This window comes from Streptomyces sp. NPDC030222, from assembly GCF_055573115.1.
The window spans coordinates 70,332-128,002 of sequence record NZ_JBVICA010000016.1 but is presented as its reverse complement, the minus strand read 5'-3'; the positions used below and the strand labels follow the sequence as shown (position 1 = coordinate 128,002).

Below are 57,671 nucleotides of genomic sequence, written 5' to 3'. Positions count from 1 at the left end.
CGGGCAGGCTGGTGGCGCGCAGCTTCAGGGGGCGCAGGATCCGGCGTTCGATCTCGCTGCCGTAGGGGCGGCCGGTGGCCTTCTCCACGATCATTCCGGCGAGAATGTAGTTGGTGTTGGAGTAGTGCCAGCTCGTGCCGGGTTCGAAGTACGGCCGGTGCTTCATGGCGAGGCCGACCAGCTGCCGGGGCTTCCAGGTGTCGTAGCGGTGCTCGAAGAAGCCCTCACCGAAGACCTTGGACATGAAGTCCTCGTCGTCCGTGTAGTTGTGGATGCCGCTGGTGTGGTTGAGGAGCTGCCCGACGGTGATGCGGCGGCCGTCGTGTCCATTGCCGCGGACCAGTCCCGGGAGCCATTCGTCGACAGTGTCGTCGAGGGAGAGCCGGCCTTCGGCCTCCAGCTGCAGGACGACCGTCGCCACGAAGGTCTTGGTGATGGACCCGACGCGGAACCGGTCCGGCGCTCTGCGCTCGCGCCCGGTCCGGAGGTCGGCGACGCCCGCGTCGCCCGTCCAGCGGCCGTGCCGGTCGTGCGCCACCGCGATCGCACCGGGCACTCCGTCGCGCACCGCGGCCTCCAGTGCCTGCCGGGTGCTGTGGTGTCCGCCATTCTGCGGGGTCGTCTCCCGGGCGGCGGCGGGGGTGACGAAGACGGTCGCGGTCACTGCGGCCGCGACCGCCGTGGCGACGAGGGCCGTGCCCACCGTGCGTACTGACATGAAGCATGCCTCCCTGTGTCCGACTGCGGTCGCCGGACATGACCCCTTCCGGTGCGGGGCGGTTGACAGGGATCACGACGGTTGGGCGTGTTTCAGCCGCTCCGCGCGACATTGCCGAGGGCCGGCCGGGCACGCCACAGGCCGATTCCCACGTCGACGAGCCCGGTCCGGGCGAGGGAGGGGACGGCGTCCAGGGGATGCCAGGCGGCGAGATCGGTGGAGCCGGCGATCTCGGGGCGCAGCTCACCGCCGGTGATACGGCCCTCGTAGACGATGCGCAGGCCGTGGAAGTCGGCGGCCGTGCCGAAGCGGCGCGGATAGGTACGGCGTATGGAGTCGAGGCCGAGGAGAGTGACCGGTTCCAGGTCGTACCCGGTCTCCTCGTGGACCTCACGGACGACCGTGTCCAGGGGGTCCTCGCCGTGGTCCATGCCGCCGCCGGGCAGGGTCCACCGTTTGGCACCGTCCCGGGCGACCCAGCGGGCCAGCAGGATCCGTCCGTCGCGTACGCAGACGGCGTAGGCCGCCACTCTCAACTCCTCGTTCATGAACCGAGGGTAGAGGTCACCACCCGTCCCCGGGTCACCCGCCCGGAACGAGGCGGACGGCCTTGGAAGATCGCGTTCCGTTCACCGTTGTGTCGCATTAACACCCGGAATATCCACCAGAGTTCACTGTTCGAGTGACGCAAATCACATTTCGATTTGGCCAACTTGCGCCAGGAAGCCTTCACTTACGTCAATGTGATCGGTCATCCGGCACCGAATACCGGACCGTCTCTTACACCAACAGGGATGCTGATGACCTTCACAACCCCCCGCGCCATACCCGGGGCGAGACGCGCGGCCCGCATCGCGGCCGCCGCGGGTCTGGTGGCCGCCATGGCCGCCGGCGGGACTGCTCCCGCATTCGCCGCGGAAGCCGACGACCCGGCGACCGCACCCGTCAAGTCCGCAGACGCGAAGCTCGGTTCCGCCGACGCGGACCTCCTCGCCGAGGCTCAGGCCAAGGGCGAGAAGACCGTCACGATGATGGTCGCCACCGCGCCCGGGGCCACCGAGCAGGTCGCCGCGCAACTCGACGCCGTCAAGGGCGCCTCCGTCGGCAAGACGTTCGACGAGCTCGGCTACGTCCGCGCCACCCTGCCGACCGCCAAGGCGGAGGCCGCGATCAAGGCGGCCACCAAGCTCTCCAGCGTCCACGGTATCGACCTCAAGCACGAGATCGAGCTGGACGACCCCACCCCGGCCGCCGACCGCACCAAGGGCGCGGCCACCACCCGGACCGCCGGCACGTACCCGGGGCCGGACAAGCGCACGCCCGCCAAGAACCCGTACAACCCGTCCTTCGAGACCGGTGCGGTGGAGTTCGTCCAGGACCACCCGAAGTACGACGGCCGCGGCGTGACCATCGGCATCATGGACTCCGGCGTCGACCTGGGACACCCGGCGCTGCAGAAGACCACCACCGGCGAGCGCAAGATCGTCGACTGGGTCACCGCCACCGACCCGATCACCGACAACGACGGCACCTGGCGCGCCCAGATCACGCCCGTCTCCGGCCCGGTGTTCTCCGCCTCCGGCGCCAGCTGGAAGGCCCCCGCCGGTTCCTACCAGTTCAGCCGCTTCACCGAGTCGATCACGGCCAACGGTGACATGAAGGGCGACGTCAACCGGGACGGCGACACCACCGACCGGTTCGGCCTGCTCTACGACGCCGCTGCCGGGACCGTCCGCGTCGACACCGACCAGAACAACGACTTCACCGACAACGAGCCGATGAAGCCGTACAAGGACGGCTTCCAGGTCGGCTACTTCGGCACGGACGACCCGGCGACCGAGGTCGCCGAGCGGATCCCGTTCGTGATCGAGATCCGCAAGGACGTCCCGATGGACCCGCTGGGCGGCGACTGGGTCGGCAAGAAGGCCGACTTCGTCAACGTCGGCATCATCGAGTCCGAGCACGGCACGCACGTCGCCGGCATCACCGCCGCGAACGGCCTGTTCGGCGGCAAGATGAACGGTGCCGCCCCCGGCGCCAAGCTCGTCTCCTCGCGCGCCTGCTCCTGGAGCGGCGGCTGCACCAACGTCGCGCTCACCGAAGGCATGGCCGACCTGGTCGTCAACCGCGGCGTGGACATCGTCAACATGTCCATCGGCGGCCTCCCGGCGCTGAACGACGGCAACAACGCCCGCGCCGAGCTCTACACCCGTCTCATCGACGAGTACGGCGTCCAGCTGGTCATCTCGGCCGGCAACTCGGGCCCCGGCACCAACACCATCGGCGACCCGTCGCTGGCCGACAAGGTGATCTCCGTCGGCGCGACCGTCTCCAAGGCAACCTGGGCCGCCAACTACGGCTCCGAGGTCTCCAAGAAGTACGCCATGTTCCCCTTCTCCTCGCGCGGGCCGCGTGAGGACGGCGGCTTCACCCCGGTGATCTCCGCTCCGGGCGCGGCCATCAACACCATCCAGACCTGGCTGCCCGGCGCGCCGGTGGCCGAGTCCGGCTACCAGCTGCCCGCCGGCTACGGCATGCTCCAGGGCACCTCGATGGCCTCACCGCAGGCCGCCGGTGCCGGCGCGCTGCTGCTGTCCGCCGCGAAGCAGAAGAAGATCGAGCTCACCCCGGCGAACCTGCGCACCGCGCTGACCAGCACCGCGAAGAAGATCAAGGGTGTCTCGGCGCACGAGCAGGGCGCCGGTCTGATGAACATCGTGGACGCGTGGAAGGCCATCAAGGACGGCGCCACCGCCCACCAGTACGCGGTGAAGGCGCCGGTCGACACCGCCCTCGACTTCGCGCTGAAGGAGCCGGGCTTCGGCACCGGTCTCTACGACCGCGAGGGCGGCCTCAAGGTCCGCCAGAGGAAGTCGTACGACATCACCATCACCCGGACCACCGGCCCGGACCGCCCGCTCCGCCACGAGCTGGACTGGAAGTACAACGACGGCACCTTCGACCTGCCGGGCTCCGGCTCCGTGGTGCTTCCGCTGAACAAGCCGGTCACCGTCAAGGTGGACGCCAAGGCCCGTACCGCGGGCGTGCACAGCGCCATCCTGGAGCTGGACGACGTCCGCACCGAGGGCGTGGACAAGCAGATCCTCACCACCGTGGTCGCCGCGCAGGAGCTGGCCAAGCCGGCCTACTCCTTCTCGACGTCCGGCTCGGTGCAGCGGAACAGCCACAAGTCGTACTTCGTGACCGTGCCCGAGGGCGCCAAGTCGCTGGAGGTCGCGCTCGGCGGACTGGCCGACAAGAGCCAGACCCGGTTCATCGCGATCCACCCGTACGGCACACCGGTCGACCCGACGTCGACGATCAACTGCTACCCGAACTACACCAACCCGGCCAACACCTGCCGCCCCGACCTGCGGTCGTACCCGAACCCGCAGCCCGGTGTCTGGGAGATCGAGGTCGAGTCCCGCCGCACGTCACCGCTGCTCGACAACCCGTACAAGCTGGACGTGTCGGTCCTCGGCGCGGCGTTCGACCCGGCCGTGAAGACCGTGCCCGAGGCCAAGGTCGGCACCCCGGCCAAGGTCGACTGGAAGGTCACCAACGGCTTCGCCGCCGTCGACGGCAAGCTCAAGGGCGGCTCGCTCGGCTCGGCGAAGGTGGCCCGTCCGGTCATCAAGGAGCAGGAGACGCACGAGAGCACCGTCACCGTCGGTGAGGGTGTCGAGCGCCTCGACGTCGCCATCGGCGGCGTCTCCGACACCGGCGCCGACCTGGACCTCGAGGTCTGGCTCGGCACCACCAGGGTCGGCTCGTCCGCGGACGGCGACTCCGACGAGGCCGTGAGCCTCGTCAAGCCGGCCGCCGGCACCTACACCGTCAAGGTCATCGGCTACGCGGTCCCCGCGGGCAGCACCGAGTACGACTACCGCGACGTGTTCTTCGCGCCGTCGCTCGGCAGCGTCAAGGTCGACGAGGCGCAGACCGTGAAGCTCGGCAACGGCGCGTCCGCACAGGTCGCCGCCGAGGTGCTGGTGGGCAGCGCGGCCCCCGAGGGCCGGCAGTTCTTCGGCGAGGTCCAGCTGGTGAACGGCCGCGGAACCGCGGCGGGCACCGGCAGCGTCGTGATCGAGAAGGTCACGCCGTAACGGCCTGAGTTCCTCCAGGGGCGGGCGTCCGGACCGGACGCCCGCCCTTCCCGTTCCCGGGCGTCCATGCCCCCGTCCCGCCCTTCGGACAATGGATTGGACAGAAAGGACCGGCATCCCCGCATGATGGGGAGGTACGCGCAGGTCGCCAGAGTCGTCAGGAGTCACCGTGAGGGTCGGAATCGTCGGAGCCACCGGTCAGGTCGGCACAGTCATGCGCAGCATCCTCGCCGAGCGGAAGTTCCCGGTCGACGAGCTGCGCCTGTTCGCCTCCGCGCGCTCCGCGGGCACGACCCTCGACTGGAACGGCACGGAGGTCACCGTCGAGGACGCGGCCACCGCCGACTACACCGGTCTGGACATCGTGCTCTTCTCGGCGGGCGGTGCCACCTCCAAGGCGCTGGCCGAAAAGGTCGCCTCCCAGGGCGCCGTGGTGATCGACAACTCCTCCGCCTGGCGCCGCGACCCCGAGGTCCCGCTGGTCGTCTCCGAGGTGAACCCGCACGCGGTCAAGGACCGCCCCAAGGGCATCATCGCCAACCCGAACTGCACCACCATGGCCGCGATGCCGGTGCTGAAGCCGCTCCACCTGGAGGCGGGCCTGGTCTCCATGGTCGCCACCACCTACCAGGCGGTGTCGGGCTCCGGCCTGGCCGGTGTCGCCGAGCTGCGCACCCAGGCGTGCGCGGTCGCCGAGCAGGCCGACCAGCTGGCCTACGACGGCGAGGCCGTCGAGTTCCCCGAGCCGGCCGTCTACAAGCGCCCCATCGCGTACAACGTCGTGCCGCTGGCCGGCAGCATCGTCGACGACGGCACCTTCGAGACCGACGAGGAGCAGAAGCTCCGCAACGAGTCCCGCAAGATCCTGGAGATCCCGGAGCTGAAGGTCTCCGGCACCTGCGTCCGCGTACCGGTCTTCTCCGGCCACTCCCTCCAGGTCAACGCCCGCTTCGAGCGCCCCATCGACGTGGAGCGCGCCTACGAGCTGCTGAAGGACGCCCCGGGCGTGGAGCTGTCCGAGATCCCGACCCCGCTCCAGGCGGCCGGGAAGGACGCCTCCTATGTGGGCCGCATCCGCGTCGACGAGACCGTCGACCACGGCCTCGCGCTGTTCCTCTCCAACGACAACCTGCGCAAGGGTGCGGCGCTGAACGCCGTACAGATCGCGGAGCTGGTCGCGGACGAGCTCAAGGGCTGAGCCAGGACCGGACGACCGGACGGAGGGTCTCCGCCCGGGCGCCGGCAGCACCGACGGCGGCCGTCCCCGGGGGACCGGGGGCGGCCGCCGTTCGCGTTCCCGCCCACGAGCAGGCGTACGGACGGACGGCGCGGGCCGAAGCGCCGGAAGGACGCTCCGGAAGTCCGCGCCACTGCCGGGAAACGACATCGCACCCGTACACCCCACATGGAAGGATGGCCGGAACGTCACCCATGACGTCACATCGAAGGAGATGACTGCGTGCCTGGCACGAATCTGACCCGCGAAGAGGCGCAGCAGCGGGCTCGCCTTCTCAGCGTGGACTCGTACGACATCGAGCTCGACCTGAGCGGCGCCCCGGAGGGAGGCGTCTACCGGTCCGTGACCACGGTGCGCTTCGAGTCCCGGGAGGCGGGGGCCGAGACCTTCATCGACCTGGTGGCGCCGGTCGTGCACGAGGTCGTACTGAACGGCGAGGCGCTGGACGCGGCCGCGCTGTTCCAGGACTCCCGGATCACCCTCCCCGGCCTGGCCGCCGGGACGAACGAACTGAAGGTCGTCGCGGACTGCGCGTACACCAACACGGGTGAAGGCCTGCACCGGTTCGTCGACCCGGTGGACCAGCAGACCTATCTGTACACGCAGTTCGAGGTGCCGGACGCCCGCCGGGTGTTCGCCTCGTTCGAGCAGCCCGACCTGAAGGCGACGTTCCGGTTCACCGTGACGGCTCCCCGGGGCTGGACGGTGATCTCGAACTCCCCGGCCCCCGAGCCGGTGGACAACGTCTGGCGCTTCGAGCCGACGCCGCGCATCTCCACGTACATCACGGCGCTGATCGTGGGCCCGTACCACGCGGTGCACAGCAGCTACGAGAAGGACGGCCGGACGGTGCCCCTGGGCATCTACTGCCGGCCCTCGCTCGCCGAGCACCTCGACTCGGACGCGATCTTCGAGGTCACCCGGCAGGGCTTCGAGTGGTTCGAGGAGCGCTTCGACCACCCGTACCCGTTCGCCAAGTACGACCAGCTGTTCGTGCCGGAGTTCAACGCCGGAGCGATGGAGAACGCGGGTGCGGTGACCATCCGCGACCAGTACGTGTTCCGCTCGAAGGTCACGGACGCGGCGTACGAGCGGCGGGCCGAGACCATCCTCCACGAGCTGGCCCACATGTGGTTCGGCGACCTCGTCACCATGGAGTGGTGGAACGACCTGTGGCTGAACGAGTCGTTCGCCACCTACACCTCGGTCGCCTGCCAGGCCCACCACCCGGAGACCCGGTGGCCGAACGCCTGGACGACCTTCGCGAACGCCGAGAAGACCTGGGCCTACCGGCAGGACCAGCTGCCGTCCACCCACCCGATCATGGCCGAGATCAACGATCTCGAGGACGTCATGGTCAACTTCGACGGCATCACCTACGCCAAGGGCGCGTCGGTGCTGAAGCAGCTCGTCGCCTACGTCGGCGTGGAGGAGTTCTTCACGGGCGTCCAGGCCTACTTCAAGGCCCACGCCTTCGGCAACACCCGGCTCTCCGACCTGCTGGGCGCGCTCGAGAAGACCTCGGGCCGCGACCTGAAGACCTGGTCGAAGAAGTGGCTGGAAACGGCCGGCATCAACGTCCTGCGTCCGGAGATCGCGACCGGCGAGGACGGCACGATCACCTCCTTCGCCGTGAAGCAGGAGGCGCCCGCGCTGCCCGCCGGCGCCAAGGGCGAGCCGACCCTGCGCCCGCACCGCATCGCGGTCGGCCTGTACGACCTCCGGGACGGCGAGCTGGTCCGCACCGAGCGGATCGAGCTGGACGTGGACGGCGAGCTGACCGCCGTACCGCAGCTCACCGGCCGGAGGCGTCCGGCGGTCGTGCTGCTCAATGACGACGACCTGTCGTACGCCAAGGTCCGGCTCGACGCCGAGTCGTTGAAGACCGTCACCGCGCACCTCGGCGACTTCACCGAGTCGCTGCCGCGCGCGCTGTGCTGGTCCTCCGCCTGGGACATGACCCGCGACGGCGAACTGGCCACCCGCGACTACCTGGCGCTGGTGCTGTCCGGAGTCGGCAAGGAGTCCGACATCGGCGTGGTGCAGTCTCTGCAGCGCCAGGCGAAGCTCGCCCTCGACGTGTACGCCGACCCGGCGTGGCGGCCGGCCGGCCTGAACACCTGGACCGAGGCGACGCTGGAGCACCTGCGCGCCGCGGAGCCGGGCAGCGACCACCAGCTGGCCTGGGCCCGGGCGTTCGCGGAGACGGCCCGCACCGACGCGCAGCTGGACCTGCTCGCGGCGCTGCTGGAGGGCACCGAGACCGTCGAGGGCCTGGTCGTGGACACCGAGCTGCGCTGGACGTTCGTGGAGCGGCTGGCGGCGACCGGCCGGTTCGGCGAGAAGGAGATCGCCGCGGAGCACGACCGGGACCGTACGGCCGCCGGCGAGCGGCACGCCGCGACCTCGCGGGCGTCCCGTCCGACCGCCGAGGCGAAGGCCGAGGCCTGGACGTCCGTCGTGGACTCCGACACCCTGCCGAACGCCGTCCAGGAAGCGGTCATCGCCGGCTTCGTGCAGGCCGACCAGCGCGACCTGATCGCGCCCTACGCCGAGAAGTTCTTCGCCTCGGCCAAGGGTGTCTGGGAAACGCGGTCGCACGAGATCGCCCAGCAGATCGTGACCGGCCTCTACCCGTCGCTGCAGGTCTCCCGGGCGACGCTGGACGCCACCGACGCCTGGCTGGAATCGGCCGATCCCAACCCGGCGCTGCGCCGGCTGGTCTCGGAGTCGCGCGCGGGCATCGAGCGCGCGCTCAAGGCCCAGGCTGCGGACGCGGCAGCCTCCTGACAAGGCAATATTCGCCAACTCACCTGACGTGCCCGCTCGTTGCCGCAACGAGCGGGCACGTTACGTTGGTGTCAAGTCGGTGACCCTCTGTCAATCTCCTTCACCCGGAAGCGTTAAGCTACGCGGTCGTCAACGCACGATCTTCTACTGATCTTTGTTTTGGGTGGTTTGAGGGTGCAGAGGGTTCGAGAGGGATCGTCGCCCGGTTCTCCGAAAACCGTGTCCGTCTGGTGGCTGCTCCCCGTTATCGTGATAGCGGCAGCCACGACGGTCTCGGCGCTCATGGTCTCCTCGGCAGCGCGCACCCCGGTGACCGTCACCGGCTGTCTCGCCGCTGTGGCCGTGGCCGTGGCCTGCGGGGAGAGCGCGCGACGCGGCCGGGTGATCGAGGAGCTGCGGCAGCGGATCGCGGCGCAGGGCGACGCGCTCGCACAGCAGGAGGCGGAGACCGTCCGGCTCGCCCAGCGCGTCCTGCCCGAGGTGGTGGAACGGCTCGGCCGAGGCGAGTTCCCCGAGGACGTGCTCGCGTCACTGGCCGAGTCCGCGGGCCGCCGGACCGGGCTCACTCCGGAGTTCACGGCCGCACACCAGGCGATGCTGTACTCGGTGGTCAACGCCGTGGCCGCCGAGGAGAATCTGCGCGAGTCCGCACAGCGCGCATTCGTGAACATCGCCCGCCGCGTGCAGGCGATCGTCCACCAACAGGCCCAGGAACTCCGCGAGATGGAGGACCGGCACGGCAACAGCCCGGAAGTCTTCGGCGACCTCCTGCGCCTCGACCACGGCACCGCCCTGATCGGCCGGCTCGCCGACTCGATCGCGGTACTGGGCGGGGCGCGGCCCGGGCGCCAGTGGAACAGGGCCGTGCCGCTCTACAGCGTGCTCCGCGGCGCCATGTCGCGGATCATCGACTACCAGCGCGTCGAACTGCACTCGGTGTCCGAGGTCGCGGTCATCGGCCCGGCCGTCGAGCCGCTGATCCACGCCCTGGCCGAACTCCTAGACAACGCCACCCGCTACTCGCCGCCGCAGACACGGGTGCATCTGACCGCCGTCGACGTGCAGTCGGGCATCGCCATCGAGATCGAGGACGGCGGCGTCAGTATGAGCGAGGAGGCCCGCAGGCGGGCCGAGCGCATGCTGCGCCAGGCACAGCAGGGCATCGACCTGAACGACCTCGGGGAGACGCCGCGGCTCGGCCTCGCGGTGGTCGGCCGGCTCTCCCAGGCGTACGAGTTCCAGGTGTCGCTGCGGTCCTCCGCGTACGGCGGTGTCCGGGCGGTGCTGATCGTGCCGCAGCAGCTGATCACCACCGCCGCGTCGGCGACGGGCCTGGCGCACGGTATCGGCACGGCCTCCGGGCCGAGGGCCGTCGCGGAGGCCCCGTCGGCCACCGGTGCGCCGCGCCCGGCGGCCGAGGCCCGTCCCGCGTACGCCGCCCAGCGCCCGCCGACCGGTCCGCAGCACTCCCGGACCGCCGACGAGGCCGCGCCCGGCGTCGTGGAGCGGACCCCGAACGGTCTGCCGCAGCGGCGCCGCAAGAACAGGGCGGCCGGCCCGTCGGAACCGGCCGGGGCCAGCGCCCCGGCGGCGGGCGACGCACCCGCCACGGAGACGGCCCCGGGTGCGCACGGCGCAGCCGACCGGACCCAGCAGGTACAGCCCGGCATGTGGCTGGCCGCCTTCCAGAGCGGCCTGTCCGGTGACGGCCCGCACGCCGGCCGGACCGGTGATTCCAGCGACGCCGACGAGGCGTCGGCGAGCAAGGGGAACAACGCATGATTCAGCAGCGGGCCAACATGGACTGGATGCTCAAGGACCTCGCGGAGAGTGTGCCGCAGACCAGGCACGTCGTGGTCCTCTCGGCGGACGGCCTGCGGATGGCCCAGTACGGGGCGGACACCGACACCGCCGACCGGCTGGCCGCCGCCTGCGCCGGACTCCAGAGCCTGGCGGGCGCCGTCGCACAGGAACTCCCGCACGGTGACGGGCGGATGCGGCTCGTCGTGATCGAGATGAACGGCGGGTTCTTCTACCTGATGGCTGCGGGCGCCGGCGCGTATCTCGCGGTGCTCGCCGGCGAGGGCGTGGACGCCGGTCTCATGGGCCAGCGGATGCGGGACCTGGTGGCCCGGATCGGTGAGCACCTGAGCAGCCCGCCCCGGCACGACGACGGGCAGTCCGCGTGACGGATCCGGGCTGGGACGAGGGGACACCAGAACGGCTCTATGTGATCACGGGCGGCCGCAGCGGGTCGTCCGAACACGATCGGCGAGGCGCCGCGCTCGACCTGGTCACGCTGATCGTGGCCAGGTCGGCGCCCAGACCCGGGATGCCGCCGGAGCACGAGGCGATCATCCGGCTCTGTCAGGCGCCGCTGTCCGTGGCCGAGATCTCGGCGTATCTGCGTCTGCCGGTGAGCGTGGTGACCGTGCTGCTCGGTGACCTGCTGGCGGAGCAGCGGGTGATGGCCCGCGCGCCCGTCCCGAAGGCCCAACTTCCCGACCCCGCATTGATTGAGGCAGTGATCCATGGACTTCAGAAGCTCTGAGCTTCCCCAGGCCGGCGCCGGGGGGTTCTCCCCTGCGGGGCCGCGTACCGAGGACGTGCTGCCGGATTCGGCGGCCACGGCGGTGAAGGTCGTCGTCGTGGGCGGCTTCGGGGTCGGCAAGACGACCCTGGTCGGCTCGGTGAGCGAGATCAGGCCGCTCACGACAGAGGAGACGATGACGCAGGCCGGCGTCGGCGTCGACGACACGGCGGGCGTCGAGCGCAAGACGCACACGACCGTGGCGATGGACTTCGGCCGGATCAGCATCAACCACGAACTGGTGCTGTACCTGTTCGGCACTCCGGGCCAGGAGCGGTTCTGGTTCCTGTGGCGAGGCCTCTTCGAGGGTGCGCTGGGCGCCGTGGTCCTGGTCGACACGCGGAGGCTGGAGGTCAGCTTCGACGTCCTGGGCCGCCTGGAGGAGCGCGGCGTGCCGTTCGTCGTCGCCGTCAATTCGTTCCCGGAGGCGCCGGAGTACCCCGTGGAGGAACTGCGCGGAGCCCTCGACCTGCCGCAGGACGTGCCGATCGTCTCCTGTGACGCCCGGCACCGCGAGTCGAGCCGCGACGTGCTGATGACGCTGATGCGTTACCTGCAGTACCTCGCGGCCAAGCACGCCGGCTGAGAGGGGCGCGCCGCGCACACGGGCCGAGGCGCCCGGGCCGGGCGCGCCCTCCGAACCGCCCGGGTGCGGGGCGGCGATGGCCGGGGAACCCTGCGTACGGGCCTCCCTGGGCCGTTCCCCGGGCGCGGCACCCGTGCAGCGGCGACGGTGCACACCGAGGACGGGCCGCGCACCCCCGCGACGACCGAGGCACCCGACGTGGCCCGCGCACCGGACACGGCCCGTGCGCCCACGTGCCCACCGCACCGGACGCATCCCACACGCCCCGCGACGGCCTACGCAGCGGCCCTGTCCCGTGCTTCGGCTCCGGCCGTCCCGGCAGCCGCCTCCGCAGCCGTCCCGCGGAGCGCGTCGAGCGTCCGGGAGACCGCCCGCCCTCCTCGGCACCCCGGGGATCGCGGCCCTCACATGGCGGCGCGGCCGACCGGCCCCCGAGCCCGCGCACGACAACTCCCGGACGGGGCTCCGCCGCGGGCCATGCCGGGCCGGACCGGTCGGCTGCTGCGACCCTGCGGACGGCGTCGGCGCCAAGAGCGCCTCCGCGGTCACGGGCAGCGTGCCTCGGTCCCTCGGCGTGCGCAGCACCGCGGGCTTCCGTACGTCCCACCGCTCTCCCTCGGGCCGTACCGGCAGCGTACGGGGAGGACGCCTTCCGGTCGGGGCGGCGGGAGCCGCGAAGCAAGCGCACGGAGCCGCCACGCGAAGGGCACGCGCCCGGCGTTCGTATGACTCCGCTCAAGCGCCGTCCCGGGCGGGACGAAAAGGCCTGTGATCACTTTTTCCACCCGTCCGAGTTCCCACCGCCCCGATCGGAGTCCCTATGCAGCTGTTCGCCCGATGCACCGCCGCCGCACTGCTGCTCACCTCGCTGCTCGCGGGGTCCGCCGTCGGCGCAGCGGCCGACGACGACAGGTCCCCCGGCACGCCGCCGGCGGCCACCGGATCCCCGGCTCCGCTGCACCGCTCGGCCGGCGCCCTGCCCGGCCGCTACATCGTGACGCTGGAACCGGATTACGAACCGTCGTCCGTCGTCGGGCAGTTCGGGCTGCGGCCGAACTTCGTCTACGGGAACGCCCTGCGCGGCTTCGCGGCGCAGCTCAGCCCCGCGCAGTTGACCGCGATCCGGTACTTCCCGGGGGTGGCGTCCGTCGAGGAGGACGCCGAGGTGACCGCGTCGGCGGCGCCGCCGGGGAGCTGGGGCCTGGACCGGATCGACCAGCGCAAGCTGCCGCTGGACAACGGGTTCACGACGAAGGGAGCAGGCCGGGGCACCAACGTCTACGTCGTCGACACGGGCATCGACTACACGCATGGCGAGTTCGGCGGGCGTGCCAGGTTCGGCTACGACGGAGTCGGCGACGGCCGGCAGGGCAAGGACTGCGAGGGCCACGGCACGCATGTGGCGGGCACGGCCGCCGGGGCGACGTACGGCGTGGCGCGGGAAGCGTCCCTGGTGAGCGTCCGCGTCCTCGGGTGCGACGGCGTGGGAACCACCTCGGGGGTCATCGCGGGCTTCGACTGGGTCGCGGCGAACGCCAAGCAGCCGGCCGTGATGAACGCCTCGCTCGGCGGGTCGTACTCGCCGGGTGTGAACCAGGCCGTCGACGCGGTCGCCGCGCGCGGGGTGCTGCCGGTCGTCGCGGCAGGCAACAGCGGCGAGGACGCCTGCGAGTTCTCGCCGGCGAGCGCCGGGAACGCGTTCGCGGTCGGCGCCTCGGACAAGCAGGACGTCGAGACCGACTTCAGCAACTACGGCTCGTGCCTGTCGATGCTCGCTCCGGGCACCGACATCGTGTCGGCCCGGCTGGGCGGCGGAGGCGTCGCCCTGAGCGGCACCTCGATGGCCGCCCCGCACGTCACGGGTGTGGCGGCGCTGTACAGGGCGGCGAATCCCACGGCCGGCGCGTCGGCCGTCCGCTCGTGGCTGATCTCCCAGTCCACCCAGGACGCCCTGACGGTGACCGGGGACACACCCGGTCGGCTGTTGTTCACGGGCGGCCTCTGACCACGTGCCGGCGGCCGGGGGCCCGTCGTGGCCCGGCCGGGGCGGGCGGCCCGCGACGCGGACCGTGCCGAGGACGGCCCGCCGACCCGCCGACGACGAGCCGCCGAGGGCTGAAAAAGGGTGTCCCCGGGCGCGCTCACGCACCCGGGGACACCCAGGAAAACCGCCGGGGACTCAGGCCTTGCGGGGCCTGTCGGACTTGTCCAGCACCATGACCAGGCCGGCGATCACGACGAACAGCGCGATCGGAAGCACCACGAACAGCCCGAGCGTCTCCGCCAGGCTCAGCGTCTGGCCCGGGTCGTCACCGTCGTCACGGGTCAGCGCGAGCGCGGGAGACGACATCAGCAGCATCATGAGCGTCGTACCGGCCGCGAGGGCGCCGGCGCGCAGGGCGTTCTTCTTGTCCACGGTGCAAACGTAGCGAACGGCTATCGGGACCGCGCGCCCGGGGGTGCCGTACGGGGCCTCCCGCAGGTCCGCGGCTCCCGGAACACGTCCATCAGCGCATGCAGCCGGGCCGCCCCGGCCAGCTCCTCCAGGGCCACCGGCCGGCCGCCGACGTCGGCCACGGGCAGCCGCCAGTTCGGATACTGGTCCCAGGTCCCCGGCAGGTTCTGCGGTCGGCGGTCGCCCAGGGCGTCCGGCAGCCACACGCCGATCATCCGGGCCGGAGTGCGCCGCAGGAACCGGTACACGGCACGCACCGCCCCCTCCTCGTCTCCGGGTCCCTCCGGGAGCAGCCCCTCGCGGGCCAGCAACCGCAGCCAGTCCGTGACCTCCACCGCGTCCTCGGCCGCCTCCTGTTCCAGCGGGCGGGTGAGCAGCCCCAGCCGGTGCCGCAGCCCGACGTGCTCCCCGGTGAGCCGGGCCGCCGTCGACGGCAGGTCATGGGTCGTGGCCGTCGCCACACAGCCCTCGCGCCACGACTCCGGGGGCAGCGGCCGGCCGGAGCCATCCCAGTCCCGCTCGAACCACAGCACCGAGGTGCCGAGCACGCCGTGCCTCCGCAACGTCTCCCGCACCCCCCGCTCCACCGTCCCGAGGTCCTCCCCTATCACCGCCGCGCCGGCGCGGTGCGCCTCCAGTACCAGGACGGCCAGCATCGCCTCCGCGTCGTACCGGACGTACGTGCCCTCCGTCGGCTCCCGGCCCTCCGGCACCCACCACAGCCGGAACAGGCCCATCACATGGTCGATGCGGAGCGCCCCGGCGTGCCGCAGCAGACCGCGCAGTAGTCCGCGGTACGGGGCGTAGCCCGATTCCGCGAGCACGTCCGGGCGCCACGGGGGCAGTCCCCAGTCCTGCCCGCGCGCGTTGAACGCGTCCGGCGGGGCGCCCACCGACATGCCGGACGCGAACGCCTCCTGCTGGGCCCAGGCGTCCGCCCCGCCCGGGTGCACGCCCACCGCGAGGTCGTGGACGACGCCGACGCCCATGCCCGCGTCGCGCGCCGCCCGCTGCGCGGAGGCCAGCTGGCCGTCCGTCAGCCAGGCCAGCCGGCAGTGGAAGTCGACCCGGTCCAGCAGTCCGGCCCGGGCACGCGCGGTCTCCGGCGACCGTGGGTCGCACAACCCTGCCGGCCAGGACGTCCAGTCCGGGCCGTGCACCTCGGCGAGCGCGCACCAGGTCGCGTGGTCCTCCAGCGCCCGGCCCTGCTCGGCCAGGAAGTCGCAGTACTCGGCGCGCCGTCCGGGCCCGAGCGGCACGGCGGCCACGATCTCCAGCGCCTCCCGCTTCAGCTCCCAGACCGCGTCCCGGTCGATCAGGGCGCCTTCGCGGAGGACGGCGGTACGCAGGGCGTCCGCCTTGTCGAGCAAGGGGGCCAGCCGGGACCTGTCCCGTACGTACCGGTATTCCGGCACGTCCTCGACCCTCAGGTGCACCGGGTCCGGGAACCGTCGCGACGAAGGGCGGTACGGCGAGGGGTCGGTGGGCGTGCCGGGCACGGCCGCATGCAGCGGATTGACCTGGACGAACCCCGCGCCGAGGGTCCGTCCCGCCCAGGACGCGAGCTCGGCGAGGTCCCCGAGGTCGCCCATGCCCCACGAACGGCCGGACAGAAGGGAGTAGAGCTGCACCAGGAAGCCGTGCACCGGCCCGGCCGGCTGCGGCACCCGGTGCGGCGCGACGATCAGCGTGCCGTCCCCGGTCAGGCCCTCGGGGGTACGGACGCGGATTCGGTGCACGCCGGGGGGCAGGGCGTCCCAGGTGTCCCGGCCGGCGTCGGTGGCCATGGGGCCGTGGAGTGACCGCGGCACGCCCGGCACGGGGCCGATCTCGGGTGGGGTGGACTCCGGGACCGTGTGCCCCTTACACGGCGGGCCGACGGGCCCGTCGCCCTCACCCGCCGCGGAGTCCGGGTTCCCGTCGCCCTCGCCCGACGCCGGTACACGGATCGCGGCGTTGCCGTCCACGGCGGAGACAGCGAACGTGTCCTCGCGCGGCGACGAGACCGGGTACGTGCCGCCGTCACCGGCAGCCGGGACGGGGATCGCCTCGTTTCCGCCTCCGGCCGGGGCCGGGATCGCGTCGCCCGGGCCGACGGCGGGGGCGGGGATCGACGGTTGCCCGCCGTCGCCCGGTGGCCGACCGCCGATCGCGTCGGCCGGCCCGCGCCCCTCGATCGTGGCCCCCTCGTACGCGTGGCCGGCCTGTGCGGGGCCGCCATGTGCGGGGCCGTCCTGCGCGGGGCCGTCGACTGCGGGGCACTCGTGCCCAAGGCCGACGTACGCAGAGCCGCCGCGTGCGGACCCCTCGTACGCAGCTGCGACATGGCCGTCACGCTCGTGTCCGGAGCCGTCCTGCGCGGGACCACCGGCCGTAGCGCCCGGTCCATCGTCGCCGCTCGCAGGTACGCGCCACTCCAGGACCTCGCCGTGCTCCGTGGTGACGCGCACACGCGTGCCGGGCGGGAGGGCCGCGGCCGTGGCGGGCGGTCCGGCGGAGGGGAGCCAGTGGACCACCGTGGGAGGCAGCAGCCGGGCCGCGGCGGCCGACTCCGCGGCCGTGAGCGACGCCGCGACCGCCTCGGGCGTGGACGCGTCGACGCCGAGTGCCGCGAGGACGGCCACCACCGTGCTGTCCGCAACGGGGACGGTGCGGCCCGCGGAGGGCTCGTACGAGGTGGCCACGCCGTGCAGCGCGGCGAGCCGGGCGAGGCCCATCTCAGGCTCCCCCGCGGGGCGTCCGAGCCACCACCCAGGGGCCGCGGCGGGCCGCGCCATGAGCCGGACCGACGCCCACGCGCGGCGGTTCGACGGTCGGTGGCTGCTCGATCTCCTGCACGGCCACGAGCGTTCTCCAAGAAATCGGCGACATAGGCGACGGATCAGCCCTACCCCGTTCGCACGGGGGCAGACGTGGACCGTTGTATACGTTCCGCCGCTATGGCGCTCGTCACAATCCCTGTGCGGCGCGGGAGTTGCCCCGTACGAGCGGGTAACGCCAATCCCGGCGCATCGGCCCCAGTCATTGACACCCTCGACACCGGGTGATGTGGTCGACAGGCATCTGCAGACGACGGAGGGGACGCCGTGCAGCTCGGGCGGAAGTGGAGGGCTACGGCCGTCGCGGTGGCCGTGGCCGGCGGACTGCTCGGCGTGGCACCCTGCACGCTCGCCGCACCGGCTCCCCTGGCGCCACCCGCGCCACCGGCGACCCGGGTGCCTCCCGCCACACCGGCGCCTTCCGCCACACCTGCACCTCCTGTGCCTCCGTCACCTCCCGCTCGGCCGTCCCCGTCCTCCACGCATCCCGCCGCGACGCCCGCGCCTGCCGCGACGCCCGCACAGCCCTCCGTGCCGCACGACGCGTCCGCCGCGACGGCCGTCTGGCCGCGCCCCCAGTCCCTTGCGGCGCGCGGCCCGGCCGTCCCGCTCGGCGACGAGGTGAGCCTGGTGGCCGGCGCAGGCGCCGATCCGTACGCGATCGAGGCGCTGCGGACCGTGCTGCGCGACGCCGGGGTGCGGATCCTGCACGTCGTCGGACCGGAGCAGCCGCTACCGGCCCGCGGTCCGGTCATTCGAGCGGGCGGGGCGGGAGCCGTGGAGGCCCTTCGCGCTCTGGGAGCGACGGAACGGGCCGATCTGCCCGCCGGCGGCTACCGGCTGGCGACCGGAACGGCCGGCGCGCGGGGCGTCGTCGCGCTGGACGGCACCGGCGAGGACGGGCTGTTCCACGCGGTGCAGACCCTGCGGCAGCTGATCGGGGACGGCGCGGTGCCCGGTGTCGTGGTGCGGGACTGGCCCGCCGCGGCGGTGCGCGGGACGGCCGAGGGCTTCTACGGCCGGCCGTGGACCCGCGAACAGCGGCTGGAGCACCTGGACTTCATGGGCCGCACCAAGCAGAACCACTATGCGTACGCCCCGGGCGACGATCCCTACCGGCAGGCGCGCTGGCGCGACCCGTATCCGGCCGAGCGTCGGGCCGAGTTCCGCGCGCTGGCCGACCGGGCCGCCCGCAACCATGTGACGCTGGCCTGGGCCGTGTCCCCGGGGCAGGCCATGTGCCTGGCCTCCGACGACGACGTCGCGGCGCTGAACCGGAAGATCGACGCGATGTGGGAACTGGGCGTACGGGCGTTCCAGCTGCAGTTCCAGGACGTCAGCTACAGCGAGTGGCACTGCGACAAGGACGCCGACCGGTTCGGCTCGGGCCCGGGGGCGGCGGCACGCGCCCAGGCCCGGGTGGCCGGCGCGGTGGCGGACCACCTGACCCGCCGCCATCCGGATGCGGCGCCGCTGACGCTGATGCCGACCGAGTTCTACCAGGAAGGTGCGACTGACTACCGGCGCGCGCTGGCCCGGGAGCTGGACGGCAGGGTGCAGGTGGCGTGGACCGGCGTCGGGGTGGTGCCACGCACCATCACGGGCGCCGAACTGGCCCAGACCCGCGCGGTGTTCCGGCACGCCCTGGTCACGATGGACAACTACCCCGTCAACGACTACGCACGGGACCGAGTCTTCCTCGGTCCGTACACCGGGCGGGAGCCGGCCGTGGCGGTCGGTTCCGCCGCGCTGCTGGCCAATGCGATGCAGCAGGCGTCGGCCTCCAGGATCCCGCTGTTCACGGCCGCCGACTTCGCGTGGAACCCGAAGGAGTACCGGCCCGAGGACTCGTGGCGGGCCGCCGTCGAGGATCTCGCGGACGGCGACGCTCGGGCACGGGACGCGCTGCTCGCCCTCGCGGGCAACAATTCCTCGTCGGTGCTCGGCGGTCCGGAGTCCGCTTACCTGCGGCCGCTGGTCGACGCGTTCTGGGCGTCCCGCGGGGTGGCCGACCGGGCGGTCCGGGACCGCGCGGCGCAGCGGCTGCGGGCCGCGTTCACGGTGATGCGGGAGTCCCCGGAGCGGCTGCGGGGTGTCGCGGGCGGGGACCTGGACACCGAGGTGCAGCCGTGGACGGAGCAGCTCGCGCGGTACGGACGGGCCGGTGAGCTGGCCGTGGACATGCTGAGTGCGCAGGCGGCCGGGGACGGGGCCGCCGCGTGGCGGGCCTCCCTGAAGATGGAACCGCTGCGCAAGGCGGCGGCGCAGGGCCCGGTGACCGTCGGCCGGGGCGTGCTCGGTGCGTTCCTGGACCGGGCCGTGAAGGAGTCGGCGGCGTGGACGGGCACCGACCGGCCGACCGGGCGGAGCGGCCGGGCACCGGGGGCGTACACCCTGAAGCTGAGCGAGGCACGTCCGCTGGCGGCGGTGACCGCACTGACCGGTCCGGGCGCCGACGGCGGTGCGGTGCTGGAGGCGTACGTGCCGGGCAAGGGCTGGCGGACGCTCGGGAAGGTGTCCCCCACGGGCTGGACGCACACGGCGGTTCAAGGTCTGCGCGTGGACGCCCTGCGCATCGCCTGGGCGACGGACACCGACTCGCCCGCCCCGTCGGTGCGGGCCCTGGTGCCGTGGTTCGCGGACGAGCCGCAGGCGGCGCTGGAGCCCGTGCGCCGCGAGGCCGACGCGGAGATAGGCGGACGACCGGAGCGGATCGACGTCCGGTTGACCGGACGGCAGCCCGGCGAGGTGTCCGGGGCGTTCACCGTACGGGCGCCCAAGGGGGTCGCGGTGTCCGTGCCCAAGCGGATCACGCTCCCGCGCGGTGCGACGGCCACCGTGCCCGTCACGGTCGCCGTCGCGAAGGACGCCGCGGCCGGCGAGTACCCCGTGGTGCTGTCCTTCGCGGGACAGGAGCGGACGGTGAAGGTGCGGGCGTACCCCAGGACCGGTGGGCAGGACCTGGTCCGGGCCGGCCGTGCGTCCTCGTCCGGCGACGAGACGCCGGACTTCCCGGCGACCTCCGCGGCGGACGGCGACCCGGCCACACGCTGGTCGTCACCGGCCGAGGACGGGGCGTGGTGGCAGACCGAGCTGCCGCAGCCCGTACGGCTGGGTCAGGTGGTGCTGCACTGGCAGGAGGCGTACGCATCGGGGTACAGGATCGAGGTGTCGTCGGACGGCCTCGCCTGGCGGACGGCGGCGCAGGTCCGCGAAGGCCGGGGTGGCCGCGAGTCGGTCCGTATGGACGCGGCGGACGTGCGGTTCGTCCGCGTCCTGACGGACCGGCGGGCCACGCGCTTCGGCGTGTCACTGTTCTCGGTGGAGGCGTACGCCGTCGCGGAGTGACGTACGTGGGCGTGACAGGCGCCGTCGCGGAGCGACGGATACAGGTGTGACGGGCGTGTCGCGGAGTGACGGATGCGGCGGGACCGGCGCCGTCGTGTGCCTGCGGTCGCTCGCAGATCGGCGCCCACCGCTGCGACCGGCCCGGCCGGCGACCGGACGGCGGCGACCGGGACGCCTGCCGCGGGGCAGGGATCACCCCGCGAGGGGTTCCTTCACCCCCTCGATGCGGGCGATGGCGTCGTCCGCGCCGTAGGGACGAAGGTAGGGGAGCCAGCGGGGGTCGCGGTGGCCGGTCCCGATGATGCGCCAGGCCAGGCCGGTCGGCGGGGCCGGCTGGTGGCGCAGGCGCCAGCCGAGCTCCATCAGGTGGCGGTCGGCCTTGACGTGGTTGCAGCGGCGGCACGCGGCGACCACGTTGTCCCACGCGTGTTTTCCGCCACGGCTGCGCGGGATGACGTGATCGACGCTGGTCGCGACGCCGCCGCAGTACATGCAACGCCCGCCGTCCCGGGCGAACAGGGCACGACGGGTCAACGGAACGGGCCCCCGATAGGGGACCCGCACGAATCTTTTGAGCCGGACCACACTGGGCGCCGGGATGACACGGGTCGCACTATGCATGAAGGCGCCGGATTCCTCGAGGCAGACGGCCTTGTTCTCCAGGACGAGGATGAGCGCACGGCGGAGCGGTACGACGCCGAGTGGCTCGTACGACGCGTTGAGGACCAGGACGTGTGGCACGGCGGATGCCTCCTTGTACGCCGGCGGCGCGTGGCTCGCGCCGGGACGATCTGTTCTCAGTCTCTCCTCATGCCTGGTCGAAGCGCCACCACGTCCCGGTAACGGGTCCGAAGTGTTTTCGGCCACAGCCCCTTCCTCCCCCGTGCGCCGCCCCCGTATCCCGGCGCGGTCCCGTGAGCCACGTCTCTCCGGGCCTTGAGGGTTGGGGGACACGCGCGGTGCCCCGCTAGTGTGAATGCACCCCCTTGCCCGTTCTGGAGGTACCGCAGTGCTCTGGTCCACCCGCCTGGCCGGGGCGTCCACGACGACGCCCGTGACCCTCGACGAGGCCCAGCAGTCGGCCACGGAGGCCGCGGGATGGGTCGAGGAGAACTGGTCCACCTGGCTGGAGGTGGGCTTGCGGATCCTGCTCATCGTGGTGATCGCCGTGGTGCTGCGGCTGGTCATCCGGCGGGCGATCACCAAGCTGATCGACCGGATGAACCGCAGCGCGGAGGCCGTCGAGGGGACGTCGCTGGGCGGTCTGCTGGTCAACGCGGAGCGTCGCCGCCAGCGCTCGCAGGCCATCGCCTCGGTGCTGCGTTCGGTGACCTCGTTCCTGATCATGGGTACGGCGGCGCTGATGGTGCTGGGCGCGCTCAAGATCGATCTGGCACCGCTGCTGGCGTCCGCGGGCGTCGCGGGCGTGGCGATCGGTTTCGGCGCGCGGAACCTCGTGACGGACTTCCTGTCCGGTGTCTTCATGATCCTTGAGGACCAGTACGGCGTCGGCGACACGATCGACGCGGGTGTCGCGACCGGTGAGGTCATCGAGGTCGGCCTGCGGGTGACGAAGCTGCGCGGCGACAACGGTGAGATCTGGTACGTGCGCAACGGCGAGGTGAAGCGGATCGCGAACCTGAGCCAGGGCTGGGCCACCGCCGGGGTGGACGTGCAGGTCCGGCCCACCGAGGACCTGGCGAGGGTCCGCGCGGTGATCGGTGAGGCCGCGGCGGGGATGGCCAAGGACGAGCCGTGGAACGAGCGCCTGTGGGGTCCGGTCGAGGTGCTGGGGCTGGACTCGGTGCTGCTCGACTCGATGATCGTGCGGGTCTCGGCGAAGACGATGCCGGGCAAGGCGCTGGGCGTGGAGCGGGAGCTGCGCTGGCGCATCAAGGAGGCGCTGGACTCGGCGGGCATCCGTATCGTCGGCGGCCCGGCCGTGGTGGACGGCGCGGCGACGCCGCCGGCCGACCCGGCCGCCGGCGTCGCCGCGCCGTCCGCTTACGCGTCGTCGTCCTCGCCCCAGTCGGTGGCCGCGTCCCCGATTCCGGCCCAGAGTGCGACCCCGGGCGCCAATATCGCGAAGTGATCCGCGGGGGCCGGGACACTCCCGCGCCTCGATCCCCCGGCCCGCGCCCGCTTGTCCGTCCGACCATCCGTCCGTCGACCATCCATCCGTCGTCCGTCCGTCCGACCGACTCCGAGAACCCCGCCGCCCAGACCAGAGTCACGGCCCGAGTGTCCTTTCCGGGAGCCGGGCTTGCCCGGATCCCTTCGATACCGCACCACACCGCACCGACCCGAACCCCGACCACAGAGCCTGCCGAGCAGCTGACCCGCAGGCCACGGCCGCGACCGTGCCGGTCACGGCCCCGTGATCCTCGCCTTCCTCCTCACGCGGAAGGTCTTCGTCGAGGGCGTCACCCTCCCGAGTGAAGGGCCGGCCACATGGAACTCACCGTCGTGGGTGGCGGATCCACCTACACCCCCGAACTGGTCGACGGATTCGCCCGGCTCCGGGACACCCTCCCGCTCCGCCGGCTCGTCCTGGTCGACCCCGCCGCGGACCGGCTGGAGCGGGTCGGCGGACTGGCCCGGCGGATCCTCGCCCGGCAGCGGCACCCCGCGGTCGTCGCCACGACCACCGACCTGGACACGGCGGTCGCCGGCGCCGACGCGGTCCTGCTCCAGCTGCGCGTCGGCGGACAGGCGGCCAGGGAACAGGACGAGACCTGGCCGCTGGACTGCGGCTGTGTCGGCCAGGAGACCACCGGTGCGGGTGGACTCGCCAAGGCCCTGCGCACCGTCCCGGTCGTCCTCGACATCGCCGAACGCGTCCGGCGCGCCAACCCCTCGGCGTGGATCGTCGACTTCACCAACCCCGTCGGGATCGTCACCCGGGCGCTGCTCCGCTCGGGCCACCGGGCGGTCGGGCTGTGCAACGTGGCGATCGGGCTCCAGCGGAAGTTCGCGAGGCTCCTGGAGGTGCCTCCTCGGGACGTCCATCTCGACCACGTCGGCCTCAACCACCTCACCTGGGAACTCGGCGTACGGCTCGGCGGCCCCGAGGGCACCGACGTGCTGCCCCGGCTGCTCGCCGGACACGCCGGCACCATCGCCCGCGACCTCGGCCTGCCGCGGCCGCTGCTGGACCGCCTCGCCGCCGTCCCGTCGTACTACCTGCGCTACTACTACGCCCATGACGAGGTCGTCGGGGAGCTCTCCGGCAAGCCGTCCCGCGCGGCCGAAGTCGCCGCGCTGGAACGGGAGCTCCTCGAGATGTACGGCGACCCGGCCCTGGACGAGAAGCCGGCCCTGCTCGGCCGGCGCGGCGGGGCGTTCTACTCGGAGGCGGCCGTCGACCTCACTGCGGCACTGCTGGGCGTCGGCGGCAGCCCGGTCCAGGTCGTCAACACGCTGAACCACGGAACGCTGCCGTTCCTGCCGGACGACGCCGTCGTCGAGGTCCAGGCCCGCGTCGGTGCCGACGGCCCCGTTCCGCTCCCGGTGCCCGCACTCGATCCGCTGTTCGCCGGACTGGTCGCGAGCGTCTCGGCGTACGAGGACCTGGCTCTGGAGGCCGCCTTCCGCGGCGGCCGGGACCGGGTCTTCAGGGCTCTGCTCGCCCATCCCCTGATCGGCCAGTACGCGTACGCGGAAGCACTCACCGACCGGCTGGTCGCCCACAACCGGGAGTACCTGCCGTGGGCGTGACCGCGGCGGTGCTGGCCGTCGACGCCGGCAACACCAAGACGGACGTGGCCCTGGTCGGCGCGGACGGACGGGTCCTCGGAACGGCGCGCGGCGGCGGCTTCCGGCCGCCGGTCGTCGGCGTGGCGGCGGCGGTCGACGAGCTCGCCGCGGCCGTCGCGCGAGCCGCCGCGGCAGCCGGGACGCGCGCCGTGGGGCCGCTCGCCGGGCATCTCTCGGCATGTCTCGCCCATGCCGACCTGCCGGTCGAGGAGGAGCAGCTGGCCGCCGCGCTGCGCTCCCGCGGCTGGGCCGGAAGCGTGACGGTGCGCAACGACACCTTCGCGGTCCTGCGCGCCGGCCTGCCCTCCGGCGAGGACCCGTGCGGGGTCGCCGTGGTGTGCGGGGCCGGCATCAACTGCGCGGGAATGACCCCGGACGGCCGGACCGCCCGGTTCCCCGCGCTCGGACGGATCTCCGGCGACTGGGGCGGCGGAGCGGGGCTGGCGGAGGAGGCCCTGTGGTTCGCGGCCCGCGCCGAGGACGGCCGCGGCGACGCCACGGCGCTCGCCGAGGCGCTGCCGGCGCACTTCGGGCTGCCGACCGTGTACGCCCTGATCGAAGCACTGCACCTGGGCCGGATCGCGCCGGCGCGCACGCACGAACTGACGCCCGTGCTGTTCGCGGTGGCGGCGGCCGGGGACCCGCTGGCCGGCGCCGTCGTGGACCGCCAGGCCGACGAGATCGTCGCCCTGGCGACGGTCGCCCTCACCCGCCTCGGCCTGCTGACCCGGCCTGTTCCGGTCCTGCTGGGCGGCAGTGTGCTGGCCGCACGCCACCCCCGGCTCATCGAGCGCGTCGCGTCGCGGCTCGCCGAGCGCGCCCCGCTCGCGCAACCCCGCGTGGTGACCGCTCCCCCGGTGCTCGGCGCCGCCCTGCTGGGTCTCGACCGGCTCGTCGCGCCGACCGCGGCACACGAGGCACTGCGCGCCCACTACGCACGCGGGGCAGTGGTCTGAGGGGCCGTCGGTCGCCGTGCGCTCCCCCGGCAGGAACTGCGGGCACTGGGACGGCGTGTACAAGACGGGGTTCCGACGGTGGGCGGGTCTGTCGGCGCGACGTCGCACAGGGCATCATGATCCCACCGTCAGTGACCGAGGGGGAGGTCAAGTGGCAAATCCGCCGAGTGTGCGCACGGGGCACCACCCGACCGAGCGCCGGGTCGCCTGGGCCGAGTCGAAGGCCAGGCTGCGCGCCGCCGCGACGACCGAGCCCGGACGGCTGTGGATCATCGGTGCCGTGGCGGCGCTGGTGGTCGTGCTGTTCGGGGCGGTGGCCTCGTGGGAACTGTCGGAGCGCGAGGCGGCCGCGGAAGCCGTGGTGCACAGCAGCCAGCCGCTCAGCGCCGACGCGGCGAGCATCCACCGCTCGCTGGCGGACGCCAACACGGCGGCCGCGAGCGGGTTCCTGGCGGGTGCGCACGAGCCGCCGGCCGTCGTCGCACGCTACGAGAAGGACATCGCGACCGCGTCCCGGCTGCTGGTGAAGGCAGCCGCGAACACGGACGGTTCGACCGAGTCCGGTCGTCACATAGCCGAGTTGAACGAGGCGCTGCCCCGGTACACCGGGCTCGTCGAACGTGCCAGGGCCAACAACCGGCAGGGCCTGCCGCTGGGCGGTGCCTATCTGCGGTACGCCAACGAGAAGATGACGAACGAGCTGCTGCCCGCCGCACAACAGCTCTACAAGGCGGAGACCGTGCGGCTGAACGAGGACCACGGCGACGCCCGGTCCTGGCCGTTGTTCTCGGTCGTCCTCGGATTGCTGGCGCTGGCCGTGCTCGGCTGGGCGCAGCGCCGTCACTTCCTGCGGACCAACCGTGTGTTCAGCCACGGGCTGCTGGCCGCCTCGGCCGCGTCGGTGGTGCTGCTGCTGTGGATGGTGGTGGGCCACACGGTGGCGCGCGCCGACCTCCAGGAGGCCAGGGTGCACGGCCAGGAGTCGCTCCAGGCCCTGAACGACGCCCGGGTGTTCGCCCTGAAGGCGCGTGCGAACGAGAACCTGACGCTGGTGGCCCGCGGCGCCGTGCTCACGACGGACGGCAAGAAGGACAAGTACGAGGACGACTACGGCAACACGATGACCGCCGCCGAGGTCTCGCTGGAACAGGCACGGACCCTCGCCGACGAGAAACAGGGCGCCGACCCCGTGGAGGACGCCACCGCGGCCGTCACCGAGTGGCGTGAACGGCACAAGACGGCCCGCAGCACGGACGACGGCGGTGACTACGCGGGCGCGCTGAAGCTGGTCATCGGCGACAGGGGGTCGCCGAAGGGCTCCACCGGGGAGTCCTTCGACCGGGTGGACAAGGCGCTCGACCAGGCACTCGCCGTGGAGCAGCGCCAGTTCACCCGCGCCGCGGAGGACGGCCGGGGCGCGTTCACGGGGCTTCCGGCCGGCGCGATGGTGCTCGCGCTGCTGGCCGCCGCGGGGATCGGCGTGGGCATCAGCCGCAGGCTCGCGGAGTACAGGTGAGCCCGATGGCGATACGGCGAGCAGGGGGCGGGATGACGCACACCGGTGGCAAGAACCGGCAGAGCAGCGCGAACCGGAGCGGCAAGGACCGAAGGAACGAGACGGACGGACCCGGACCGCGGCGCGGCCGCCGCCGCGCCGCCGTGGCGGCCGCATGCGCGCTGACGGCCGCAGCGGTGCTCCTTCCGCTCGCCCTCCGGGGCGGGACGTCCGGTGCCGACGGCGCCACGGGCACCCACGCGGCGCGGGTGCCCGTGGCGGTCCCGGCCGCACCGCTGAAGGACGACGACTGCAAGGACCCGGAGGCCAGTCTGACCCCGTCGAGCGGGGACGGTCCCGCGATCGCCCGTATCAAGAAGGCGGGCAAGCTCGTCGCGGGCGTCGACCAGAACAGCTTCCGGTGGGGATACCGCAATCCGGCGACGGGCACCCTCGAGGGCTTCGACATCGATCTCGTACGGGCCATCGCGCAGAACATCCTGGGCGACCCCGACGCCGTCATCTACCGCGCGATCCCGACCAACCAGCGCATCGACGCACTGCAGAAGGGAAAGGTCGACGTCGTGGTCCGCACGATGACGATCAACTGCAAGCGCATCGGGCAAGTGGCCTTCTCGACCGCCTATTTCCAGGCCGGCCAGCAGGTCCTCGCCCCCAAGGAGTCGCCGGTCACCGGTTACGACGACTCGCTGCGCGGCAAGAAGGTGTGCACGGCCAAGGGTTCGACGGCGTACGACGCGCTGAAGGAGAAGTCGTTCGGCGCGGTCTTCGAAGGCGACGACCAGACCGTGCCGAACCAACTGGACTGCCTGGTCAGGCTGCAGATGGGCGAGGCCGACGCAGTGGTCACGGACAACGCCCTGGCGGCCGGACAGGCCGCCCAGGACCCCGCGGTCGAGCTCAAGGGGAAGCCGTTCACGACCGAGTACTACGGGGTGGCCACGAAGCTCGAGAACGCCGATCTGGTCCGCCGTGTCAACCAGGTGCTCGTCACCTACCGGGCGGGGGGAGCGGGCAGCCCCTGGATGCGCGCCTACCAGAAGTGGCTGGCGGCGGACCTGCCCGGCATCACGGCGCCGCCCGCGCCCAAGTACCGCAACGACTGACCGAGCGACAAGCCGAAACGGAGAGGTGATCGATGGGCGTGACGGGACCCCCGGGACCGGTGATGGACCGGGACGCGGTGGACCGTACGCTGGCGCGCCTCGGCGCCGAGCACGAGGCGATCGAGACCTCACTGCTCGCCCTCCAGGACCACGCCGGCCGACGGCTGCTGGAGGGCGCCGGGCTCACCGGCGTCACCAAGGACCGCTGGGCCGCCACCGAGCAGGCCATCACCCTGCTGTGGACGTACTTCGACGCCTACACCGCGGCCGTGACCGACGCCAGGGAACTGCGGGCCCGGCGCCGCTGGCCGTCCCGCGAGGAACTGGCGGAGCTCACCGAGCGGCTGAGCGGCCGCAGCGTGACCGTCGCCGGTTCGGCGTCACACCCCGCTCCCTCGCTGACCGGTCCCGCCCGGCTCACCGAGAGCTTCTCCCTGGAGGAGCTGGTGGACCGGATGAACGAGCTGTACGCGAGCTCGCTGGACCTGGTGGTCGCGGCGGACGCCGTGTGGTCGGCGCTGCCCGCCCGGATCGACCTGCTCGCCGCGGAACTGCACCGCACACGCGCCCTCGCGCACTCGGTGGGCGTGCGTCCGGGCGAGCACCCGTCGGGCGACGACCTGGAGTCGATCACCGGCGAGCTGTCGGCGCTGCGCGAACAGGTGGTGTCGGACCCGCTGGCCTTCTGGGTGCGCGCTCCCGGCAGTTCGGCCCCCGGCGGCGGCCGTCCCGACACCGAGCGGTACGACAGGGCGGCCCGGGCACTGGACGAGGTGCGGCGGGAGATCGAAGCGGTGCTCTCCGTGCGGCAGGACGCCGAGGCGCGGCTGATGCGGCTGCGGGACGTGCTCTCCCGGGCGGACCGTACGCTCGCGGAGGCCCGCGCGGCCCGAGGGGAGGTCCTCGCGAAGATCGCCGCGTCGGAGGTGCCGGCGGTCAGCGGACCGCCGACCGCCCTCCAGGAGCGGCTGGCGGCGGCCGCCGAGTACCGCAGGCACGCGCGGTGGCACCGGCTGTCGCCGCTGCTGGAGTCGCTGGAACAGGAGGCCGAGGACGAACTGCACCGGGCCCGGGAATCGCTGACCGCGGTCACCGCGCCGCTGGCCGTCCGCGCGGAACTCCGCGGCCGGCTCGACGCGTACCGGGCCAAGGTCGCCCGGCACGGCATGGCGGAGGATCCGCTGCTGATCGAACGTTACGACGTGGCCCGCCGGATGCTGTGGAGCGCGCCCTGCGATCTGCGGGCCGCCGAACAGGCCGTGCTGCGCTACCAGCAGGCCGCCGCCGAGGCACTGGTCCCCCGTCAGGCGGGGCCGCAGGACCACAGGGGGGATGCCACGTGATGACGGAGCTCCGGGGACCACGGGAGGCGGGAGCATGAGCGAGCACGGCACCTGCGGGCGTCCGGGCTGCACCGGCGCCTACGAGGACATGGGCGGCGGCGAACTCTACTGCGACACCTGCGGACTCGCGCCCCTGACGACATCGGGCGGCGCCCCCGGCCGGGGCACTCCGGGCGGATCCGGCGCACCGGCCTCCTGCCAGCGGCCCGGCTGCACCGGCGCCTACGAGGACATGGGCGGCGGCGAGCTGTACTGCGACACCTGCGGACTAGCGCCCGTGGTGTCGCCCGGCGGCATGATCGCGTCCCCGCCGACCGGGGTGGCGGTCGGTGCCCGGGGCAGCCGCGGATCGTCGTCGCGGTCGGCCGGCTCGTCCCGGTCGGCGAGGTCGGCGAGGTCGGCGCGGTCCAAGAGTTCCCGCCGGTCGGTGTCGGGCCGGCTGTCCCGCGCCCTGTCCGGGCAGTCCTCGGCCCGGTCGGTGTCGGTGCGCAGTTCCCGTACGGCGACCGGCGTGTCGGGACGCAACCGGCTGGGCGCCGGCCTCGTCGACGTACCGGAAGTACCACGTCCGGACCCGCGTTCCGCGGTGATGGAGAACCCCGAGGTTCCCGAGCGGAAGCGATTCTGCTCGCGGTCGGACTGCGGGGCCCCGGTGGGCCGGGCCCGTGGTGACCGGCCGGGCCGCACCGAGGGCTTCTGCACCAAGTGCGGCCACCCGTACTCGTTCGTGCCGAAGCTGCGGGCCGGCGACATCGTGCACGGCCAGTACGAGGTGATCGGCTGTCTGGCGCACGGCGGTCTCGGCTGGATCTACCTCGCCGTGGACCGGGCGGTGTCGAACCGCTGGGTGGTACTCAAGGGCCTGCTGGACACCGGCGACCAGGATGCGATGGCGGCGGCGATCTCCGAGCGGCGGTTCCTCGCCGAGATCGAGCACTCCAACATCGTCCGCATCTACAACTTCGTCGAGCACCTCGACCAGCGGACCGGGTCCCTCGACGGCTACATCGTCATGGAGTACGTCGGCGGCAAGTCCCTGAAGGAGATCGCCAACGAGCGCCGCGCCACGGACGGCCGCCGCGACCCCCTGCCGGTGGGGCAGGCGTGCGCCTACGGGATCGAGGCACTGGAGGCCCTGGGCCATCTGCACAGCAGGAACCTCCTGTACTGCGACTTCAAGGTCGACAACGCGATACAGACCGAGGGCGAGCTCAAGCTCATCGACATGGGCGCGGTCCGCAGGGCGGACGACGACGAGTCCGCGATCTACGGCACGGTCGGCTACCAGGCCCCCGAGGTCGCAGAACTCGGCCCTTCGGTGGCCTCCGACCTGTACACGGTGGCGCGGACCCTGGCGGTGCTGACCTTCGACTTCCAGGGCTACACCACGATGTACGCGGACAGCCTGCCCGACCCGGACACCATCGAGGTCTTCCGGCAGTACGAGTCGTTCTACCGCCTCCTCGTCCGGGCCACTGACCCCGATCCGGCCCGGCGTTTCGCGTCGGCGTCGGAGATGGCCGAGCAGCTGACGGGCGTACTGCGGGAGGTCGTGGCCCTCCAGTCGGGCACCCCGCGGCCCGCGCTGTCCACCCTGTTCGACCCCGAGGAGCGGGTCACGGACACGGAACTGTTCGAGGAGCTGACCGGGGAGGTGTCGCGGCTGGGCGTGCGGCCGGTCCCGACGGGCCGGGGGTTCTTCCGCAAGGCCGCCAGCACGGGCCCGGGGCCGGTGACGGCCGCGGGGGCGGAGGCGGCCGCAGGCACGGGGGCGGTCGTGGCCGCAGCGGTCAAGGCCCCGGGAACGGCTCCCGTAGCGGCCGTACCGGCGAGGGGCGTACCGGCGGAGAGTGCGGGCGTCACGGTGCCGGCGCCACGGACTGCGCCGGACGAGTCCGGTTCCGCCCCCGAGGCGTACCTCGCCGACCTGGACGCAGCCTCGGCCGCGCTCGGGCTTCCGGTGCCCCGCATCGACCCGACCGACCCCAACGCCGGCTTCCTCGCCGGCCTCATGGCCGCCGCACCCGCCGAGCTGATCAGCGGGCTCGCCGCGGCGCCCGTCGACTCGGTGGAACGCCGGCTGCGCGAGCTGCGGGCACGGCTGGAGATGGGTGAACCGGCCGCCGCGACCGCCGCACTGGTGGAGCTGGAGACGCACCACCCCGACGACTGGCGGATCGTCTGGTACCGCGGTGTCGCCTCGCTCGTGATCCGCGACTACGAGAACGCGGCGCTGTCCTTCGACGCGGTCTACGACGCGTTCCCCGGCGAGCCCGCCCCGAAGCTGGCCCTCGCGGCCTGCGCCGAGGTGCTCGGCCAGCTCGACAACGCCGCCGAGTACTACCGGCTGGTGTGGACCACCGACCCGAGCTATGTGAGCGCCGCCTTCGGGCTGGCCCGGGTGCAGCTCGCCACCGGGGACCGCGAGGCCGCGGTCCGCACCCTGGAGTCGGTGCCCAAGTCCTCGATCCACTACACCGCGGCCCGGGTCGCCGCGGTGCGGTCCCGGCTGCGCCGCCGGGACCCCGCCCAGCCGCTCCGCGACGACCTCGCGGCGGCCGCGCGGCAGGTGGAGGCGCTCGGCGCCCTCGGTCTCGACGCGGTGCGCCGCGAAGGGCTCGCCGCGGAGGTGCTCGGCACCGCCCTGGACTGGGTGCTGTCCGGGAGCGCCGGCGCCGGCCCCGGGAGCAGCGGGAACCTGCTCGACAGTGAATGCGACGAACGCGGGCTGCGGTTGGGCCTGGAGCGTTCGTACCGGGTGCTTGCCCGGCTCGCCAGGCGCGGCGAGGAACGGATCGACCTGGTGGAACGCGCCAACCGGTTCCGCCCCCGGACGTGGGTGTGAAGTGATGTCCCAGATGCCTCAACTGTCGGCCTGCCCCAGCTGCGAGGAGCCGCCGGCGCCGGGTGACCTGTTCTGCGGCAGGTGCGGGTACGACCTCTCGGTCGTCCCGCCCCGGCCGGACGACCACCCGACGGTCGCCCTGGCGCCCCCGGGCGGCGTGGTCGAGTGGCCCGCCGCCGCGGGACCGGCCGGCGGGGAGGCTCCTGCCCGGGTCCAGCACTCCGCGGACCTCTCCGGGACGGACTCCGGAGGCGGCCGTCTCCCTGCGCAGGGCACCCACACGGCCACCGGCGACTACACGCTGCCCGCCCCGCAGCCCGCGTCGCCGCCGTCCGCGCCGGTCGCCCCGGCGGGCACGACGCACGAGGCACACGGACACACGCAGACGCCCACCGGACACCCGTACTCCCCGGACACGCCCGCGGGCCCGGCGCCCGGCACCTACGGCACCGGCCTCCCGGCCGGTGGACACGTGCAGGGCCGACACCCGGCGACCACCTCCGGTGAGGGGCCGGGAACACCGCACGGGCAGCCGGCGGCAGGTGACGCGTACGGTGCCGCGCCGGACGCCCCGGCGGGTGCCGGCCGGGGGGCGCCCGCCGTGCGGTACGACCGTCCGCACGCCCCGGCGGGCGACTTCACGCTCCCGGAGCCGGCCGCTGCGTCCGTGCCGGACGCCCGTACGGTCGACCTCACCGCGGTGGTGACGGGCGCCGACGACGGGACGGTGTGCGTGGCATGCCGGGCCGGCCGGGTCGACGACGACGGGTACTGCGAGAACTGCGGTCACGCGCAGCCCCGCGAACGCGACCACATGGAACAGGAGCTGGACCGGGTCGCCGCGGTCAGCGACCGCGGCCTGCGGCACCACCGCAACGAGGATTCCTTCACGGTGTCGGCGGCGGCGCTGCCCGACGGCACACAGGCCACCGTGGCGATCGTCTGCGACGGCGTGTCGTCCTCGCGCCGGCCGGACGAGGCCTCGGCGGCCGCCTCCCGCGCCGCGGACGAATCACTGCTCCGCTCCCTGCCGCTCGGCACGCATCCGCAGACCGCGATGCACGACGCGATCGTCGGTGCGCACCAGGCCGTGACCGCCCTCGCGGACGGGGCCGGCCAGGCCGACAGCCAGGAGAACGCCCCGGCCTGCACCCTGGTGGGCGCGGTCGTGGCGAGCGGCCTGCTGGTCATCGGCTGGGTCGGCGACAGCCGGGCCTACTGGGTGCCGGACGACCGCGCCACTCCCCCGGCCCGGCTCACGGAGGACGACTCCTGGGCGGCGCAAATGGTGGCGGCCGGTCTGATGAGCGAGGCCGACGCGTACGCGGACCACCGCGCCCACGCGATCACCGGCTGGCTGGGCGCGGACGCCTACGAACTGGACCCGCACACCGCCTCGTTCAAGCCGGACCGGCCGGGCGTGGTCGTCGTGTGCACCGACGGCCTGTGGAACTACGCCGAAGGTGCGGACGACCTGGCACGCGTACTGCCGTCGGATGCCGCGGAACGGCCCCTGCACAGCGCGCAGGTCCTGGTCGGTCACGCCCTGGACGGCGGGGGGCACGACAACGTAACAGTGGCCGTCCTCCCGTTCGCGCTGCCGGAGGCCGGGGCAGGATCCGCCTGAAACACCGGCGACGGGGCTTCCGTCCGGTTTTGCCGTATGGCCTCACCGGGTGCGTCCGCCGCGCCGTGCTCCGCCGTGCCGTGCCCGTGCATCAGGGCGCGGCGCGGGACACCACCGCGGGTGCTGTCGCGTGGGCTCCCACGCCCGGCAGCACCGACGGCATCCTGTCCGCCTGTTCCGCCTGTCCGCCTGTTCCGCCTGTCCGCCTGTTCCGCCTGTTCCGCCTGTTCCGCCTGTTCCGCCTGTCGGCCGGTCCCCGCCTGTCCTGTCTGAACGTCCGTCTGTCCGTCGGCTCGTCCATCGATCGGCTCGTACATCCGTCAGCTCGTACGTCCGTCAGCTCGCGGCTCGTGGATTCGCGGTTCGTCGGCTCGTCGGCTCGCCCGAAGAGGCGGTCCCCGAGCCCTGGATCCGCCGGCCGCCCGACGATGCCGAAGCACGGCAGCCCGCAAGTCCCGAGTCCGAAAGTCCGTAAGTCCGCAAGCACCTGAGCCCGTCCATCCGCAACGTCCTCAAGGAGCCGATCAGATGGCCAACTTCGCCAAGTCCCATGCGCCGCGGTTCTCCGTGGAGGTGTACCAGAACGAGTACCTCCCGGACGGTGGCCGTGAGGTCGACGCGATCGTCACGGTCACCGCGACCGGCGGCGGCACGAGTCGCGGGCTGCCGCTGCCCGGGGCCGGAACGTCGTCCCCGTCCTCGCAGCCCGGCCGGGGCACGGGCGCGGCGGTCGTGATCATGGTCGACTGTTCCGGATCGATGCACTATCCGCCGACGAAGATGCGCAACGCCCGGGACGCCACCGCAGCGGCCGTCGACACGCTGCGCGACGGCACCTCGTTCGCCGTCGTGGCCGGTACCCACGAGGCCAAGGAGGTCTATCCGGGAGGCGGCGGACTCGCAGTCGCCGACGCGACGACGCGCGCCGAGGCCAAGAAGGCGCTGCGCGGGCTCGACGCGAACGGCGGTACTGCGATCGGCACTTGGCTGCGGCTCGCGGACCGGCTGCTCTCCGCGTCCGAGGCGCCCATTCGCCACGGCATCCTGCTCACCGACGGACGGAACGAGCACGAGAAGCCGGAGGACCTGCGGGCCGCCCTGGACGACTGCGCGGGCCGCTTCACCTGCGACGCCCGCGGTGTGGGCACCGACTGGGAGATCAAGGAGGTCACCGGTATCGCCTCCGCCCTGCTCGGGACGGCCGACATCGTCGCCGATCCGGCGGGCCTGGCCGCGGACTTCACGCAGATGATGGAGCAGGCCATGGGCAAGGAGGTCGCGGACGTCGCGCTGCGGCTGTGGACGCCGCTCGGCGCCGAGATCGTGTTCGTCAAGCAGGTGGCGCCGGCCGTCGAGGATCTCACCGCGCGCCGCACGGAGGCTGGGCCGCGCGCGGGCGACTACCCGACGGGCTCGTGGGGCGACGAGTCCCGCGACTACCACGTCTGTGTACGGGTTCCGGCAGCGGGAATCGGCCGGGAGATGCTCGCGGCCCGGGTCTCGCTGATCCTTCCCTCCGCCGACGGCGGCGCCCCGGAAACCCTTTCGCAGGGACTCGTACGGGCCGTGTGGACGGACGACATGGCGGCGTCGACGTCGATCAATCCTCAGGTCGCCCACTACACGGGACAGGCCGAGCTCGCCCGGGTCATCCAGCAGGGCCTGGACGCCCGTAAATCCGGGGACTTCGACGGCGCGACCGCCAAGCTGGGCCGGGCCGTGCAACTTGCTGCGGCTTCCGGGAACGAGGGAACCGCGAAGCTGCTGGCGAAGGTGGTGGATGTCGTCGACGCGACGACGGGTACTGTGCGATTGAAGGCGAAAGTCGCGGAGGCGGACGAGATGACACTCGAAACGCGCTCCACCAAGACGGTTCGCGTCAAGAAGTGACGGCATCGAACGTACTGAGGCACCGGGAAGCAGAAGTACCGGAGTGAAAGGGGGAAGCGCCGACATGCCGACCTGCCCGAACGGACACCAGTCGGGATCCGAGGACTGGTGCGAGGTCTGTGGCCACCGCATGACCGGTGCGGTTCCTCCGCCGCCCCCGCCACCGCCCCCGCTCGCCGGCCCCGGGGCCCCCGCCGGTCCTCCGGCACCCCCCGGGCCGCCGCCCGGGGCCCCGGCCGGCGGGCTTCCGGCGTCCGGCTACGGCTTCCCGCAGGATCCCGACGCCACCTTCCAGGCGGAGCTGTGCCCGCAGTGCCGCACTCCGCGCGAGGCGAACGCGCCGTACTGCGAGGAGTGCCGCTGGAACTTCCTCACCAACAGGGCCACCTCCTACACCCCGGTGTCCCCGCGACCGCAGAACGGACCGGGTACGACCCCGCCGCCCGGCTACCCTGGGGCGCCGCATCCGGACCCGTTCGGCTACCAGAGCTCGCGGCCCTCGCAGGTGAACCGTCCCGCCGAGCCGCTGACCGGCGACCCGTCGGTGCGTTCGGCCCCGCAGGCGGCACCTCAGGGACCGCCGCCGCCTCCGCCGGTCTTCCGGCAGCCCCCGCCACCGCCACCGGCGCCGGCGTTCCCGCAGCCGCCCGCGCCGGACGGCGACGACTGGGTGCTGTCGCCGCCGCAGTCGGCACAGCAGCCCCCGGCACAGCAGGAACCCCAGCCGTCGTCGCCGGTGCCGTCCGCCCCGCCGCCGTTCCCGGATCCGGCCGGGACTCCGCATGCCCAGGCTCCGGCGGCCGCACCCGCGGAGCCGTTCGCCGTACCCGACGCGCCCATGCCATGGAGCGTGACCATCAGCCCCGACCGTGCGTACTTCATGGCGATGATGCACCGCAGCGGCCCGGACGCCGTCGGACTGAACCTCCCCGCCTACTCGCCGGAGCAGCAGCGGCCGCTCTCGGGCAACCAGATGACCATCGGGCGCCGCCGGCACAGCACCGGCGAGTCCCCGGACATCGACCTGTCCGTGCCGACGGAGGACCCGGGCGTCTCCCATCAGCACGCCGTGCTGGTGAAGCAGCCCGACGGGTCGTGGGCCGTCGTCGACCAGAACTCCACCAACGGCACGACGATCAACGGCGCCGAGGAGCCGATCCAGCCCTACATCCCGGTCCCGCTCCAGGACGGCGACCGCGTGCACGTGGGCGCCTGGACGACGATCACGGTCCGACGGGGCTGACGGAACCGGACGGGTGGTTCTCCGGAGTCCGCACGGGAGCCGTCCACTCGCGTCGGCTCGCCGTCCGTTCCGCGGCCGCTCCTCGGCCGTTCCTCTGCCGGATCCGGGTCCTAGGGCCCGGGTCCTCCGCCGAGGCGTCTGAGACCATGGAGGCGAGCCGCGCCGAGAACGGGCTGCACCGGAGCCGGCCGGCTCCGGACCGCAGCCGCCGGGCCAGGGCGGCACGAGACGACGATGCGAGGCATGGACACGTGAAAGAGATTCCGCGCGGCACGCTCCAGGAGCAGACCTTCTACGAGCAGGTCGGCGGCGAGAAGACCTTCCGGCGGCTGGTCCACCTCTTCTACCAGGGCGTCGCGGAGGACCCTCTGCTGCGTCCCATGTACCCCGAGGAGGACCTCGGCCCGGCCGAGGAACGCCTCGCCCTGTTCCTGATGCAGTACTGGGGCGGCCCCCGCACCTACAGCGACCACCGCGGCCATCCCCGGCTGCGGATGCGGCACGCCCCGTTCACCGTCGACCGGGCGGCGCACGACGCCTGGCTGAAGCACATGCGGGCCGCAGTCGACGAGCTCGGCCTCTCGGAGGACCACGAGCGACAGCTCTGGAACTATCTGACCTACGCCGCGGCGTCCATGGTCAACACCGAAGGCTGACGCAGCACAAGGCCCCGAGGACGCGCCTCGGGGCCTTCGCATTTCCGGTGTCGGGTACGCCGTCTGTCCACCAGCACGGGGATCAGGCCGAACTCATGGGCGTCAGGCCGGTGTCATGAGCGATCAGGCCGGCGTCAGAGGGAGGGCGCCCAGGCCCGCGCGCCGCAGCACGACCGAGCCATAAGGGGTGCGCAGCCGGAGCCACTGCCCGCAGGCCAGCAGTTCGGTCGGCACGGCGGGCCTGAGGAAGCCGAGGGACTGCGCCGCGTGGGCGGCCCGCACCGGCAGTTCGGTCTCGGCGACCGGCCGGGACCAGATCTCACGCCCTATGGAATCCAGCTCCGTGCGGGTCCGCCGTTCGGCCGGCAGGGCCTCGGTGCGGGTACGGAACTCGGTGACCGCGGCGGCCACGCCGGCCCGCAGTTCGGCGGGCCCCGGCAGACCGGGGACCCGGTGCCAGCCGCCGCGGGGCGGCAGCACTCCGGTCCACGGGGGTCCGGTGACGGCGGCCGGGACGGTGGTGGTGCCCGCCTCCTCGTCGAGGGACTCCAGCAGCTCACCGGCCGACACGGTGGTGTCCAGCTCGACCGGCTGTTCCAGGCGGGCCGTGCGAATGGCCAGCACCTCGAAGGTCGGCGGCCTTCCGAACACGGCGACCGCGCCCCCGCCCGCCTGGAGGCGTACGGCGGCCGCGCGGTCGTAGTGGATCAGCCGGGCGAGGAAGGCGGCGAGATCTGCCGCCTCCCCCGCATCGGCGAATCGCAGGGTCGCCGTCATACGGCGACGGCCCCCTCGGCGGTCGCCGTCATGCTGTCGTCGACGTACTCCTGGAGGAACTCGCGCTCCTCCGCGGAGATGCGCCGCGGCCGCTGCGACGCCAGGTCGAACGGCACGACGACGGTCGACGCCCGTACGTACACGGTGTCGGCGTCCTTGATCTCATAGGCGATCGTCAGGGCCGCCGCGCCGATCTTGGTGACCCAGGACTCGACGGTCACCGGCTCGTGCCGGTGGACCAGCGGCCTCAGGTAGTCGATCTCGTGACGTGCCACGACGGATCCGCCGGAGAACGACGGGGACCCGTTCCCCGGCGCCAGCCGGAACATGAAGTCGATGCGGGCCTCCTCCAGGTAGCGGAGGAAGACGACATTGTTGACGTGCCCGAAGGCATCCATGTCCGACCAGCGCAGAGGGCAGTGGTAGATGTGCCGAGCCAAGATCAGCCCCGGGTGAGCTTCTTGTACGTGGCGCGGTGCGGGCGGGCCGCGTCCGCGCCGAGACGCTCGATCTTGTTCTTCTCGTACGACTCGAAGTTGCCCTCGAACCAGAACCACTTGGATTCGCCCTCGTACGCCAGGATGTGCGTGGCGACGCGGTCGAGGAACCAGCGGTCGTGGGAGACGACCACGGCGCAGCCGGGGAACTCCAGCAGCGCGTTCTCGAGCGAGGACAGGGTCTCGACGTCGAGGTCGTTGGTCGGCTCGTCGAGGAGCAGCAGGTTGCCGCCCTGCTTGAGGGTCAGCGCCAGGTTCAGACGGTTGCGCTCACCGCCGGAGAGCACACCGGCCGGCTTCTGCTGGTCCGGTCCCTTGAAGCCGAACGCCGACACGTAGGCGCGGGACGGCATCTCGACCTGGCCGACGTTGATGTAGTCGAGCTCGTCGGAGACGACGGCCCACAGCGTCTTCTTCGGGTCGATGTTGGCGCGGCTCTGGTCGACGTAGCTGATCTTGACGGTCTCGCCGACCTTGATCGAACCGGAGTCCGGCTGCTCGAGGCCCTGGATCATCTTGAACAGCGTGGTCTTGCCGGCGCCGTTGGGGCCGATGACGCCGACGATGCCGTTGCGGGGCAGGGTGAAGGACAGGTCGTCGATGAGGACCTTCTCACCGAAGGCCTTGGAGAGGTTGTTGACCTCGACGACCACGCTGCCCAGACGGGGGCCCGGCGGGATCTGGATCTCCTCGAAGTCCAGCTTCCGCATCTTCTCGGCCTCGGCCGCCATCTCCTCGTACCGCTGGAGACGCGCCTTGGACTTGGCCTGGCGGCCCTTCGCGTTGGAGCGGACCCACTCCAGCTCTTCCTTGAGCCGCTTGGCGCGCTTGGCGTCCTTCTGGCCCTCGACCTTCAGACGGGTCTGCTTGGTCTCCAGGTACGTGGAGTAGTTGCCCTGGTACGGGTAGGCACGGCCGCGGTCGAGCTCGAGGATCCACTCGGCGACGTTGTCCAGGAAGTACCGGTCGTGAGTGATCGCGACCACGGTGCCGGGGTACTTCGCGAGGTGCTGCTCCAGCCACTGGACCGACTCGGCGTCCAGGTGGTTGGTGGGCTCGTCGAGCAGCAGCAGGTCGGGCTGCTCCAGCAGCAGCTTGCAGAGCGCGACGCGGCGCTTCTCACCACCGGACAGGGTCGTGACCGGCCAGTCGCCGGGCGGGCAGCCCAGGGCGTCCATGGCCTGCTCCAGCTGGGCGTCGAGGTCCCAGGCGTTGGCGTGGTCCAGGTCCTCCTGGAGCTTGCCCATCTCCTCCATCAGGGCGTCGGTGTACTCGACCGCCATCTGCTCGGCGATCTCGTTGAACCGGTTGAGCTTGCCCTTGATCTCGGCGACGCCGTCCTCGACGTTCTCCAGAACGGTCTTGGACTCGTCGAGCGGCGGCTCCTGGAGCAGGATGCCGACGGAGTAGCCGGGCGACAGGAAGGCGTCACCGTTCGACGGCTGCTCGAGACCGGCCATGATCTTCAGAACGGTGGACTTACCGGCACCGTTCGGACCGACGACACCGATCTTCGCGCCGGGCAGGAAGTTCAGGGTGACGTCGTCGAGAATCACCTTGTCGCCGTGCGCTTTGCGCGCCTTGCGCATGGTGTAAATGAACTCAGCCAAGAGAAACCGTCCGGCAGTCGTGATCGTCGGGCAACAATGTGCAGGCTCCGCCGCGTGCGGGCAGATACACCCCATCTTGCCGTACCGCCACCCCTGGGCGGAAACCGCCCGTCGGCGCCCCTGGACCATGGCTCCGACCTGGCATGACCAGATCACAGGCCGTCACCGACGGTCAAGGCCGGCCCCCGGGGTCGCCGTATCCCGGCCCGGAGACGGCCCCGGTACAGCCCGGAGACGGCCCAGGACAGCGCGGGGCCGGTCCGGTCGTTCCGGGCGCAGGATCGAACCTGGTCGGGCCGGCCGCACCCTGGTGTCAGGCGGGTAGGGCCGCGCCCGGCCGGGGGCGGGGTGGGGTCTTGCCCGGCAGGTTCGAGCCGGCCGCACCCGGGCGTTCAGGCGGGTCCGCCGCACCCGGGCGCCGGGGGGTGCTTCTGGCGCCCCGGGGCCGGTGGTCCTTATTCGCTCCGCTTCCTGCGCAGGAGGAACACGGCCATACCTCCGAGCAGTACCAGGACCGTCGCCGTGGCAGCTATCAGCGGGGTGGCGGAGGAAGCGCCGGTCGCGGCCAGGTCGGTGTCCCCGGTGGTGCCCGCCGAGGTGCCCCCGGCAGAGGCGGGGCTGGGCTCGTTGGCAGGCGCGGCCCGGGGGACGGGGGCCGCGGTGCCGGTGGTCTCGCAGTCGAGGAAGCCCTTGACGGTCTCCTTGAATCCGCCCGGCCCGGTGATCGTCAGCTCGTACGGCCGGTCCTCGGTCACCGGGATGGTGATGGTGCGCGACTCCTTCGCGGCGACGGTGTGCGCGAAGCCCAGCAGCTCGAAGGTGAACGGCGTGTCCCCCTTGTTGCTCGCGGTGATCTCCACACCGCCCTTCGCGCAGTTCTTGGCCGCGGTGATCGCCGGGACCGCGCCCTGCTTCGCCCAGGTCGCGATGGCCTCGGTACTGAGCGTGGAGTCGCTGGACCCGGCGAGGATCTGCGTCTGGCTCCGGCTCTCACCGACGAAGGCGCGGCCGACCGGTACCGGGGTGGTGGCCTGGACGCTCAGGGTTCCGGTGCCGTCCGGGGCTTCCGCGGGCACGTCGAAGTAGAGCCGTCCGCCGTCCTTCACCTCCCCGGCGACCGGTGCTCCGGCCTGGTCGACGATCTCCACCCCCCGGCCTGCCAGGTCTCCGGACGGGGTGACGGTGACCTGGTCGGCGTCGGTTCTGACGATCACCGGCCCGATCTTCTCCCCCGGCCTGCCGGACACGGCCTTGTTCTCGAGCGTCAGTGAGGCCTTGGGCTCCGGGAGGTTCCTTGCGTGCTTCTCCAGCCAGTCGGCGAGCTTCTCCGCCTCCGGGTCGGCTGCCTCCACCTTGACGTGGTCGGAATAGCGCCAGATGGCCACCTGCGTGCCGGCCGCGGCCGTCCGGTTGTCCAGCGCCCCGCGGATACCCGCCTTCTTGGCCAGGGCGGCCAGATCGTTGACCTGCGGGTAGGAGTTCAGCAGGATCCAGCGGATCTTCCCCGCGTCGGCGTTGCGGCTCAGCGACGTGCCGCTCCAGGGGGTCTCCTGATAGGTCGCCTCCGACTGTGTCGGGTTGTGTATGTCGATGCAGTAGGTCTGGAGGGTGCCGCCGCCGTCGACGTCCATCCGGAAAAGGCCGGCGGGTACTTCTCGTCTCCTGCCGTCCTCCAGAACGACGGCACGGTCGGAAGCGCCGCTCTGCAACCCCTTGAGGGTGGCGGTCGCGCCCCCCTGGTGCCGCGCGGGCCCCTCCGCGGTCGCGGCGCCCGCGACCCCGGCAGGTCCGGCCATCGAGAGCAGACCGACGGCCAGCACCACGGCCACCGGGCGGGTGGAGCCCCGCCCTCCTACAGAAAGCATGGAATTCCCCTTCGGGCGAGGCCGTCTCGTGGGGACACGTGGGGGGAGCGCCTCGCCTGCTGACTCAAGTGCCCTGTGAGTAGGGGGAATCCTAGAGATGTGACGCGCCATGATGCCCCGTACCGCGCTCCTACAATCATTCCGACTCGGAATCGTTATCCCAACTGCCCGTGCGGGCCCGGACGGTCGGTGTACGACCATGTCAGACGCCGATCAGAACGGCGCCGGTTGCGGTTCACGGTCGGTTCGGTGCATCTCTTCTGAGGGGCTTTCATGCTGCGGGTGCTGATGCCCATCGTGGTGCGGGCCGGGCACCGGCTGTTGTTGCGGGCCACCGTCCCGCCGGTGTTCCGGGGCCTGCTGCGGGTCGGCACCCGGAGCGGGCTGTGGCGCCTGGGGCGGTGCCGTGGGCCGTCCGCCGCCCGCCGCGTGCTTCGGTCCGTACCATGACGCTTCGGCCTGCCGTCCGGGGCCGGGGCCGGGCTGCCGTTCCCAGGGCGAGTCCTTCGGATGCTCCGTCAAGAGCGTGTCGGGCTTCGCCGACCGGCGGAACGCGGAGGTGCCACGCGACAGGTCGTGGCCGATGGCGCTCGCGTCGATCTCGGCGGAGATCTTGCGCTGGCCCTCCCACTCCTCCTCGCGCACCCTCAACCTACCCTGCACCACGAGTGGTTCCCCGACCGAGACGGACGCGGCGAGGTTGGCGGCGAGGGCGCGCCACGCCCACACCGTGTAGAAGCTCGTCGGGCCGTCGGTCCACCTCCCCGCGTTGCGGTCCCAGCGGCGGGCGCCCACCGCGAACCGGAAGCGGGCCACTCCGCCCGTCGCCGATTCCCGGTAGTCGACACTCGTCGCGACATTACCCACCAGCGTCACCGTGGTCTCGCTCATGGCGGGCCACCTCCCCGTACGGATCCAGTCGATCGTTGCTTGCGCTGTGATCCCATGCTGGACCGGACGGGGCGTTGCTGCCGACGGCTGTGGACGACGCCGGGATTGTGGACAACTCCGTCACCCGGAGGAAGTCTTGACTCCGACCGTTCCGGTGGATCCGTGGCGCCCGTCCGTACCGTTGCCCCGGCTCTTGCCGTTGGTGCCGGCCCTGCCCTTCGCGCGGGCCGACCACCGTCTGCCGGGTTCCGTGTCGGCCTCGGCCCTCCGCGCCCCGTCCCGCGCCGCCCGGCTCCGTTTCCCCTCGTTCTGCGCCGGCATCGCGGACGCCCCTTCCTCCGCTGCCGCCCCCGCGTCGGCGGGCTCGGGGGGCCGTCCGCCCGGCAGCCCGGTCACACTGGTCACCGACGCGTACTGCTCCCGCACCTCCCGGTACCGCATCAGCTCCGCCGCCACCGGGTCGAGGACCTTGGCCCGTCCGCATCCCGCGGCCGCCTCGCGCAGCCGCCGCTCGGCCTCCTGCCCGTAGCGGCGAGCCGGTCCCCGGGCCGCCGCCGCGCAGGCCCATTCCACGAACGGCCCGCCGACGATCCCGAGCAGCATCACCATCGCGGGCACGATCAGCCCCGGCTCCAGGACGCCCACGATCTGCCCCACGAGCCAGAGACCGCCGACGAACTGAACGACCGTCATGGACATCTGTACCAGCACCGCCAGCGGCCACCATCCCGGGCGAGGCGGACGTCCCCGGGGCACCGCAGCGGCCGCCGCGAGCCGGTCCAGCGCCTCGGGCAGCCCCTCGGCGCCGCGCACCGCCGCCTCGCGCACGGCCAGGGCCCAGGGCGCCGGCAGCCCGACGGAGGCGTCGTCGGCGACCGCGCGCACGGCCTGCTCGACCCGCTGACGGGCGGTGATCTCGGGTTCGGCGTTGGCCGGCCGCCGTGTCGGCACACCGCTGCCCGGCCGGCGGCTCTGTTCGTACCAGCGCCACAGCCGCAGCCAGGGAGTCCCGCAGGCCTTGCCGGCGTGCCGCCGCCATTCGCGTTCCGCGGCCAGCCCCGCGGCCTTGGCGCCGACGGCCTCGGCCAGCCGGTCGGTGAACTCCTCCCGGGTCCGTTCCTGGAGACCCGGATGCCCCTCGCCCACGTACACGGGCCGCAGCCGGGCCGCCGCCACATCGAGGTCCGCCGCCAGTCGCAGCGCGGGCGCGGCGCGTTCCGTCACGAACCGGCCGAGCAGGTCGCGCAGTTCGTCGACGCCTTCGCCGGTGAGTGCGGAGAGGGCGAGGACGGTCGCTCCGGGCTCACCGTGCTCGCCGAGCGCCATCCCGTCGTCGTCGAGCAGCCTGCGCAGATCGTCGAGCACGAGCTCGGTGGCCTCCCCCGGCAGCCGGTCGATCTGGTTGAGCACCACGAACGTGACCTCCGCGTGGCCCGCCAGGGGACGCAGATAGCGCTCGTGCAGAACGGCGTCGGCGTACTTCTCCGGGTCGACCACCCAGATCACCCCGTCCACGAGGGCCAGCACCCGGTCGGCCTGTTCGCGGTGGGCCGGCACCGCCGAGTCCAGATCGGGAAGGTCGACGAGGACGAGCCCGCGCAACGCCTCGTCCGGTTCGGCTTCCTGTCGGGGTCTGCGGCGCAGCCGCCCCGGGATGCCCAGCCGGTCGAGGAGCCCTGCGGCGCCCTCGGACCAGGTGCAGGCCACGGGCGCGGACGTGGTCGGCCTGCGCAGCCCGCTCTCGGAGATGTTCATCCCGGCGAGCGCGTTGAACAGCGCCGACTTGCCGCTGCCGGTGGCTCCCGCGACGGCGACGACCGTGTGCCGGGCGGACAGCCGCTGGCGTGCCGCCGCCTCGTCGAGCACCCGCCCGGCCTCGGCCAGCGTGGCGCCGTCCAGCCTGGTCCTGGACAGGCCGACGAGCTCCCGCAGGGCGTCGAGGCGTTCGCGGAGCGGCGGCCCGTACGGTCCGCCGACCCCGGGATACCCGTCGGGCCGCCCGTCGGCGTCCTCGTACCCGAACTCGTATGCGTACTCCTCCGCGTCCCCGCCGGTTGTTCCGCCCGGGGGAGCCGAGCCGCCCCCGCCCGTGGCGGATTCCGCGGCGGGCCGCCCGTCCGGCTCCTCACGCGGGTCCCCTGCCGTATCGCGGTCGTCGACAGGGCCGGCCGCTCGGCGGGCGATCAGCCCGTCGTCCCAGCGGTCGCCGGTCCGGTCGGACCGGTCGGACACTGCGGTCACCGCGTCACCTCTTCTTCTGCAGTACGGACAGCGCGGCGATCAGCTCGCACTGCGACTCCGGCGTCACATGGAGGGCGTCGATCGTGGACAGCCTGCGGTCCCGTTCGGCGCCGAGTACCCGTCCCAGGTACCTGGACAGCAGATCGGTCCCCTTGTCGCGCAGCCGCAGCGCGCCCTGGGCGCCGATGGTCTCCGCGAGCCGCTCCCCCGCGGTGCGCGCCCGCCGCCCCCCGAGCAGGGACGCCGCGAGCAGCACGGCGACCGTCTCCGGATCCGGGACGGTGGCCACCTCCGCCCGCCGGGTCTCCTCCTCGGCCATCTCCTCGAGCACCCTGCGCCAGCGCCGTACGGCCATCCCGACGCGTTCCGCCGATTCCCGGTCGCGGGGCGCGAACGGCACGGCCGCGGCGGCCGGTTCACGGCGCCAGGCCTCCTCGACGCGCTCATCGGCCGCGGCGGCCGTGCACTGGAGGAGGGTGGTGAAGCTCTCGGCCATCGAGTCCAGGACCTCGCGGGGGCTGCTGTCGAGGGGATGGGCGCGCCAGCGTGCGAGGGCGTCCCCGGCGAGCACCCCGCCGGCCTGGACCCGCTCGCGCATCCGGGCACCCTCCTTCTCGTACGCCTCCTCAACCGCGGCGGCGAGCCGTACGGCCGTGGCGTACTGCGCCGCGACCGCGGACGCGAGCTCGGGCATCCGGGCGTTCAGCGAGTCGAGCATTCCGGCGGCGGTGCGGTTGAGGGCCTGCTGCCGGGCGGCGGGATCCTGGACCCGGTGGGCCAGCCAGGCGCGCAGCGGGGCGACGGCGGTGGTGGGGAGCAGCCCGCTGCTGCCGCCGGCCGACTCGGGCAGCTCGGGGATGGTGAACCGGGGCACCTCGCCGAGCCCGGCCCGGGTGAGCAGGGCGCCGTAGCGCTGCGACACCTCGCCGATCACCTGGTGCGGCACCCGGTCGAGCACCACGACGAGCGAGGCGTCGTACTCCTTGGCGGTCCGCAGCAGGTACCAGGGCACGGCGTCGGCGTACCGGGCGGCCGTGGTCACCATCACCCATACGTCGGCGGCGCAGATGAGCTCCGCGGCGAGGACACGGTTCCGGGCGACGAGGGAGTCGATGTCGGGCGCGTCGAGCAGTGCGAGCCCGCAGGGGAGGGACTCGGAGGACTCGACGCGCAGGATGTCCTTCTCGGGAGACATCGCAGCCCGCCGCCGGTCCTGTTCGTCGTCCATCCAGAGCCGGGGCAGCCGGGGCAGTACGCGGTTCCCGTCGAACCAGTGACGGTCGTCCGGGTGACACACCAGCACCGGGGTGCGCGTGGTGGGCCGCAGCACTCCGGCTTCGGTCACACGTCTGCCGACGAGCGAGTTGACCAGTGTCGACTTCCCCGCCCCGGTGGAACCGCCGATGACGGCGAGCAGCGGGGCGTCGGGGTCCTTCAACCGGGGAACCAGATAGTCGTCGAGCTGCGCGAGCAGTTCGGCCCTGGCCTGTCTGGCCCGCTCGGCGCCCGGCAGGGGCAGGGGGAGACGCACGGCGGCGACACGGTCGCGCAGGGCGGAAAGTGCGTCGATCAGCTGAGGCCGTACGTCCAAGGTCACCACAAGCGAAGAATGCCCAATTTTGGAGCCTTTTTGAAGCGTATGCCGATGTCTGCGCGCCGACCCGGCGCATGAGGCTGCCGGGGCGGGCGGGGCGCAGGTATAACGAGTGCACAACACCCGCAGCCCACGACGTCAAAAGCAGTGCGGGAAACGCTGCGGCCTGCGATTATCGGTTCGCTTCACCGAACCTCCACATCGTGGCACGCAGGTGAAGCCGCCAGGACACGGCGACCGGAGCCCTATCCTTGTCCCGGCAAGGTCACGGACACACCCTTCCAGGGGCTCCCGGCCACCGCGGCCGCACACCGGCCCCCGTAGCTCAGTGGATAGAGCAGGCGCCTTCTAAGCGCTTGGCCGCAGGTTCGAGTCCTGCCGGGGGCGCCACCCCTCGCCCTCCCACTCGGGAGGGCGTTTTTGCTGGTCAGAGGACTTCCTGAGGGCGATACAGAACGACCGGACCGCCCCCGGCGATGCTGGGGAGGATCCGGCCGTGACCACCGACGCGACCACGCAATACCGGGAATGGTCATCCACACCCGTCACGACCTTGGCCTCGGACAACTCACCCGTCACCGGGTCGACCAGCATCACCCCGCCGACGATGTCCATCTGCCACAGCTGCATCGGCCGGTCCCGCCGCCAGCGCTTGTAATCCGACCGCTTCCTCCGCCGCACCCCCGGCTCCACCAGGCCATGCCGGACCAGGATCCGATACACGGTCATCCGCGACGGCACCGGCATGACTGTCCCGGACCGCTCCATCACATGAGCAATCCGCCGCGGACCCCACCGCGGATGCTCACGCCGCAGCTCACACACGGCCGCCTCCACCTCGGCAGAAGCCTGATGCGGACACGAAGCCGGCCTGCGCGACCGGTCCGCCAACCCGGCCAGCCCCGAAGCCTCATACCGGGACTTCCACCCGCTCACCGTCTGCCGCGAGACGCCCAACTGAGCGGCGACCTCCGTCACCGTCGCGCCCGCCGGCACCGACAGGACAGCCCGGTATCTCTGCTCGACAACCGACAACTCCACCAGCGCCAATCCCGGCCTCCCGCCACACGCCGCAACGACGCGCACAGAAAAGCCGATCACGACCACTGTCAACCATAAGCTGGGACCGAACTGTCAAGCATCACCCGGGACTGGACAAAAGCACCTGATCCCAGCGCGGTAGAAGTTTCTCTGCTTCATCAAGTGCTCGCTCCGCTCGCCGCGCGCCCGGCTTGGTGCCGGGCGACGCTCCTGTCTCCGCCCGCTCCGCCCGGCCGCCGGACGCGCGCGGCGCGAGCCAACGAAGTGTGTGGCAGGCGCATCTGCCCCCGTCTGCTGGACGGAATGAAGGTGCCGGCAGCGAGGCGTAGTGGGCGTTCGATCACATGCCCGGGATGCCGCAAAGGATCATGCTAGCCTCCGGTGGTTGATGAGGTCTTCCTTCCAACGGGGGTTTGCAGTATGGGGATGCGGCGTATTTTCGGGCGCACGGCTGCCATGGGTTCCGCAGTGATCGCACTGGTCGGGGTGGTGCTGGTTCCGCAGGCAAGCGCTGCGCAGACCTGCCTTAGCACCACCGGGGCCAAGATGTGCTGGCAGTCCACGGGTGATGACGTGTACATAACCGACACCAAGGCCGATGGCCACCGAGCGGGCGGCTACTACGCCACGGACCGCGGAAGTTACGGATGGTGCGAGAACACCAAGGGTGCAAACACCACGGTGAAGTGCAACCTTGAGCTGGAGGAGCCCGACATGATCAGTTTCTACGCTGCCAGGTGCGAAGGCCCCTGTGGGCCCTTTGGGCATGGCGTTCTGAATAAGTCTGGCTGGAAGCGCGTAGCCGTGTGATTCGGGTGCCCTGCTGAGGTGGGGCTCTCCAGGAGCTCCTGGAGAGCCCCACCTTTGCTGACCGACCGTGACCCACTCCCCCAACCGGACCCCGACACCCCCTCCGAAGCGAAGGGGGTGGTCAAAGCCTCGCCGACGGCACCACACTCGTCCGCCGAGAGGGGATGTGGTCAAGGGCATCCCCCACCCGAACAACCCCCACAGGACCCGTGACCGTTCCCCGAGACGTCACCGCGTAGTCCCAGGGCGGCCGTTCACTGCCAGTCCCCCGGGGCACCAGAGCGGGGGGACTTCGGCACTCTCAGCAGAACTTGGCGGCTGCCGCGGCGGCTCCCGCTTCCCAGCCCTTGTTGTACTCGGCGGTGCGCGGCGCAATCCCCTGCAGCTGCTTGGCCTGGCAGTTCGCCTTGATCGCCTTGAAGCCGTCGGAGAACCCCTTTGCGCGTTCCTCGTCCTTCTGCGCCACCTCGCCCTTCGCCTTGGCGCACTTGATGGTCTCCTCGCCGTCGTTCACCTGGATGTGGTACTGGGCGTCCTTCACGTTCGGCACGACGAAGGCGCCGTCGGCGTCCACCGTGAGGCCGGTTCCGGCTTGACCCGGTCCTATGAACGCCACCTTGTCACCCTTCGTGAACCCTTCCCCCCTGAGGGCGAAGGTGACGGCCTGGGCCTGAGGGTCGGTGTTGCGCACCACCGCGCACTCGGCCGCCGGAAGGACCGCCGTGCTCGTGGGCGCACTTGCGCCCACTCCTTGCGCGCCCGCCGCCGAGGCGAGCGCCAGCGAAGCGGCGATCGGCGGCATGAGGAGAAGAACACAACGTTTGCGGTTCATCGATCCACCCTCGGAAGATGGCGGGCTGACGTTTCAGCCCTCGTACCGACACCGTGACGCGAGGGCCGTTACCGCCGCGTGACGGCAGCGTGACCACGGTCCCGCGAGGCAGAGGGCGGGCGGCCCTCCGCTTCGGAGGCAGTGGTCGGTACCCCGGCACGGGGGGAAGGCAGAAGTGGGGCAAGCCAGGCCAGTCACGACACCGAGCCGGAGTGGCCACCGGGGCGCAGCCTGTCGCCGACGCCTGTGCTCCGAAGCCCATTTGCAGGCAAACGCATCCGGCGACTGTGCATGGTCACGAACAAGGGGCGTCGTTGAGGCAATTGGTCGGGCCCCGTTCACGCAACTCTCGCCACCGTCAGCAGCGACGGGTCTGGTACGGCACGGGGGCGGGTGCCGGTTCGGGCGGTGTCGGGCACCGCCTCAGGGCGACGAGGAGGGTCAGCGCGACTCCGGCTGACACGACGAGAAGTGTGGTGCTGATCCCGTCGGCGGTGGCGATGCGAAGCTGTTCGCCGGAGAGACCGTCGAGGCCGGCGGTCGCCACCAGGACGAGGGCGGCGAGTCCGACTGCTGCACCCGCGCCCGAGGCGGTCATCGCCGCCGCCGGAGTGCGTTGCCGATCCTTGACCGCACGCAGGTCCCCTGGTAGAGCGTGTCCGGCCGACTGCGGCTCGGCGAGCGGCGGCCGGAAGGCGCTGGTGTCCAGCCGACGTGGCCGGCCGGCTGGCCGGTGTCGAGGCGCCCGCCGTCACCGGTTGTCCGACCTCCCCCCTAGGTTCGGCTACCGAACGGCCGTCACCACCGGGGGGGGATCACACCATGACGATGCACCGACCGGGCCTGCCCGAGGACCTGCCGTCCGCCGAGGTGCTCTGGGGGCGTTGGGCCCTCATCGCCGTCCTGGAGGCGAGTACCGAGGCGGAAGGGCGCGGCAGGCACCGCACTGGGCACTGGATCGACGGCGACGGGCTGCACCTCGACGACTGCGGGTGCACCTGGTGGACGTTCGCCCGGATGGGCGAGGGGCGGTATGTGCTCTACGGCGAGGACGAGTCGAGCGGCGTGAAGTGGTACAGGCCTGCCGTCGACATGCTGGCGGGCGCACCCGGGTGGCTCCCGCACGAGACCCTGCGCGACCTGGTGGAGAGTTGTGAACTGGGATGCGTCTACTGGTACGAGAACGGCGCGTGGGCCCGCGCGGCCTATCCGGAGGACCTGGACGACGACGGCCTGGACTGCGGGATGAGCCGCTTCGTGGTGCGCGAGGAGGTTCGTGGACTGCTCGCCGGCACCGGGGACGACTGCGTGTGCGAACCCGTCCCGGGCCGCGCCGCGGTGGACCTCCTCGACGCCGCGGAGGCACACGGGCTGAGGCCGGAGACGCTGGAGTCGTTCGTCGCCGACTGCGCGTGCGGGCACTGGGACCTGCCGGCCATGCTGCGGGCCCTGCGGCTCACGGGCGCATAGCAGAGAGGGCGGCACCTGGTTTCCGCGGTTGGCGCCGGAGAACGCGGTGAAGTTCACCCGGCTCGATCAGCCCGGCTCCCCGGTCCCGGGATCGTCTTCGCTCACCTCCCTCCGGGCCTCAGATCACCGATCACGCCGATCCGGATGCCGAGCCAGGGATAGGTGTGCTGGTAGAACGCATTGTCCTGGGGTTGCAGGCCGACCGCCGAGAGCCAGAGCTGGTATGCCGGGGCGTTGGAGACGCCGCCGTGCAGGCGGCGCCAGACGCGGGGGGGGGGGGGGTGGGCACGTCGGTCGGCGGGTTGGTGATCGTGTCGGTCCACTCGACCGCGTTGCCGCCCTGGTCGCGGGTGCCCCAGGGTGAGGTCGTCCTCGCCTGGCCGGCTGTGCCGAGGCTGCCCTGGTAGAGCTGGGCGTAGGCGACGGGGTCCAGGCCCAGGGGGTTCACGGTGGAGCAGACGTCCGGCTCCACCCGGCCGGGGCACCAGCTCGGGGCAGGGAGGCCTGAGGCGTGGTACGAGGCGAGGGGCTGGGTCGCCGCGTTGGTGACGTCGCCTGTGGCGGGGTCGAGGACGGTGGGGGCGGGGGCGGACGCGTCGCCGTCGCCGAAGACTCCGGCGTTCGTGGGGTACTTCCAGTAGGAGTGCGTCCCGCCTCCGCTCGGGTCGTAGTAAGCGGCCTTGATCCATTCGTTCTGGCTCGGCACCACGAAGCCTGAGGCACGGGTGCGGATCGGAGCCCGCCGGGTGAGGTCGTACATTCCACGCTCGGTCCGCGGCGACAGCCTGACCCGGTAGGTGACGTACCGGAATCCTCCGTCGGCGGTCTCCTTCTTGGCGAGCACCCGACCGTTGTAGAGGGAGTTGACGAAGCGCGCCGCCTTCAGGAAGTCCGCGAACGCGTAGGGCTTGTCCGTCCACTCGGGATAGGCCACCGAGTAGTGGCGGCCATCGGGGGCGTCCGCGTCGAAGTCGACCTGGCCGTACTTCGGCCATGCCGACGAGCTCTCCGTCTCCCCGTACAGGCCGAGCCGGTCGCGGCCCTCGGAGTCAGCCGTGTTGAGGAACGCCACCCACTGGCCGGCGGTGACCTCGAGCTGTCCGATCTCATACGGGTACGCGACCGCGCCGACCGTCAGGCACTCCCCCGAGCCCTCGGGGGCGTCGGCGCACGACGCGTACGCGGCGTCCCTGAAGGGGACGACGCCCACCGACGGATTGCCGGGCGCGCCCACCTCGGCGGTCGTCAGCGTGATGACCTCGCCCGCTCGGGCGCTGTCGCCCTCCCCCGTGCCGGTGTCGGCGGTCGCGGCGGCCGGAACGAGCAGTGCCGACAGGCCGCACACCGCGGCGAGCGGTCTGCTCGTACGAGTGCGGTGGGGAACGCGGACGCGGTGCATGGCATCCCTTTCCGGCCGTGGCAGCCGACCCTGAGCCGGAAGCGGGGCAGGCGGAGCGGCCCGGTGATCACACGACGGTCAGCGCCACATTAATCACGCCTGTCACCCTCCGCGTCTGACACGTCACGGGGAGGGGGAGGTTCCCGTCGGATGCAGGAACGTCACGGCCGCTGCCCGGGGCCGACGGCGCGGCACGGCACGGCACGGCACTGCACGGCACGGCGCGGCACGGCGCGGGCAATGGAAGCGGGCAATGGACACGTGCACGCCCCGCGCCCGTCTCCGCCCCCGTCCCCGCCACCATCGGTCGTCACACCAAGGTCGCCGCCGTCAGCGCCCCGAAGGCGGCCACGACGAGCAGCGTGCGGATGAGGTGGTAGCGGTTCCACCGGGATTCGAACGCGGCCCGTGCCTCCGCGTCCGGCAGGCCCTCGGAGGCGGCGAGGGCGTTGTTCAGCGGGATGTTCCCGGCGATGGTCACCACGTGGTTGAGGCCGCCGAGGAGCAGCCCGGCCACGATCAGCCAGCGCTGGGCGTCCGTGCGCCCGTCGGTCGGCACGGCGAGCGCCGCCGCCGGGAAGGCGACGACGCCGAAGAACGTCAGGAGGAACACGGCCCGCGGCACGGCCTCGTTGATGCGGCGCATCGCGACGGTGAACTGGTCGTCCGTCAGCCGGGCCAGGGCGGGCATGACTCCGGTGAGGAAGATGAGCATGTAGCCGGCGTACAGTCCGGTGGCGACGACGGCGAGCGCGAGCAGAACGTTGGCCATGACTTCAATCGTGACTCCCACGCCCCATGGATAAACGCCCCGTCGGCGAGCTCTCCCCTACGACACGATGTCCTTGCGGCCGAACCCCCGGAACGCGAGGGCGAACAGCACCAGAGCGTAGGCCGTGGACACCGCGGCGCCCTTGGTCATGCCGGCCCACTCGAGCTGGGGCTGGAGTGCGTCGGCCCAGGCGAACTGCCAGTGTGCCGGGAGGAAGTCCCGCCACGACCCGAGTGCGGTCACGGCGTCGAGGACGTTGCCCACGATGGTGAGGCCCACGGCGCCGCCCACCGCGCCCAGCGGTGCGTCGGTCCTCGTGGACAGCCAGAACGCCAGCCCTGCGGTGACCAGCTGGGAGACGAAGACGTAGCCGACGGCGAGCGCCAGACGCGGTACGGCGTCGCCGGCCGGGAGTGCTCCGCCGGTGGGGAGCTGCAGCGGGCCCCAACCGTAGGCGACCGTGCCGACGGCCAGTGCGACCAGCGGGAGCAGGATCATCGCCGCGAGGCTGAAGCCGAGCGCGACCACGAGTTTGCTCCACAGCAGCCGGGCCCGCGGCACGGGAGCCGCGAGGAGGTAGCGCAGCGAGGACCAGTTCGCCTCGCCGGCGACGGTGTCCCCGCAGAACAGTGCGACGGGCACGACCAGCAGGAAGCCGGCCGAGACGAACAGGCTCGTCGCGGCGAAGTTGGCGCCGGACGCGGTGGCGGTGTCGATGAGCGTGATCCTGTCGTCGCCGCGGCCGTCGCGCTCGCCGCCGATGGCGAACGCGACGAGCAGCACGAACGGCAGGGCGGCCAGGATCGCGGCCATCACCAGGGTGCGGCGTCGGCGCAGCTGCCGCACCGCCTCGACGCGCAGCGGCAGGGTGCGCCGGGCGCGGTAGCCCGGTGCGGCTTCCGCGAGCACGCTCATGCGGATCCTCCGATCAGGGTCAGGAACGCGTCCTCCAGCCGGCGGTGCGGGCCGACCGCGGTGAGCGGTACGTCCAGCCGGACGAGTTCGCCGATCAGCTCGGTGGAGGTGGCACCGTCGAGGCGTACGAGGAGGTCGTCGCCGCTGCGCACGGCGGAGGCGACGCCGGGGAGCGCGGCCACCTTGTCGACCAGTACGTCCTGCACGGGACGGGCGAGGCCGACGAGCAGGGTGTCCCCGGCGCCGGTGATGTCGGCGACGGGTCCTGCCTGGACGAGGCGCCCGCGGTCCATCACCACGAGGTGGGTGCAGGACTGTTCGACCTCGGCGAGGAGGTGGCTGGAGACGATGACGGTGCGGCCGCCGGCGGCGTAGCGGATCATCACGTCCCGCATCTCGCGGATCTGCGGCGGGTCGAGTCCGTTGGTGGGCTCGTCGAGGATGAGAAGTTCGGGCAGACCGAGCATCGCCTGGGCGATGGCGAGGCGCTGCCGCATGCCCTGCGAGTAGGTGCGGACGGCGCGTCCCAGGGCGTCGCCGAGGCCGGCGATCTCCAGTGCCTCGTCGAGGTGGGCGTCGGCGGCGGGTCTGCCGGTGGCCTGCCAGTACAGCTCCAGATTGGCGCGGCCGGTCAGGTGGGGGAGGAAGCCCGCGCCCTCGACGAACGCGCCGACCCGGGAGAGTACTGGCGCGCCCGGCCGGACCGCGTGACCGAAGACGCGGATCTCACCGCCGTCGGGCCGGATGAGGCCCATGAGCATGCGCAGGGTGGTGGTCTTCCCGGCGCCGTTGGGGCCGAGGAGACCGAGCACCTGGCCCTTCTCCACGCGGAACGAGAGGTCGCGGACGGCGTACCGGCCGTCGGATCCGGCGTACTTCTTGGTGAGGCCGGTGATCTGGAGCGGCACGTCGGCGAGCTCGGGCTCCGGCGCCGGGGCGGACCGGCGGCGCGGTGCGGTGAACAGGAGGAGGCCGGCGACGACGGCCCCGGCCGCGGGCAGGCCCCAGGTCCAGCGGGGCAGCGGCGCAGCGGCCGTGGTGACCGCGGGTGCGGTGGGCACGGTCAGAGCATGGTCGCCTGCCAGGGAGACGGCGTGGGCGGCGGGCTCGGCCGGTGAGGCGTAGCCGAGGTCGGTCGCGGAGAGGACGAGCCGCAGCCGGTGACCGGCGTCGATCCGGTGGTCGACGGCGGGCAGCCGCAGCGTCACGGTGCGGGCCTTCCGTACGTCGTCGACCCGGACGGGTGCGACGAGTTGGGCGGGCAGGAGCTGCCTGCGCCCGTCGGGACCGACGTCGTAGACCTTCCCGAAGAGGACGGCGCTGCCGCTGTCGGAGGCGACCGTGACGTCGACGGTGGGCGTGCCGGTGATCTGGAGCGGCTCCGTGAGCGGTGCCGAGTCGAACCGCGCGTGCTGTCCGGGGAAGTCCAGGGACAGTCCGACTCCCAGCGACGACAGCTGGGAGAGCCCGCCGCCGACCCCGGGCAGGGCGGACACCGCGGGCGGTGCGCCGCCCGGGGGGTTGTGGAAGGTCTGGGCGGGGCCGGTGAGTGCGATGTCCCGGCCGCCGTCGGCCAGTCCGGGGTAGCGGTCGGCGGTCGCGCCGCGCAGCCGGGCGGTGCCGTCGGTGGAGTCGACTCCGCCGGTGCGGCTGACCCGGAAGGCGGGGCCGGTGTCCGCGCCGGTGTCGTCCTTGAGGTACCGGTCGAACCAGGCGGAGATGCGACCCTCGACGCGGTCCGTCTCGCGGTCGCCGCCGTCGTGGCCGCCCGCGATCCAGTCGACGGCGACGGGGGCGCCGTTGCGGGTGACGGCCCGGGCGATCGCGTCGGCGTGGCCGAGCGGGAAGAGGGAGTCCGCCTGGCCCTGCACGACGAGCGTGGGCACCTTGATGCGGGGGCCGACGGCGGAGGGGCTGCGGGACTCCAGCACGGCGCGGGCGGCGGCATCGGGGCGGCCGGCGGTGGCGACGCGCTGGTACATGCCGCACAGTTCGGGAGTGAACCGTCCACAGGGGCCGGCCGGGACGTCCGGTTTCCCGGGCCGGTCGCCGGGGGCGGGTGCCGCCGGTCCCGTCGGCTCCGTGGAGCCCGCCGTGAAGAAGATCCCGGCCCACAGCTTCTTGAACACCCCGTCGGGGAACAGGGCGTCGGCGAGGTTCCAGTAGGTGATCTGCGGAGCGATCGCGTCGATCCGCCGGTCGTGTCCGGCCGCGAGGAGCGCGGCGGCGCCGCCGTACGAGGCGCCGGTGACGCCGACGCGCGGGTCGCCGGGTCGGTCCAGCCGTACCTCGGGGCGCTTCGCCAGCCAGTCGGTGAGCCGGGACACGTCGGCGATCTCCGCCTTCGGGTCGTTGAGCCCGATGCTTCCGGTGGACGCGCCGAATCCGCGCGCCGACCAGGTCAGGACGGCGTAGCCGTCCCGGGCGAGGCGCTCGGCCTGTTCCCGCACGTCGTCCTTGCTCCCGCCGAAGCCGTGCGCGAGCAGCACGGCCGGGCGGCGGCCGGCGGCGCCCGCGGTGAAGTACGACGCGTCGATCCTGGCGCCGGGCATGTCGAAGGCGCGGTCCACCCGGTGCACGGCGGGCTCGGCCCCGGCCCCGGCGGCGGTCCATGTCACGGCCCCCGCCGCGAGGCCGAGCGCGGCGAGGCCCGCGGCCAGGCGGCGCCCCCGGCGTCGCAGGAATCGGATCTCCATACGACCGAACCCTAGGCGTCCGTGGACCCCGTCCACCGCCACCGCGGGTCGGAACCGCGTGCTCTCCTCCGGTCGTACGCGGAGCACGGCACGTACTGCGGCCGCGGTACGTGTGGGCGCTCGGTCCGGACGCGCGGACTTCGGGTCCCGAGGTGCCCGGGGGCGGTCCGGACGCGGGGGCGCCGGGCTCCGAAGCACCTGGGACCGGCCCGAACACACGAACCCCAGACCCCAAAGCACCCGGGACCGCCCCGAACACACGAACCCCAGACCCCGAAACACCTGGGACCGCCCCGAACACACGGACCCCAGACCCCGAAGCACCTCGGACCGGCCCGAACACGCGGACCCCGGGCACCGGTTCCCCGAACCGGCCGCCGTCGGCGCGACAGCAGCCGCACGGCCCGTTCCGAGCACCGGAGCGAGCACCTGAGGTCCCGCCGCGGGCATCCCGCCGCGACCGGTCCCGGCACCGGCCCGTATTCGGGGCGGCGTCGTGCCCGGGAAAACCCGTGGCGACCGGCGGGCCCGGACTGGCAGCATCGCGGCAGACCTGCAGGCGACACGACCGCGGGGGGGGGGGGGAAAGGGGGGGGGGGAGGGGGGGGGGGGTCCGTCGTTGTTTGGGGAGGGTAGGGGGGGGGGGGCGCCCCCTTTTTCCGCCCGGGGGGCGG

Annotated in this window: 40 protein-coding genes, 1 tRNA gene and 1 pseudogene (1 of these 42 only partly in view); 23 read left to right on the top strand and 19 right to left on the bottom strand. The window is 72.5% G+C overall.

Annotated elements, in window-relative coordinates:
* Both ACZ4Z5_RS22870 and ACZ4Z5_RS22865 read right to left on the bottom strand, forming a co-directional pair.
* Positions 1-718, bottom strand: the 5' portion of a protein-coding gene (locus tag ACZ4Z5_RS22870; protein ID WP_468265584.1) for a serine hydrolase domain-containing protein. It extends 521 nt beyond the left edge of the window; the window shows 718 of its 1,239 coding nt (coding positions 1-718); its start codon is at positions 716-718; its stop codon lies off the left edge, out of view.
* Between the two features lie 92 nt (positions 719-810).
* Positions 811-1,266, bottom strand: coding sequence for an NUDIX hydrolase (locus ACZ4Z5_RS22865; RefSeq protein WP_468265582.1), 456 nt, complete (start codon positions 1,264-1,266; stop codon positions 811-813).
* A gap of 252 nt (positions 1,267-1,518) precedes the next feature.
* Between ACZ4Z5_RS22865 and ACZ4Z5_RS22860 the strand changes: the two genes are divergently transcribed.
* The 8 genes from ACZ4Z5_RS22860 to ACZ4Z5_RS22825 all read left to right on the top strand — a co-directional run bounded on the left by ACZ4Z5_RS22860 (position 1,519) and on the right by ACZ4Z5_RS22825 (position 14,032).
* Positions 1,519-4,824 (top strand): S8 family serine peptidase, encoded by a 3,306-nt coding sequence (locus ACZ4Z5_RS22860; RefSeq protein ID WP_468265580.1) that lies wholly within the window; start codon positions 1,519-1,521, stop codon positions 4,822-4,824.
* 169 nt (positions 4,825-4,993) lie between these two features.
* Positions 4,994-6,022 carry an aspartate-semialdehyde dehydrogenase gene (locus ACZ4Z5_RS22855; protein WP_468265578.1) on the top strand — a complete coding sequence of 343 codons (1,029 nt, stop codon included), beginning with the start codon at positions 4,994-4,996 and terminating at the stop codon, positions 6,020-6,022.
* Positions 6,023-6,283: 261 nt separating this feature from the next.
* Positions 6,284-8,851 carry an aminopeptidase N gene (pepN, locus tag ACZ4Z5_RS22850; protein WP_468265576.1) on the top strand — a complete coding sequence of 856 codons (2,568 nt, stop codon included), beginning with the start codon at positions 6,284-6,286 and terminating at the stop codon, positions 8,849-8,851.
* Between the two features lie 282 nt (positions 8,852-9,133).
* On the top strand, positions 9,134-10,633 hold the full coding sequence (locus ACZ4Z5_RS22845) for a sensor histidine kinase (protein WP_468265666.1): 1,500 nt from the start codon (positions 9,134-9,136) through the stop codon (positions 10,631-10,633).
* On the top strand, positions 10,630-11,040 hold the full coding sequence (locus tag ACZ4Z5_RS22840) for a roadblock/LC7 domain-containing protein (RefSeq protein WP_468265574.1): 411 nt from the start codon (positions 10,630-10,632) through the stop codon (positions 11,038-11,040). Before ACZ4Z5_RS22845 ends, ACZ4Z5_RS22840 begins: the two co-directional genes overlap by 4 nt.
* Entirely contained in the window at positions 11,037-11,402 is a 366-nt protein-coding gene (locus ACZ4Z5_RS22835; RefSeq protein WP_468265572.1) for a DUF742 domain-containing protein, read from the top strand. The genes ACZ4Z5_RS22840 and ACZ4Z5_RS22835 overlap by 4 nt, the downstream gene beginning before the upstream one ends.
* Entirely contained in the window at positions 11,383-12,027 is a 645-nt protein-coding gene (locus ACZ4Z5_RS22830) for a GTP-binding protein (protein ID WP_468265570.1), read from the top strand. Before ACZ4Z5_RS22835 ends, ACZ4Z5_RS22830 begins: the two co-directional genes overlap by 20 nt.
* A gap of 820 nt (positions 12,028-12,847) precedes the next feature.
* Positions 12,848-14,032: a S8 family peptidase gene (locus tag ACZ4Z5_RS22825; RefSeq protein ID WP_468265568.1), complete on the top strand. Its 1,185-nt coding sequence runs from the start codon at positions 12,848-12,850 to the stop codon at positions 14,030-14,032.
* 174 nt (positions 14,033-14,206) lie between these two features.
* Here ACZ4Z5_RS22825 and ACZ4Z5_RS22820 read toward each other — a convergent pair whose 3' ends face one another.
* Positions 14,207-14,443: a hypothetical protein gene (locus ACZ4Z5_RS22820; RefSeq protein WP_468265566.1), complete on the bottom strand. Its 237-nt coding sequence runs from the start codon at positions 14,441-14,443 to the stop codon at positions 14,207-14,209.
* 20 nt (positions 14,444-14,463) lie between these two features.
* Positions 14,464-17,199, bottom strand: coding sequence for a 4-alpha-glucanotransferase (gene malQ / locus ACZ4Z5_RS22815; protein ID WP_468265564.1), 2,736 nt, complete (start codon positions 17,197-17,199; stop codon positions 14,464-14,466).
* 369 nt (positions 17,200-17,568) lie between these two features.
* On the opposite strand from malQ, the gene ACZ4Z5_RS22810 reads away from it, so the two are divergent.
* Positions 17,569-20,649 carry a beta-N-acetylglucosaminidase domain-containing protein gene (locus ACZ4Z5_RS22810; RefSeq protein WP_468265562.1) on the top strand — a complete coding sequence of 1,027 codons (3,081 nt, stop codon included), beginning with the start codon at positions 17,569-17,571 and terminating at the stop codon, positions 20,647-20,649.
* 192 nt (positions 20,650-20,841) lie between these two features.
* On the opposite strand, the gene ACZ4Z5_RS22805 is transcribed toward ACZ4Z5_RS22810, so the two are convergent.
* On the bottom strand, positions 20,842-21,390 hold the full coding sequence (locus tag ACZ4Z5_RS22805) for an HNH endonuclease (RefSeq protein ID WP_468265560.1): 549 nt from the start codon (positions 21,388-21,390) through the stop codon (positions 20,842-20,844).
* Between the two features lie 268 nt (positions 21,391-21,658).
* On the opposite strand from ACZ4Z5_RS22805, the gene ACZ4Z5_RS22800 reads away from it, so the two are divergent.
* The 11 genes from ACZ4Z5_RS22800 (at position 21,659) to ACZ4Z5_RS22750 (ending at position 37,587) form a co-directional block, all read left to right on the top strand.
* Entirely contained in the window at positions 21,659-22,741 is a 1,083-nt protein-coding gene (locus ACZ4Z5_RS22800) for a mechanosensitive ion channel family protein (RefSeq protein WP_468265558.1), read from the top strand.
* A gap of 359 nt (positions 22,742-23,100) precedes the next feature.
* Complete coding sequence (locus ACZ4Z5_RS22795) at positions 23,101-24,366, top strand: 6-phospho-beta-glucosidase (RefSeq protein ID WP_468265556.1); 1,266 nt, start codon at positions 23,101-23,103, stop codon at positions 24,364-24,366.
* Positions 24,357-25,361, top strand: coding sequence for an N-acetylglucosamine kinase (locus tag ACZ4Z5_RS22790; protein ID WP_468265554.1), 1,005 nt, complete (start codon positions 24,357-24,359; stop codon positions 25,359-25,361). Before ACZ4Z5_RS22795 ends, ACZ4Z5_RS22790 begins: the two co-directional genes overlap by 10 nt.
* 151 nt (positions 25,362-25,512) lie before the next feature.
* Complete coding sequence (locus ACZ4Z5_RS22785; protein WP_468265552.1) at positions 25,513-26,877, top strand: hypothetical protein; 1,365 nt, start codon at positions 25,513-25,515, stop codon at positions 26,875-26,877.
* A 32-nt stretch (positions 26,878-26,909) separates the two neighbouring features.
* Positions 26,910-27,983 (top strand): glutamate ABC transporter substrate-binding protein, encoded by a 1,074-nt coding sequence (locus ACZ4Z5_RS22780; RefSeq protein WP_468265550.1) that lies wholly within the window; start codon positions 26,910-26,912, stop codon positions 27,981-27,983.
* A 32-nt stretch (positions 27,984-28,015) separates the two neighbouring features.
* Positions 28,016-29,326, top strand: coding sequence for a hypothetical protein (locus ACZ4Z5_RS22775; protein ID WP_468265548.1), 1,311 nt, complete (start codon positions 28,016-28,018; stop codon positions 29,324-29,326).
* A gap of 34 nt (positions 29,327-29,360) precedes the next feature.
* The gene (locus tag ACZ4Z5_RS22770) at positions 29,361-32,171 is read left to right on the top strand and encodes a serine/threonine-protein kinase (RefSeq protein ID WP_468265546.1); all 2,811 of its coding nucleotides are present in this window, start codon (positions 29,361-29,363) and stop codon (positions 32,169-32,171) included.
* Positions 32,172-32,175: 4 nt separating this feature from the next.
* Positions 32,176-33,798, top strand: a complete 1,623-nt coding sequence (locus tag ACZ4Z5_RS22765) for a protein phosphatase 2C domain-containing protein (RefSeq protein ID WP_468265544.1) — start codon at positions 32,176-32,178, stop codon at positions 33,796-33,798.
* 528 nt (positions 33,799-34,326) lie between these two features.
* Positions 34,327-35,688: a vWA domain-containing protein gene (locus ACZ4Z5_RS22760; protein WP_468265542.1), complete on the top strand. Its 1,362-nt coding sequence runs from the start codon at positions 34,327-34,329 to the stop codon at positions 35,686-35,688.
* A 64-nt stretch (positions 35,689-35,752) separates the two neighbouring features.
* The gene (locus ACZ4Z5_RS22755; protein WP_468265540.1) at positions 35,753-36,931 is read left to right on the top strand and encodes an FHA domain-containing protein; all 1,179 of its coding nucleotides are present in this window, start codon (positions 35,753-35,755) and stop codon (positions 36,929-36,931) included.
* A gap of 251 nt (positions 36,932-37,182) precedes the next feature.
* Entirely contained in the window at positions 37,183-37,587 is a 405-nt protein-coding gene (locus tag ACZ4Z5_RS22750) for a globin (RefSeq protein WP_468265538.1), read from the top strand.
* Between the two features lie 123 nt (positions 37,588-37,710).
* On the opposite strand, the gene ACZ4Z5_RS22745 is transcribed toward ACZ4Z5_RS22750, so the two are convergent.
* From ACZ4Z5_RS22745 to ACZ4Z5_RS22715, 7 genes are all read right to left on the bottom strand, one after another.
* Positions 37,711-38,364 carry a DUF8010 domain-containing protein gene (locus tag ACZ4Z5_RS22745; RefSeq protein ID WP_468265536.1) on the bottom strand — a complete coding sequence of 218 codons (654 nt, stop codon included), beginning with the start codon at positions 38,362-38,364 and terminating at the stop codon, positions 37,711-37,713.
* Positions 38,361-38,804 carry an acyl-CoA thioesterase gene (locus ACZ4Z5_RS22740; protein ID WP_468265534.1) on the bottom strand — a complete coding sequence of 148 codons (444 nt, stop codon included), beginning with the start codon at positions 38,802-38,804 and terminating at the stop codon, positions 38,361-38,363. The genes ACZ4Z5_RS22745 and ACZ4Z5_RS22740 overlap by 4 nt, the downstream gene beginning before the upstream one ends.
* A gap of 2 nt (positions 38,805-38,806) precedes the next feature.
* Complete coding sequence (ettA, locus tag ACZ4Z5_RS22735) at positions 38,807-40,471, bottom strand: energy-dependent translational throttle protein EttA (RefSeq protein WP_468265532.1); 1,665 nt, start codon at positions 40,469-40,471, stop codon at positions 38,807-38,809.
* A gap of 455 nt (positions 40,472-40,926) precedes the next feature.
* Positions 40,927-42,336 (bottom strand): Cys-Gln thioester bond-forming surface protein, encoded by a 1,410-nt coding sequence (locus ACZ4Z5_RS22730; RefSeq protein ID WP_468265530.1) that lies wholly within the window; start codon positions 42,334-42,336, stop codon positions 40,927-40,929.
* Between the two features lie 213 nt (positions 42,337-42,549).
* Positions 42,550-43,227 carry a single-stranded DNA-binding protein gene (locus ACZ4Z5_RS22725; protein ID WP_468265529.1) on the bottom strand — a complete coding sequence of 226 codons (678 nt, stop codon included), beginning with the start codon at positions 43,225-43,227 and terminating at the stop codon, positions 42,550-42,552.
* A 120-nt stretch (positions 43,228-43,347) separates the two neighbouring features.
* Positions 43,348-45,468, bottom strand: a complete 2,121-nt coding sequence (locus ACZ4Z5_RS22720; protein ID WP_468265527.1) for a YfjP family GTPase — start codon at positions 45,466-45,468, stop codon at positions 43,348-43,350.
* 4 nt (positions 45,469-45,472) lie between these two features.
* Complete coding sequence (locus tag ACZ4Z5_RS22715; RefSeq protein ID WP_468265664.1) at positions 45,473-47,059, bottom strand: dynamin family protein; 1,587 nt, start codon at positions 47,057-47,059, stop codon at positions 45,473-45,475.
* 317 nt (positions 47,060-47,376) lie between these two features.
* Here ACZ4Z5_RS22715 and ACZ4Z5_RS22710 point away from each other — a divergent pair.
* A tRNA-Arg gene (locus tag ACZ4Z5_RS22710) sits at positions 47,377-47,452 on the top strand.
* A gap of 87 nt (positions 47,453-47,539) precedes the next feature.
* Here ACZ4Z5_RS22710 and ACZ4Z5_RS22705 read toward each other — a convergent pair.
* A pseudogene (locus ACZ4Z5_RS22705) lies at positions 47,540-48,097 on the bottom strand (helix-turn-helix domain-containing protein); the annotation flags it as partial.
* A 432-nt stretch (positions 48,098-48,529) separates the two neighbouring features.
* Here ACZ4Z5_RS22705 and ACZ4Z5_RS22700 point away from each other — a divergent pair.
* Positions 48,530-48,913 (top strand): hypothetical protein, encoded by a 384-nt coding sequence (locus ACZ4Z5_RS22700; RefSeq protein WP_468265525.1) that lies wholly within the window; start codon positions 48,530-48,532, stop codon positions 48,911-48,913.
* 301 nt (positions 48,914-49,214) lie between these two features.
* Here the strand turns inward: ACZ4Z5_RS22700 and ACZ4Z5_RS22695 are convergent, their stop codons facing one another.
* Both ACZ4Z5_RS22695 and ACZ4Z5_RS22690 read right to left on the bottom strand, forming a co-directional pair.
* Positions 49,215-49,745, bottom strand: coding sequence for a hypothetical protein (locus tag ACZ4Z5_RS22695; RefSeq protein WP_468265523.1), 531 nt, complete (start codon positions 49,743-49,745; stop codon positions 49,215-49,217).
* Between the two features lie 358 nt (positions 49,746-50,103).
* Complete coding sequence (locus ACZ4Z5_RS22690) at positions 50,104-50,343, bottom strand: hypothetical protein (RefSeq protein WP_468265521.1); 240 nt, start codon at positions 50,341-50,343, stop codon at positions 50,104-50,106.
* 224 nt (positions 50,344-50,567) lie between these two features.
* On the opposite strand from ACZ4Z5_RS22690, the gene ACZ4Z5_RS22685 reads away from it, so the two are divergent.
* Positions 50,568-51,215 (top strand): hypothetical protein, encoded by a 648-nt coding sequence (locus ACZ4Z5_RS22685; RefSeq protein ID WP_468265519.1) that lies wholly within the window; start codon positions 50,568-50,570, stop codon positions 51,213-51,215.
* Positions 51,216-51,345: 130 nt separating this feature from the next.
* Here ACZ4Z5_RS22685 and ACZ4Z5_RS22680 read toward each other — a convergent pair whose 3' ends face one another.
* The 4 genes from ACZ4Z5_RS22680 to ACZ4Z5_RS22665 form a co-directional block, all read right to left on the bottom strand.
* Entirely contained in the window at positions 51,346-52,614 is a 1,269-nt protein-coding gene (locus ACZ4Z5_RS22680) for a hypothetical protein (RefSeq protein WP_468265517.1), read from the bottom strand.
* Positions 52,615-52,924: 310 nt separating this feature from the next.
* The gene (locus ACZ4Z5_RS22675) at positions 52,925-53,386 is read right to left on the bottom strand and encodes an anthrone oxygenase family protein (RefSeq protein ID WP_468265515.1); all 462 of its coding nucleotides are present in this window, start codon (positions 53,384-53,386) and stop codon (positions 52,925-52,927) included.
* Positions 53,387-53,443: 57 nt separating this feature from the next.
* Complete coding sequence (locus ACZ4Z5_RS22670) at positions 53,444-54,301, bottom strand: ABC transporter permease (protein WP_468265513.1); 858 nt, start codon at positions 54,299-54,301, stop codon at positions 53,444-53,446.
* Positions 54,298-56,997 (bottom strand): alpha/beta fold hydrolase, encoded by a 2,700-nt coding sequence (locus ACZ4Z5_RS22665; protein WP_468265511.1) that lies wholly within the window; start codon positions 56,995-56,997, stop codon positions 54,298-54,300. Before ACZ4Z5_RS22665 ends, ACZ4Z5_RS22670 begins: the two co-directional genes overlap by 4 nt.
* Between the last annotated feature and the right edge of the window lie 674 nt (positions 56,998-57,671).

Excerpts from the sequence above, each read along its gene's own strand:
- ACZ4Z5_RS22865 (WP_468265582.1), bottom strand. The coding sequence starts at position 1,266 with ATGAACGAGGAGTTGAGAGTGGCGGCCTACGCCGTCTGCGTACGCGAC.
- ACZ4Z5_RS22860 (WP_468265580.1), top strand. The coding sequence starts at position 1,519 with ATGACCTTCACAACCCCCCGCGCCATACCCGGGGCGAGACGCGCGGCC.
- ACZ4Z5_RS22845 (WP_468265666.1), top strand. The coding sequence starts at position 9,134 with ATGGTCTCCTCGGCAGCGCGCACCCCGGTGACCGTCACCGGCTGTCTC.
- ACZ4Z5_RS22840 (WP_468265574.1), top strand. The coding sequence starts at position 10,630 with ATGATTCAGCAGCGGGCCAACATGGACTGGATGCTCAAGGACCTCGCG.
- ACZ4Z5_RS22830 (WP_468265570.1), top strand. The coding sequence starts at position 11,383 with ATGGACTTCAGAAGCTCTGAGCTTCCCCAGGCCGGCGCCGGGGGGTTC.
- ACZ4Z5_RS22825 (WP_468265568.1), top strand. The coding sequence starts at position 12,848 with ATGCAGCTGTTCGCCCGATGCACCGCCGCCGCACTGCTGCTCACCTCG.
- malQ (WP_468265564.1), bottom strand. The coding sequence starts at position 17,199 with ATGGGCCTCGCCCGGCTCGCCGCGCTGCACGGCGTGGCCACCTCGTAC.
- ACZ4Z5_RS22795 (WP_468265556.1), top strand. The coding sequence starts at position 23,101 with ATGGAACTCACCGTCGTGGGTGGCGGATCCACCTACACCCCCGAACTG.
- ACZ4Z5_RS22780 (WP_468265550.1), top strand. The coding sequence starts at position 26,910 with ATGACGCACACCGGTGGCAAGAACCGGCAGAGCAGCGCGAACCGGAGC.
- ACZ4Z5_RS22775 (WP_468265548.1), top strand. The coding sequence starts at position 28,016 with ATGGGCGTGACGGGACCCCCGGGACCGGTGATGGACCGGGACGCGGTG.
- ACZ4Z5_RS22770 (WP_468265546.1), top strand. The coding sequence starts at position 29,361 with ATGAGCGAGCACGGCACCTGCGGGCGTCCGGGCTGCACCGGCGCCTAC.
- ACZ4Z5_RS22765 (WP_468265544.1), top strand. The coding sequence starts at position 32,176 with ATGTCCCAGATGCCTCAACTGTCGGCCTGCCCCAGCTGCGAGGAGCCG.
- ACZ4Z5_RS22760 (WP_468265542.1), top strand. The coding sequence starts at position 34,327 with ATGGCCAACTTCGCCAAGTCCCATGCGCCGCGGTTCTCCGTGGAGGTG.
- ACZ4Z5_RS22755 (WP_468265540.1), top strand. The coding sequence starts at position 35,753 with ATGCCGACCTGCCCGAACGGACACCAGTCGGGATCCGAGGACTGGTGC.
- ACZ4Z5_RS22745 (WP_468265536.1), bottom strand. The coding sequence starts at position 38,364 with ATGACGGCGACCCTGCGATTCGCCGATGCGGGGGAGGCGGCAGATCTC.
- ACZ4Z5_RS22730 (WP_468265530.1), bottom strand. The coding sequence starts at position 42,336 with ATGCTTTCTGTAGGAGGGCGGGGCTCCACCCGCCCGGTGGCCGTGGTG.
- ACZ4Z5_RS22725 (WP_468265529.1), bottom strand. The coding sequence starts at position 43,227 with ATGAGCGAGACCACGGTGACGCTGGTGGGTAATGTCGCGACGAGTGTC.
- ACZ4Z5_RS22700 (WP_468265525.1), top strand. The coding sequence starts at position 48,530 with ATGCGGCGTATTTTCGGGCGCACGGCTGCCATGGGTTCCGCAGTGATC.
- ACZ4Z5_RS22695 (WP_468265523.1), bottom strand. The coding sequence starts at position 49,745 with ATGAACCGCAAACGTTGTGTTCTTCTCCTCATGCCGCCGATCGCCGCT.
- ACZ4Z5_RS22690 (WP_468265521.1), bottom strand. The coding sequence starts at position 50,343 with ATGACCGCCTCGGGCGCGGGTGCAGCAGTCGGACTCGCCGCCCTCGTC.
- ACZ4Z5_RS22685 (WP_468265519.1), top strand. The coding sequence starts at position 50,568 with ATGACGATGCACCGACCGGGCCTGCCCGAGGACCTGCCGTCCGCCGAG.
- ACZ4Z5_RS22680 (WP_468265517.1), bottom strand. The coding sequence starts at position 52,614 with ATGCACCGCGTCCGCGTTCCCCACCGCACTCGTACGAGCAGACCGCTC.
- ACZ4Z5_RS22675 (WP_468265515.1), bottom strand. The coding sequence starts at position 53,386 with ATGGCCAACGTTCTGCTCGCGCTCGCCGTCGTCGCCACCGGACTGTAC.
- ACZ4Z5_RS22670 (WP_468265513.1), bottom strand. The coding sequence starts at position 54,301 with ATGAGCGTGCTCGCGGAAGCCGCACCGGGCTACCGCGCCCGGCGCACC.
- ACZ4Z5_RS22665 (WP_468265511.1), bottom strand. The coding sequence starts at position 56,997 with ATGGAGATCCGATTCCTGCGACGCCGGGGGCGCCGCCTGGCCGCGGGC.